This is a genomic window from Pseudomonas sp. HLT2-19-2 (genome assembly GCF_054898005.1).
The window spans coordinates 3,316,230-3,373,170 of sequence record NZ_CM142712.1 but is presented as its reverse complement, the minus strand read 5'-3'; the positions used below and the strand labels follow the sequence as shown (position 1 = coordinate 3,373,170).

General features: G+C 56.0%; 50 protein-coding genes and 9 pseudogenes (2 of these 59 only partly in view). 27 read left to right on the top strand and 32 right to left on the bottom strand.

All coding sequences use genetic code 11. From position 1 onward, the window contains the following. The 8 genes from ACYZTU_RS15760 to ACYZTU_RS15725 all read right to left on the bottom strand — a co-directional run. On the bottom strand, nt 1–360 hold the beginning of the coding sequence (locus ACYZTU_RS15760; RefSeq protein ID WP_449645483.1) for a carbohydrate ABC transporter permease. Its footprint begins 471 nt before the window's first position; 360 of the gene's 831 nt are visible here — the first part of the coding sequence; the start codon lies at nt 358–360; its stop codon lies beyond the left edge, outside the window. Nucleotides 361–370: 10 nt separating this feature from the next. Further along, nucleotides 371–1,270, bottom strand: coding sequence for a carbohydrate ABC transporter permease (locus ACYZTU_RS15755; RefSeq protein WP_282383457.1), 900 nt, complete (start codon nt 1,268–1,270; stop codon nt 371–373). 78 nt (nt 1,271–1,348) lie between these two features. Beyond that, nucleotides 1,349–2,659, bottom strand: coding sequence for an ABC transporter substrate-binding protein (locus ACYZTU_RS15750; RefSeq protein WP_461964077.1), 1,311 nt, complete (start codon nt 2,657–2,659; stop codon nt 1,349–1,351). 228 nt (nt 2,660–2,887) lie between these two features. Then, a complete protein-coding gene (locus tag ACYZTU_RS15745; protein WP_461964075.1) occupies nt 2,888–3,793 on the bottom strand; it encodes an AraC family transcriptional regulator in 906 nt (301 codons plus the stop codon). A gap of 85 nt (nt 3,794–3,878) precedes the next feature. Then, a complete protein-coding gene (locus tag ACYZTU_RS15740) occupies nt 3,879–4,745 on the bottom strand; it encodes a phospholipase (RefSeq protein WP_461964074.1) in 867 nt (288 codons plus the stop codon). Nucleotides 4,746–4,883: 138 nt separating this feature from the next. Beyond that, nucleotides 4,884–6,179 carry a glycosyltransferase gene (locus ACYZTU_RS15735; protein WP_461964072.1) on the bottom strand — a complete coding sequence of 432 codons (1,296 nt, stop codon included), beginning with the start codon at nt 6,177–6,179 and terminating at the stop codon, nt 4,884–4,886. Between the two features lie 112 nt (nt 6,180–6,291). Further along, the gene (locus tag ACYZTU_RS15730) at nt 6,292–7,797 is read right to left on the bottom strand and encodes a PhoPQ-activated protein PqaA family protein (RefSeq protein ID WP_461964070.1); all 1,506 of its coding nucleotides are present in this window, start codon (nt 7,795–7,797) and stop codon (nt 6,292–6,294) included. Nucleotides 7,798–7,961: 164 nt separating this feature from the next. Beyond that, nucleotides 7,962–8,321: a response regulator gene (locus tag ACYZTU_RS15725; protein ID WP_461964068.1), complete on the bottom strand. Its 360-nt coding sequence runs from the start codon at nt 8,319–8,321 to the stop codon at nt 7,962–7,964. Nucleotides 8,322–8,578: 257 nt separating this feature from the next. Between ACYZTU_RS15725 and ACYZTU_RS15720 the strand changes: the two genes are divergently transcribed. The 5 genes from ACYZTU_RS15720 to ACYZTU_RS15700 all read left to right on the top strand — a co-directional run bounded on the left by ACYZTU_RS15720 (nt 8,579) and on the right by ACYZTU_RS15700 (nt 15,084). Then, the gene (locus tag ACYZTU_RS15720; protein WP_461964066.1) at nt 8,579–12,049 is read left to right on the top strand and encodes a response regulator; all 3,471 of its coding nucleotides are present in this window, start codon (nt 8,579–8,581) and stop codon (nt 12,047–12,049) included. Beyond that, entirely contained in the window at nt 12,049–12,864 is an 816-nt protein-coding gene (locus tag ACYZTU_RS15715) for a CheR family methyltransferase (RefSeq protein WP_461964064.1), read from the top strand. The genes ACYZTU_RS15720 and ACYZTU_RS15715 overlap by 1 nt, the downstream gene beginning before the upstream one ends. Further along, nucleotides 12,861–13,454, top strand: coding sequence for a chemotaxis protein CheB (locus ACYZTU_RS15710; protein WP_461964062.1), 594 nt, complete (start codon nt 12,861–12,863; stop codon nt 13,452–13,454). The genes ACYZTU_RS15715 and ACYZTU_RS15710 overlap by 4 nt, the downstream gene beginning before the upstream one ends. Then, nucleotides 13,448–14,629 (top strand): hybrid sensor histidine kinase/response regulator, encoded by a 1,182-nt coding sequence (locus ACYZTU_RS15705; RefSeq protein WP_461964060.1) that lies wholly within the window; start codon nt 13,448–13,450, stop codon nt 14,627–14,629. Before ACYZTU_RS15710 ends, ACYZTU_RS15705 begins: the two co-directional genes overlap by 7 nt. A 77-nt stretch (nt 14,630–14,706) precedes the next feature. Next, the gene (locus ACYZTU_RS15700; protein WP_008146959.1) at nt 14,707–15,084 is read left to right on the top strand and encodes a response regulator; all 378 of its coding nucleotides are present in this window, start codon (nt 14,707–14,709) and stop codon (nt 15,082–15,084) included. Nucleotides 15,085–15,180: 96 nt separating this feature from the next. Here ACYZTU_RS15700 and ACYZTU_RS15695 read toward each other — a convergent pair. From ACYZTU_RS15695 to ACYZTU_RS15660, 8 genes and pseudogenes are all read right to left on the bottom strand, one after another. Further along, nucleotides 15,181–16,119: pseudogene (locus ACYZTU_RS15695) on the bottom strand (ATP-binding protein); the annotation flags it as partial. Between the two features lie 90 nt (nt 16,120–16,209). Beyond that, a pseudogene (locus tag ACYZTU_RS15690) lies at nt 16,210–16,434 on the bottom strand (ATPase domain-containing protein); the annotation flags it as partial. Further along, a pseudogene (locus ACYZTU_RS15685) lies at nt 16,428–16,610 on the bottom strand (ATPase domain-containing protein); the annotation flags it as partial. The pseudogenes ACYZTU_RS15685 and ACYZTU_RS15690, both read right to left, overlap by 7 nt. 135 nt (nt 16,611–16,745) lie before the next feature. Beyond that, nucleotides 16,746–17,801: a tetratricopeptide repeat protein gene (locus tag ACYZTU_RS15680; RefSeq protein ID WP_461964058.1), complete on the bottom strand. Its 1,056-nt coding sequence runs from the start codon at nt 17,799–17,801 to the stop codon at nt 16,746–16,748. A 179-nt stretch (nt 17,802–17,980) separates the two neighbouring features. Then, nucleotides 17,981–19,402 (bottom strand): efflux transporter outer membrane subunit, encoded by a 1,422-nt coding sequence (locus ACYZTU_RS15675; RefSeq protein ID WP_461964056.1) that lies wholly within the window; start codon nt 19,400–19,402, stop codon nt 17,981–17,983. Further along, nucleotides 19,399–22,578 carry an efflux RND transporter permease subunit gene (locus tag ACYZTU_RS15670; protein ID WP_461964055.1) on the bottom strand — a complete coding sequence of 1,060 codons (3,180 nt, stop codon included), beginning with the start codon at nt 22,576–22,578 and terminating at the stop codon, nt 19,399–19,401. Before ACYZTU_RS15670 ends, ACYZTU_RS15675 begins: the two co-directional genes overlap by 4 nt. A 15-nt stretch (nt 22,579–22,593) precedes the next feature. Then, nucleotides 22,594–23,847, bottom strand: coding sequence for a multidrug efflux RND transporter periplasmic adaptor subunit MexE (gene mexE, locus ACYZTU_RS15665; RefSeq protein ID WP_461964053.1), 1,254 nt, complete (start codon nt 23,845–23,847; stop codon nt 22,594–22,596). 287 nt (nt 23,848–24,134) lie between these two features. Beyond that, the gene (locus ACYZTU_RS15660) at nt 24,135–25,052 is read right to left on the bottom strand and encodes a LysR family transcriptional regulator (RefSeq protein WP_449645499.1); all 918 of its coding nucleotides are present in this window, start codon (nt 25,050–25,052) and stop codon (nt 24,135–24,137) included. A gap of 268 nt (nt 25,053–25,320) precedes the next feature. Between ACYZTU_RS15660 and ACYZTU_RS15655 the strand changes: the two genes are divergently transcribed. The 3 genes and pseudogenes from ACYZTU_RS15655 to ACYZTU_RS15645 form a co-directional block, all read left to right on the top strand. Next, nucleotides 25,321–26,343, top strand: a complete 1,023-nt coding sequence (locus ACYZTU_RS15655; protein WP_461964051.1) for a zinc-dependent alcohol dehydrogenase family protein — start codon at nt 25,321–25,323, stop codon at nt 26,341–26,343. Between the two features lie 577 nt (nt 26,344–26,920). After that, nucleotides 26,921–28,411 carry a hypothetical protein gene (locus ACYZTU_RS15650; protein WP_461964049.1) on the top strand — a complete coding sequence of 497 codons (1,491 nt, stop codon included), beginning with the start codon at nt 26,921–26,923 and terminating at the stop codon, nt 28,409–28,411. Nucleotides 28,412–28,478: 67 nt separating this feature from the next. Further along, nucleotides 28,479–28,637 (top strand): annotated as a pseudogene (locus ACYZTU_RS15645) (PLP-dependent aminotransferase family protein); the annotation flags it as partial. Nucleotides 28,638–29,435: 798 nt separating this feature from the next. Here ACYZTU_RS15645 and ACYZTU_RS15640 read toward each other — a convergent pair. Beyond that, a complete protein-coding gene (locus ACYZTU_RS15640) occupies nt 29,436–29,909 on the bottom strand; it encodes an XRE family transcriptional regulator (RefSeq protein ID WP_461964047.1) in 474 nt (157 codons plus the stop codon). 336 nt (nt 29,910–30,245) lie between these two features. On the opposite strand from ACYZTU_RS15640, the gene ACYZTU_RS15635 reads away from it, so the two are divergent. From ACYZTU_RS15635 to umuC, 9 genes are all read left to right on the top strand, one after another. Then, nucleotides 30,246–30,650, top strand: a complete 405-nt coding sequence (locus ACYZTU_RS15635; RefSeq protein ID WP_461964044.1) for a DUF6957 family protein — start codon at nt 30,246–30,248, stop codon at nt 30,648–30,650. A 42-nt stretch (nt 30,651–30,692) separates the two neighbouring features. Continuing rightward, a complete protein-coding gene (locus ACYZTU_RS15630) occupies nt 30,693–31,115 on the top strand; it encodes a hypothetical protein (RefSeq protein WP_461964042.1) in 423 nt (140 codons plus the stop codon). A 466-nt stretch (nt 31,116–31,581) separates the two neighbouring features. Then, complete coding sequence (locus tag ACYZTU_RS15625) at nt 31,582–31,869, top strand: hypothetical protein (protein ID WP_461964040.1); 288 nt, start codon at nt 31,582–31,584, stop codon at nt 31,867–31,869. Between the two features lie 9 nt (nt 31,870–31,878). Further along, the gene (locus ACYZTU_RS15620) at nt 31,879–32,376 is read left to right on the top strand and encodes a hypothetical protein (RefSeq protein WP_461964039.1); all 498 of its coding nucleotides are present in this window, start codon (nt 31,879–31,881) and stop codon (nt 32,374–32,376) included. A gap of 21 nt (nt 32,377–32,397) precedes the next feature. After that, a complete protein-coding gene (locus tag ACYZTU_RS15615; RefSeq protein ID WP_461964038.1) occupies nt 32,398–32,610 on the top strand; it encodes a hypothetical protein in 213 nt (70 codons plus the stop codon). A gap of 165 nt (nt 32,611–32,775) precedes the next feature. Beyond that, a complete protein-coding gene (locus ACYZTU_RS15610) occupies nt 32,776–33,153 on the top strand; it encodes a hypothetical protein (RefSeq protein WP_461964037.1) in 378 nt (125 codons plus the stop codon). 95 nt (nt 33,154–33,248) lie between these two features. Next, nucleotides 33,249–33,977 (top strand): metallophosphoesterase family protein, encoded by a 729-nt coding sequence (locus ACYZTU_RS15605; protein ID WP_461964035.1) that lies wholly within the window; start codon nt 33,249–33,251, stop codon nt 33,975–33,977. Nucleotides 33,978–34,109: 132 nt separating this feature from the next. Beyond that, complete coding sequence (locus tag ACYZTU_RS15600; RefSeq protein ID WP_461971061.1) at nt 34,110–34,541, top strand: LexA family protein; 432 nt, start codon at nt 34,110–34,112, stop codon at nt 34,539–34,541. Continuing rightward, a complete protein-coding gene (umuC, locus tag ACYZTU_RS15595) occupies nt 34,528–35,808 on the top strand; it encodes a translesion error-prone DNA polymerase V subunit UmuC (protein ID WP_461964033.1) in 1,281 nt (426 codons plus the stop codon). Before ACYZTU_RS15600 ends, umuC begins: the two co-directional genes overlap by 14 nt. 100 nt (nt 35,809–35,908) lie before the next feature. On the opposite strand, the gene ACYZTU_RS15590 is transcribed toward umuC, so the two are convergent. After that, nucleotides 35,909–36,241, bottom strand: a complete 333-nt coding sequence (locus ACYZTU_RS15590) for a hypothetical protein (protein ID WP_461964031.1) — start codon at nt 36,239–36,241, stop codon at nt 35,909–35,911. A 584-nt stretch (nt 36,242–36,825) separates the two neighbouring features. Here ACYZTU_RS15590 and ACYZTU_RS15585 point away from each other — a divergent pair. Continuing rightward, nucleotides 36,826–37,041 carry a hypothetical protein gene (locus ACYZTU_RS15585; RefSeq protein ID WP_128605289.1) on the top strand — a complete coding sequence of 72 codons (216 nt, stop codon included), beginning with the start codon at nt 36,826–36,828 and terminating at the stop codon, nt 37,039–37,041. Nucleotides 37,042–37,274: 233 nt separating this feature from the next. Then, nucleotides 37,275–37,648 (top strand): annotated as a pseudogene (locus tag ACYZTU_RS15580) (DUF2252 family protein); the annotation flags it as partial. A 27-nt stretch (nt 37,649–37,675) separates the two neighbouring features. Here ACYZTU_RS15580 and ACYZTU_RS15575 read toward each other — a convergent pair. Genes ACYZTU_RS15575 through ACYZTU_RS15560 form a run of 4 tightly spaced genes read right to left on the bottom strand, consistent with a single transcriptional unit; the run spans nt 37,676 to nt 40,099 of the window. Beyond that, the gene (locus ACYZTU_RS15575; RefSeq protein ID WP_461964029.1) at nt 37,676–38,149 is read right to left on the bottom strand and encodes a DoxX family protein; all 474 of its coding nucleotides are present in this window, start codon (nt 38,147–38,149) and stop codon (nt 37,676–37,678) included. A gap of 34 nt (nt 38,150–38,183) precedes the next feature. Further along, nucleotides 38,184–38,948 carry an HvfC/BufC family peptide modification chaperone gene (locus ACYZTU_RS15570; RefSeq protein WP_461964027.1) on the bottom strand — a complete coding sequence of 255 codons (765 nt, stop codon included), beginning with the start codon at nt 38,946–38,948 and terminating at the stop codon, nt 38,184–38,186. Further along, on the bottom strand, nt 38,945–39,799 hold the full coding sequence (gene bufB / locus ACYZTU_RS15565) for an MNIO family bufferin maturase (protein ID WP_461964025.1): 855 nt from the start codon (nt 39,797–39,799) through the stop codon (nt 38,945–38,947). Before bufB ends, ACYZTU_RS15570 begins: the two co-directional genes overlap by 4 nt. A gap of 27 nt (nt 39,800–39,826) precedes the next feature. Then, nucleotides 39,827–40,099, bottom strand: a complete 273-nt coding sequence (locus ACYZTU_RS15560; protein WP_461964023.1) for a BufA1 family periplasmic bufferin-type metallophore — start codon at nt 40,097–40,099, stop codon at nt 39,827–39,829. Nucleotides 40,100–40,345: 246 nt separating this feature from the next. Between ACYZTU_RS15560 and ACYZTU_RS15555 the strand changes: the two genes are divergently transcribed. From ACYZTU_RS15555 to ACYZTU_RS15530, 6 genes and pseudogenes are all read left to right on the top strand, one after another. Beyond that, complete coding sequence (locus tag ACYZTU_RS15555) at nt 40,346–40,918, top strand: sigma-70 family RNA polymerase sigma factor (RefSeq protein ID WP_461964021.1); 573 nt, start codon at nt 40,346–40,348, stop codon at nt 40,916–40,918. Then, a complete protein-coding gene (locus ACYZTU_RS15550) occupies nt 40,915–41,556 on the top strand; it encodes a DUF1109 domain-containing protein (protein ID WP_461964019.1) in 642 nt (213 codons plus the stop codon). Before ACYZTU_RS15555 ends, ACYZTU_RS15550 begins: the two co-directional genes overlap by 4 nt. Before the next feature lie 204 nt (nt 41,557–41,760). Then, nucleotides 41,761–42,003 carry a DUF6555 family protein gene (locus tag ACYZTU_RS15545; RefSeq protein WP_461964017.1) on the top strand — a complete coding sequence of 81 codons (243 nt, stop codon included), beginning with the start codon at nt 41,761–41,763 and terminating at the stop codon, nt 42,001–42,003. A gap of 204 nt (nt 42,004–42,207) precedes the next feature. Then, nucleotides 42,208–42,325 (top strand): annotated as a pseudogene (locus tag ACYZTU_RS15540) (methyl-accepting chemotaxis protein); the annotation flags it as partial. A gap of 216 nt (nt 42,326–42,541) precedes the next feature. Then, nucleotides 42,542–43,762, top strand: a pseudogene (locus tag ACYZTU_RS15535) (IS3 family transposase). Between the two features lie 144 nt (nt 43,763–43,906). Continuing rightward, nucleotides 43,907–44,521 (top strand): FMN-dependent NADH-azoreductase, encoded by a 615-nt coding sequence (locus tag ACYZTU_RS15530; RefSeq protein WP_461964015.1) that lies wholly within the window; start codon nt 43,907–43,909, stop codon nt 44,519–44,521. 49 nt (nt 44,522–44,570) lie between these two features. On the opposite strand, the pseudogene ACYZTU_RS15525 reads toward ACYZTU_RS15530, so the two are convergent. Together ACYZTU_RS15525 and ACYZTU_RS15520 are read right to left on the bottom strand one after the other, a co-directional pair. Continuing rightward, nucleotides 44,571–45,026, bottom strand: a pseudogene (locus tag ACYZTU_RS15525) (IS66 family transposase); the annotation flags it as partial. A gap of 264 nt (nt 45,027–45,290) precedes the next feature. Continuing rightward, the gene (locus ACYZTU_RS15520) at nt 45,291–45,953 is read right to left on the bottom strand and encodes an NADPH-dependent F420 reductase (RefSeq protein ID WP_461964013.1); all 663 of its coding nucleotides are present in this window, start codon (nt 45,951–45,953) and stop codon (nt 45,291–45,293) included. A 99-nt stretch (nt 45,954–46,052) separates the two neighbouring features. Between ACYZTU_RS15520 and ACYZTU_RS15515 the strand changes: the two genes are divergently transcribed. After that, complete coding sequence (locus tag ACYZTU_RS15515) at nt 46,053–46,946, top strand: LysR family transcriptional regulator (RefSeq protein WP_461964011.1); 894 nt, start codon at nt 46,053–46,055, stop codon at nt 46,944–46,946. Nucleotides 46,947–47,726: 780 nt separating this feature from the next. Here the strand turns inward: ACYZTU_RS15515 and ACYZTU_RS15510 are convergent. Next, entirely contained in the window at nt 47,727–49,259 is a 1,533-nt protein-coding gene (locus ACYZTU_RS15510) for an MFS transporter (protein ID WP_461964009.1), read from the bottom strand. Nucleotides 49,260–49,432: 173 nt separating this feature from the next. Between ACYZTU_RS15510 and ACYZTU_RS15505 the strand changes: the two genes are divergently transcribed. Beyond that, nucleotides 49,433–50,320: a LysR family transcriptional regulator gene (locus ACYZTU_RS15505; RefSeq protein WP_461964007.1), complete on the top strand. Its 888-nt coding sequence runs from the start codon at nt 49,433–49,435 to the stop codon at nt 50,318–50,320. 157 nt (nt 50,321–50,477) lie between these two features. On the opposite strand, the pseudogene ACYZTU_RS15500 reads toward ACYZTU_RS15505, so the two are convergent. The 7 genes and pseudogenes from ACYZTU_RS15500 to ACYZTU_RS15470 all read right to left on the bottom strand — a co-directional run. Further along, nucleotides 50,478–50,981: pseudogene (locus ACYZTU_RS15500) on the bottom strand (IS66 family transposase); the annotation flags it as partial. A 312-nt stretch (nt 50,982–51,293) separates the two neighbouring features. Then, nucleotides 51,294–51,941 carry a LysE family translocator gene (locus tag ACYZTU_RS15495; RefSeq protein WP_461964004.1) on the bottom strand — a complete coding sequence of 216 codons (648 nt, stop codon included), beginning with the start codon at nt 51,939–51,941 and terminating at the stop codon, nt 51,294–51,296. 267 nt (nt 51,942–52,208) lie between these two features. Continuing rightward, complete coding sequence (locus tag ACYZTU_RS15490; protein WP_461964001.1) at nt 52,209–53,096, bottom strand: glutamate racemase; 888 nt, start codon at nt 53,094–53,096, stop codon at nt 52,209–52,211. A gap of 354 nt (nt 53,097–53,450) precedes the next feature. Continuing rightward, nucleotides 53,451–54,812: a KamA family radical SAM protein gene (locus ACYZTU_RS15485; RefSeq protein WP_461963999.1), complete on the bottom strand. Its 1,362-nt coding sequence runs from the start codon at nt 54,810–54,812 to the stop codon at nt 53,451–53,453. A gap of 28 nt (nt 54,813–54,840) precedes the next feature. Further along, on the bottom strand, nt 54,841–56,274 hold the full coding sequence (locus ACYZTU_RS15480) for an amidase (RefSeq protein WP_461963998.1): 1,434 nt from the start codon (nt 56,272–56,274) through the stop codon (nt 54,841–54,843). Then, complete coding sequence (locus ACYZTU_RS15475; RefSeq protein WP_461963997.1) at nt 56,274–56,846, bottom strand: hypothetical protein; 573 nt, start codon at nt 56,844–56,846, stop codon at nt 56,274–56,276. Before ACYZTU_RS15475 ends, ACYZTU_RS15480 begins: the two co-directional genes overlap by 1 nt. Next, a protein-coding gene (locus tag ACYZTU_RS15470; RefSeq protein WP_461963995.1) for a TauD/TfdA family dioxygenase crosses the window boundary here: on the bottom strand, nt 56,843–56,941 show its final stretch. The gene runs 786 nt beyond the window's last position; only the last 99 of its 885 coding nucleotides appear in the window; the start codon falls outside the window, past its right edge — the gene reads right to left on this strand; its stop codon occupies nt 56,843–56,845. Before ACYZTU_RS15470 ends, ACYZTU_RS15475 begins: the two co-directional genes overlap by 4 nt.

Below are 56,941 nucleotides of genomic sequence, written 5' to 3'. Positions count from 1 at the left end.
CGGTGGCAGCATTTTGGTGGAGAGCATCCACAGCAGCGTGCCTTTGGTGCGTTGGGTTTCGTAGAACGCCATCGAGTACGCCGCCGGCACCGCGATCAGCAGGCACAGAGCAGTAGCGCTGAACGAAATCACCACCGAGTTCCAGGCGAAGCTGAAGTAATCGCTGCGCTCGTTGATGTGCAGGTAGTTCTCCAGCGTCGGGGTGAAGATGAACTGCGGCGGCGTGGCGAACGCATCGATTTCGGTTTTGAAACTGGTCATCACCATCCAGAAGATCGGGAAGAAGATCAGGATCGCGATGGCCCAGGCCAGGGTGCCGAGCAGCAGGCTTTGCAGACGGCGGGATTGTTGAAGGGTCATGGCGCAGGCCTCAGGCTTTGTCTGTCAGGTTTTTGCCGATCATGCGCACCAGCACGATGGCCGCGATGTTGGCGATCACCACCGCGATCAAGCCGCCGGCGGACGCCATGCCGACGTCGAACTGCACCAGCGCCTGGTTGTAGATCAGGTAGGCCAGGTTCGTCGAGGCGTAGCCGGGGCCGCCGTTGGTGGTGGTGAAGATTTCGGCGAACACCGAGAGCAGGAAGATGGTTTCGATCATCACCACCACCGCAATCGGCCGCGCCAGGTGCGGCAGGGTCAGGTGCCAGAAGATCGCGATCGGTCCGGCACCGTCGAGGCGCGCGGCTTCCTTCTGTTCCTGGTCTAGGGACTGCATGGCGGTCATCAGGATCAGGATCGCAAAGGGCAGCCATTGCCAGGAGACAATGATGATGATCGACAGCAGCGGGTAATGCGCCAGCCAGTCCACCGGCTGCGCGCCGAACAGCTTCCAGACGTAGGCGAGGATCCCCGAGACCGGGTGGAAAATCAGGTTCTTCCAAATCAGCGCGCCGACGGTAGGCATGATGAAAAACGGCGAGATCAGCATCACCCGCACGATGCCGCGACCGAGAAACTCACTGGCCTCCAGCAATGCACTGATCAGCACCCCGAACACCACGCTGATCAGCAGCACGCTGCCGACCAGCAACAAGGTGTTGGTGGCGCCGGGCAGGAACCCCGAGTCGCTGAGGAAGTAGCTGAAGTTCTCCAGCCCCACGAACTGGTTTTCACCGGGGTAGAGCAGGTTGTAGCGGATCAGCGAGAAGTAAACGGTCATGCCCAGCGGCACGATCATCCACAGCAGCAACAACGCCACCGAGGGGCTGACCAGAAACCAGCCGGGGTTGGCCAACCGGCTTTTACGCACCGGCTGGGGAATGTCCATGTGAGCGTTGGCAGTTGAAATATTCATGGCGAAGAACCGATTAAGAACAGACAAATGAAGATCAACTGTGGGAGCGGGTTACTTGGGGTAACCGGCGCGCTTCATTTCACGTTCAGTGGTTGACTGGGCAGCGGTCAGGGCCTGGTCGACCGTGGTCTGGCCGATCAGCGCTGCCGAGAACAATTTGCCGACCTGGGTGCCCACCGCTTGGAACTCCGGAATGGTCACCAACTGGATGCCGATATAGGGCACGGGTTTGAGGGTCGGTTGGCTCGGGTCCGCAGCTTTCAGCGACTCGAGGGTCACCTTGGCGAACGGCGCAGCCTTCATGTACTCATCGCTGTACGTCGAAGCGCGAGTACCTGGTGGTACGTTGGCAATGCCGTCTTTCTCTGCAACCAACGCTCCATACTCCTTGGAAGTAGCCCAGGCGCTGAAGGTTTTCGCGGCGTCCTTGGCCTTGGAACTGGTCGGAATCGCTAGCGCCCAGGAATACAACCAGGCTGAGCCCTTGTCGGTGGTTTCGTGTGGTGCGTAGGTGAAGCCGACGTGGTCGCTGACCTTGCTTTGGGTCTTGTCGGTGACAAAGGAGCCGGCGACGCTGGCATCGACCCAGATTGCGCACTTGCCACTGTTGAACAGCGCCAGGTTTTCGTTGAAACCGTTGCTGGAGGCGCCGGGTGGACCCGAGTCTTTCATGGTCTTGACGTAGAAGCTCAGCGCGTTTTTCCACTCGGGGCTGGTGAATTCCGGTTGCCACTTCTCATCGAACCAGCGCGCACCATAGGCATTGGCGACGGTGGTGATCAGCGCCATGTTCTCGCCCCAGCCGGCTTTGCCGCGCAGGCAGATGCCGTACTGTTCTTTATCCTTATGGGTGAGTTTGCTGGCGAATTCGCTGATCTGGGTCCAGGTCGGGTGCTCGGGGATGGTCAGCCCGGCATCCTTGAACAGATCGGTGCGGTAATAGGTGATGGAGCTTTCGGCGTAGAACGGCAAGGCATAGAGCGAACCCTTTACCGACAGGCCTTCACGCACCGATGGGAACACGTCGTCGAGGGCGTAGCCGGCCGGCAAGTCCTTCATCGGCTCCAGCCAACCCTTGGCACCCCAGAGTGCGGCTTCGTACATGCCGATGGTCAGCACGTCAAACTGTCCGCCCTGAGTGGCAATGTCAGTGGTCAGGCGTTGGCGCAAGACATTTTCTTCCAGCACCACCCAATTGAGCTTGATGTCCGGATGCTCGGTCTCGAAGGTTTTCGAGAGTTTTTGCATGCGGATCATGTCGCTGTTGTTGACGGTGGCGATGGTCAGGGTCTGGGCGCCGAGGCTGACGCTGCTAAGGGTCATGCAGGTGAGGGCAAGCAGAGCTTTTACTGAAGGTTGCATCGTGCACTCCTTTTCTGCACCCGGTGGGTTACAGAAGGACAGTTATTGTTTTTGTGTCTTCCTGCGGAGGGAAGAATGTGCACTGATTACAGCCTTCTATTGATGACGTGACAAATCATCCATCGCACTTGAATCGATACTTTTTTGCACTGGTGTTTGGAGGGAGAGGTGCGGGGAACGGCTTTTCAGCGGTTAATCCCTATGGAATCCGTATAGGTTTTCAGGCGTTTAACCCAGGTTTTGCTCAGTCAACCGCTGCACGGCCAATCGCCGGTAATGCGAAGGCGTCATGCCCTTGAGCTGCTGAAATCGCCGATTGAAGTTGGAAATATTGTTGAAACCCGACTCGAAACACACATCGGTCACCGGTTTGTCGCCATCGGCCAGCAGCTCACAGGATTTACTGATGCGCAGGCGATTGACGAATTCGATGAAGCAGCGGCCAGTGGCTTGCTTGAATACTCGACTGAAATAAGTCGGCTTCATGCCCAGATGTTCGGCGACTTCTTCCAGCGGCAGTTCCCGGGCGTAATGCACGAAGATGTAATCCACCGCCCGGTTGGTGCGATCGATATTGTGCTCGTCGGCCAATTGCGGCGTCGTGGCTCCAGACAGCAGCTGATAGTCATCAGAGGCCGCCAGCAACTCCAGCAAAATGAAAAAGTGCCCGAGGCGGGTCACGCCTTTGGTGTCGGCAATACGTTGCATCAAGGTCATGGCCTGGCGAATGGTGCGCTTGCAGCGAAACTCGATACCGTACTGGGCGCGCTCCAACAGCGGCGCCAGCGTCTTGAGCTCGGCAAATACCAAGTGGCCACTGTCGAACAACTCGTCCGTAAAGTTGACCAACATGTCGCGTTTGGGCACTACCTCGTCTTCGGCCACCTGGCTGATCCAGTTGTGGGGCAGATTAGGTCCGGTCAGGAACAGGGTTTCCGGGTAAAAGTTGCCAATGTAATCGCCGATGAACACCTTGCCGGAACTGGCGACGATAAGGTGCAGCTCGTATTCCTTGTGGAAATGCCAGCGCACCAACGGGCAGGGGAAACCGTGCTGACGATAGATGATGGACAACCCGTTGTGGTCGTCCATCAGTTCGTAGGAGGGGTCTGTCACGCGGGCTGTTCGGGTCATGGCTGGGCGCTTTTCTTGTTTTCGCTATCGGATCATGCCTCTTTTGGCGACTGCTGTGTGAGCCTGCCACGACTTTCGCCCTTGATTAGCCGACTCGCTTGATGGCTTTGCTCACGTTCGCGGTTCGGCAATATGAAACAATCCGGCTCTCTTCAATGAAGTCGACGTTGATAATGTTGCACTTTGTCGCCCAGTCGCTTTTAGTCGGGTCAAACCACGAATCAAGCGCCTCATGAATGTCGACGGGGCCGCCCAGAGCGCTGTAACTGGTGGCGGATAGTGACCACGGTGCCCATGTGCCTGGCGGGCTTTTTAGCACTTGAATAATGTGTTTTTGCAATTCGGCGGCACTGGTGATGCTGTTGCCAGACCATTTGTGCCCGATCTGCTCGAGGAATACGTTTCGATCAAGTGCCCTGTGCCAAGGAGCTGCGATCAACACTCTTTGTACAGCACTGATCTGTTTGAGTTGGCGGAGACTCAGCGACACGTTGTTGGTTGGAATGGCGCGATCGCCAAGAAAACGAATCATCATGTCGTTAAAGTAAACGAAATCAAACTTATCCCCTTTAAGTTCGTGAAAGTCCAGAACAATGAATTCATCGGGGTTTTCATTCAGAAACTTTTTCACGTCGGTTAACAAGTTCCCCAAAGTGCGAGAATTGCGGTACCCGTTGTGATGAATGCCGAATTTCCCGAGTCCCTGCGCGTCGGCTTCGTAAATTAATCGGATATCGAGGGCACGAGAGCCGTGGCGCAGTTGTGCATAAAACGAGTCGTGCTGACACGCTAGCCAGTGGGCTCCTGGAATCAGCGCCCAGGACGCTTTCCAGTCGCTGCCAGCGTTATGGGTGCCCGGCAGCGTCAATTCACAGAGGGACAATGTATCAATAGCCGGAGTGGCGGCCATCCAGTTATTAAGCGCGTAGTTATTCTGAGCAATGGTGTCCATTTAATGCATCCTTGCATTGATTTATACAATAAGTTAGTTGTGCTGAGCTAGGCTTTAGTGCCGCCGGGTATTTATAGGGAGGGTGTTAGGTCTGGTCAATAATAGTGGTAATGCAGGATGTTTATATGGGTACGAGTTCTATAACGGGTTTCGATTTTTAGCTTCAATCCATTGCGCCATGTACTGCGTACTTTTGTGGTGGTGATGACGCAACATGCTTCCGGTAAAGTTATCGCTTCTAAGGTGTGCCAAGTGTTGTTGGCAGTACAGCAACTTTTCAATCAATGCCGGGCCATGTACAGACTGTCGATAACGATCGGCCAGCAACGTCTGTCCCAGGGATTGGGCGTCTTTCCAAAGTGCTTCATCCTTGTACAGCCGAACCGCGCAATCGGCGAACGCCTGTGCTGTCCGGGTCACCGCGCCGGGCCAGAGATGTTCGCCGTGCATCGCTTCGGCACCGATGGGCGTTGTGATCGTGGGCGTGCCACACAACATGGCGTCGACAATCTTGCCTTTGATACCGGCACCGAAGCGTAGAGGCGCCAGACAAATCCGCGCGCCAGACATAACTTCTAAAGCATCTTCGGCCCAATTCATGACATGAAAACCCTGGCTGGCGTTGTGCAGTGCAGTTGCCTTGGGCGGTGTGTAAGCGCCGTAAATGTGTAACTGAGCGTCGGGCAGTTGCGCGCGGATCAGCGGCCAGATCGCGGTTTTCATCCAGAGCACCGCATCCCAGTTTGGCGCATGGCGAAAGTTACCAATACTGAGAAAATGCGCCCGGTCTTCAAACGCTGCCGGCGGAACGCTCGGTAGATCGACCATCAGTGGACACCAGTGCAGCAAGTTACGCGGCAGCTTGAATTGCTCGACCAGCAATTCGATCTCCACTTCAGAGATCATCAGATTCAAGTCGCAACGATAAATCGCTGCGATTTCCCGTTTGGCCAGATCGGTCTCGGCCATGAGCTCAAACTCTTCACGCAACGCCGGGGCGAACAATTCATTGAAGTCATTGGCGTCGTCACTGGCCTTCAAGCGCTCTTTGAGGCGTTGATGGCGGGCATCCCGCAGGCTTTGCAGGTCGGAGGTCTCAAGCACGCGCAAAGCTGCGGGGCAGTGTTTTTCAACGCGCCAGCCGAACTGTTCTTCCATCATGAATCGATCGAACAGAACGATATCCGGGGCCAGTTCGCTGATGAACGTGTCGAAACTGCTGTTGTTCAATTCGATCGGGACTTCGCGAATACCCAAAGCGCCAAGATCCGCCCGGTGTTCGCCGGTGCCCGCCGGACTGCTGAATGTAATATCCCAGCCCTGCTGCAAAAAAGTCTCGAGAATTTGCATCATGTGCCCACCGGCCGCCGAAGAACGGGGCTCGGGCCAGACGTAACCAATGACCAGGACTTTGGTTGCGTGGGGCTGGGTCATCGGTATTCCTTGAGGCGGGTAATCGGGCGGGGGCGCAATTAAACCACAGCAAGCCTGGCATTGAACTGAACGCTCCGGCGTCAGGCAAGAAAATGGATGACCGAGAACAGATTTACTGACCCGGGGTGGCGGGTAGCGTTCTGCAAAACGCCTCGTCGGCGGGTGGCGCCTGATTCGGATACGTTTCCGGAAGCACCTTGACCATTGTCGTTTCGACAACGCCGTCCGCGTACTCAGCTTCGAAGAACTCTGCGCTCCAACCCACCTTGGGAGCACGGAGAGTCGTCTGGACGTCCATTGAGACCGGCAATTGTGCTGCGGTGTAGCGCACGCCGCAGTTGTACCGGAAGTCCCGAGCCTGCGGATTGCGGGCTGTCCACTGGGTCATCCTGATCGGTATTTCGGACAAGGTCAGGTGCAACTTGGACGATGTGGCGTCCAGGCGCTGCTCCTGTGCCTTTAACCTCGGTGCGGTATTGCCGGTCTGCCGCCGCTTGATATAAGGAATCAGGTTAGCTTCAACAAACGCCCGCACATCGTGGGCGGAATTGGGAATGACCCGAAGTGTATTGTCACCCGGCAGATCCGCAAAATACTGGCGTGAAGCATCCGGGATGAAGAAGTCATCACCACTGGCGTTGACGATGTATTTCGGGATCTTCAAGCGGTCGGTGTAGCCGGACAGATTCCGGTAGGTCATCGGATCTTCGACCTGCATCAGCTTCTTGAACGGCTCGGTCTTGCGTTGGGCGAGCACACCTTGCAAGTAGTAGTCGACGTACGCCAGTGGCCAGTTACCGCCGTAGGCCAGAAACGTCTGGTCGAACACTTTGTCAGTGTTCAAGACGTCGATGACAATCGGCACGATGCTATCGACGCGTGAGTCCACAAGGGCGGACAGCCATACCGCCCAACCGCGTTTCGACGCGCCGGTGGCAAGAAAACTCAGCACCTGGCCTGGCTGCGTTTCCTTTTGCGCCACGTCCATGGCCTTGACCAGCGCTTCCATCATCGGCACATGCAGCGACATAAAGGGCTGTTGTTCCGGGGCCTGCATGAATAGTTTCCAGCTGTGGGCAACGCTGCCATCTTCTGTGCGCGGCACGCCGTCATCGCTGTAGGTTAAATACTGGTTGGGGACATTGCTGACAGCCACCACGATCAAACCGGTTTGCCGGGCAATGTTAAGCAGTGTTTGCTGCGAAAAGTTGTTGGGTGCTCCCGGAGACTCACCGGGCAAAGGGTTATTGACGCCGTCGTTGGCGACCAGCACGGCACGCGTACCCTTGACGTTGTCGGGAATGTACAGGTCGACTCCATGAGTCCAGTCTGCCGGGGCGACTTGACCGCCCTGGCCCCAGGATTGTGACGTCAGCTCGAAGCGCCGGATGTTGACGCCGGGATGTTGCTCTTGTCCCTTACTGATGTAACGCAGCGGTTGCGTCGCTTCGGCTTTGCGATAGCAGCTCAATACTTCGCTGAACGCCTGTTCGCTCTGTTCAAAGCAGTGCTGGGGATTGTCGGAAGAGGCTGACTGGCAACCATATCCTGCGCTGAGCATCAGCAACAATCCGCTGATTTTCAAATAACGTGCGTAGCGTTCGGTTCGACTCGGCATGGACTCGGTTCCTTATGAGTGGGATCACCGGTCCAATCAAACGCCAGGGCGGGCGGTCTTTTCTACTGTCAAACTTGACAGGTCAGCGCCCAAAAACGCCAAAAAATGCAACCTTACATCGGCTTATGCAGAAAAGAGGGGGCCAAGATCCCCAGCCAACTGTCTCAGGCCAGCATGCCTTTGACCTTGTCGCGCAACTGATCAATGGAAAACGGCTTGCCGATCACTGACATTCCTGCAGGCACGTCGATGCTTTCGGCATAACCACTGGCGAACAAAATGGGCAACTCAGGGCGCAGCATCCGGGCCTGAGTGGCCAGTTCACGGCCGTCCATCACCGGCAAGCCGACGTCGGTCATCATCAAATCGATGTACTGATCTTCATCGTTGAGAAACTCCAGCGCCTGCTCGCTGCCATCAGCCTCAAGCACCTTGAACTCCTGCTCCTCCAGCACCTCGACTATCAGCATGCGCACAATGGCATCGTCTTCGACTACCAGGATGATGGATGGGTTGGAGGACATAGTGGGTTCCAAAGGTTGAATGTGTGGTTGCCGGTCGATCGAAATCGCCGGGCTCTTGCTTGAGTAAGTGACGGAACCCGACAAGTTCCCACGCGGTAAAAAAAGAATAGCCGCACACGTGCGGGCAAGGATAACCGCTCCTTCGCGCCGGAGCAGTGGAATGTAGGATTTTGCGCGAAAAGGTTTCAGAAAATTGGATCAATGTGCCACTTTTGGGGCAAACTCCGTGGTTTTCAACAGTTCGACAAGGCTCCCCCATGACATCCGCGTCTTCGGTTGATGAGCAACGATTCCGTAAACTCCTGAGCCGCAACGTCAGCCTGCCGTTGGGTGTCGGCGTGTTCAGTGCGGTGTTTTTTGTCTCGCTGATCACTTACCTGCTGTCGGTGATCCAGTGGGTCGAGCACACCGACCGGGTGATCAATAACGCCAATGAAGCGTTCAAGCTGACCGTCGATCTGGAAACCGGTATGCGTGGCTTCCTGCTCACTGGCAACGAGCAGTTCCTTGAGCCCTACGAGACGGCCAAGCCGCGAATCACTGTCGCCCTCAGGACCTTGCTCGAACTGACTGCGGACAACCCGGTGCAGACCGACCGCCTGCACCGGCTACAGGCCTTGCAGGATGAGTGGGCCACTTACGCAAAAACACTGATCGATTTGCAACGCGCCAGCGGCGATTACCGCGGCGCGGTCAAGGCTGGGCGCGGCAAGCGGCTGACCGATGAGATCCGTAAGCAATTCGAAGACGTGATCGACATGGAGCAGCAGTTGCGCACCACGCGTAACGAGGACGTGCGCCGCACCACGATCTGGAGCATCAGCCTTTATCTGTTGTTCATCGCCGGTATCAGCGCATTGCTGGCCTACATTGGCCGTCGGGATTTGCTCAACCTTTCGCACAGTTACAGCGCCAACATCAACACGCAACAGGCCAGCGCCCAGCGTCTGGAACAACAGGCCTGGCTGCGCAACGGTCAAACCGAACTGGCCGAGCAAGTGCTGGGGCAACTGTCGCTAAACCTGCTGGGCCGCAACATTCTGCAATTTTGTGCGCAGTACCTCGGCACGGCCGTAGCGGCTATTTATGTTCGTGAAGAACACGGTGGCCTCAAACGCATTGCGTCCTACGGTTTCTCCCGCGAGCAGGAAGCACTTGAGCAGCAGATTTACAGCGATGAAGGCATTGTCGGCCAGGTAGCGAGCCAGGCTCGCTTGATCCGTCTCGATGACGTACCGAGTGATTACTTCAAGGTCAGCTCCGGCCTGGGCGAAGGTCTGCCGCATAGCGTGCTGGTCGTGCCGACCAGTGACGACGATCGGGTCAACGGTGTGATCGAACTGGGCTTCTTGCGCCCGTTGACTGACCGTGATGTCGAATTGCTTGAACTGATTGCCGGCAACATCGGCACGTCCATCGAGGCCGCTCGTTATCGCCAACGCTTACAGGAAGTGCTGGCCGAAACCCAGCAGCTCAATGAAGAGCTGCAAGTTCAGCAGGAAGAACTCAAGACCGCCAACGAAGAGCTGGAAGAACAGTCGCGGATTCTCAAGGAGTCCCAAGCGCATTTGGAAACTCAACAGGTCGAGCTTGAACAAACCAATGAACAGCTCGCCGAGCAGCGCGACGTGATGGACCTGAAGAATACCGAACTCAATCAAGCCCAGTCCCAGCTCGAAGAACGCGCCGAAGAGTTGCAGCGCTCGAGCAAGTACAAGTCTGAATTCCTCGCCAACATGTCCCACGAGTTGCGCACGCCGCTGAACAGCTCGTTGATCCTGGCCAAGTTGCTGGCGGAAAACCCTCAGGAAAACCTCAGCGCCGAGCAGGTCAAGTTTGCCGAGTCGATCTACTCTGCCGGCAATGACTTGCTCAACTTGATCAACGACATTCTCGACATTTCCAAGGTCGAGGCCGGCAAGCTTGAGATACGACCAGAGAACACCAGTGTCGCGCGTCTGGTGGATGGCTTGCGCGGGATGTTCCAGCCATTGGCTGCCGACAAGACGCTGGATTTCCAGGTCGAGGTGCAGGCCGGTGCGCCGATGATGATCTTCACCGACCGTCAGCGCCTGGAGCAGGTCATCAAGAACCTGCTGTCCAACTCGGTGAAATTCACCGAAAAAGGCACCGTCAGCCTGACTGTCGCCAGCCAGCCCGGCGACGGTATCGCTTTCATCATTCGCGATTCGGGGATCGGCATCGCCGAGGATCAGCAGGAAAGCATTTTCGAAGCCTTCCGCCAGGCCGATGGCACCACCAATCGCCGTTACGGCGGCACCGGCCTGGGTTTGTCGATTTCCCGTGATCTGGCCGCCTTGCTGGGCGGGTCCATCAGTGTCACCAGCGAGCCTGGGCAGGGCAGTGTGTTCACGCTGGTTTTGCCGCAGCAATACATTGAACCGGGCGAAGAGCCTGTGGAGCCGATGAGAGCCACGCCGGTTGTCATTACGCCGAGAATGCCGACCGCCGCGCGGGTGCCGCTGATTGCCGAAGTTGATATCCCGCGTTTCGACGACGATCGCACCAAGGCGCCATTCGCCACTCGGTGCATTCTGGTGGTGGAAGATGAACCGAACTTTGCGCACATCCTTTACGACCTGGCGCATGAACTGGGTTATCAGTGCCTGGTGGCCCACGGTGCCGACGAAGGCTACGACCTGGCCACAGAGTTCATCCCCGATGCCATTCTGCTGGACATGCGTCTGCCGGATCATTCCGGGTTGACCGTGTTGCAACGTCTGAAGGAACACGCTGAAACCCGGCACATTCCGGTGCATGTGATTTCGGTGGAAGACCGGGTCGAGGCCGCGATGCACATGGGCGCCATCGGGTATGCGGTCAAGCCGACCACTCGCGAAGAACTCAAGGACGTGTTTGCCCGCTTTGAAGCCAAGCTGACCCAGAAGGTCAAACGCATCCTGCTGGTCGAAGACGATGATTTGCAGCGCGACAGCATTGCCCGGCTGATCGGCGACGATGATGTCGAGATCACTGCCGTTGGCTTGGCACAGGATGCCCTGAACCTGCTGCGAACGACGATTTTCGACTGCATGATCATCGACTTGAAGCTGCCGGACATGCTTGGCAACGACCTGCTCAAGCGCATGTCCACCGAAGATATCTGCTCGTTCCCGCCGGTGATCGTCTACACCGGGCGCAACCTGACCCGGGACGAAGAGGCCGACCTGCGCAAGTATTCGCGCTCGATCATCATCAAGGGTGCGCGCTCGCCCGAGCGTTTGCTGGATGAGGTCACACTCTTTCTGCACAAAGTCGAGTCCAGGTTGTCCCATGAACGACAGAGGATGCTCAAGACCGCGCGCAGCCGCGACAAGGTTTTCGAGGGTCGCAAGGTGCTGCTGGTGGACGACGATGTACGCAATATCTTTGCCCTCACCAGTGCCCTGGAGCAAAAGGGTGCAGTCGTGGTCATCGGTCGAAACGGCCGTGAAGCGATTGAAAAGCTGAATGAAGTCGAGGACATCGATCTGGTGTTGATGGACGTGATGATGCCGGAGATGGATGGCTACGAAGCCACCATTGAGATCCGCAAGGACCCGCGCTGGCGCAAGCTGCCTATCATTGCGGTGACGGCCAAGGCCATGAAGGACGATCAGGAGCGCTGTCTGCAAGCGGGCTCCAATGATTATCTGGCCAAGCCCATCGATCTGGATCGCCTGTTCTCGCTGATTCGCGTGTGGTTACCGAAGATGGAACGTATTTAGTGGAGCGAAATAGCGAAATCGAATTGCGCTTGTTGATCGAGGCGATCTACCTCAAATACAGCTATGACTTTCGTGACTACTCCGGCGCTTCGATCAAGCGTCGGGTCAATCACGCGTTGAGCCAGTTCGAGTGCGCCACTATTTCGGCGTTGCAAGAAAAGGTCCTGCATGACCCGACGGCGTTCATGCAATTGCTGCAATTGCTGACGATCCCGGTCAGCGAAATGTTTCGTGACCCTTCGCATTTCCTGGCGATCCGCCAGGAAGTGGTGCCACTGCTCAAGACTTACCCCTCGATCAAGATCTGGATCGCCGGTTGCAGCACGGGGGAAGAGGTCTATTCGATGGCCATTCTGCTGCGCGAAGAAGGCTTGCTTGATCGCACCATCATTTACGCCACCGACATCAATCCACGCTCGCTGGATAAAGCCAAGCAAGGGATCTTCTCCATGGAGAATGTCCGCGCCTACACTCATAACTATCAGCAGGCAGGTGGCCAGCGTTCTTTCGCCGATTACTACACGGCGGCATACGGTTACGCCATTTTCGACAAGACGCTGTGTGAGAACGTGACCTTCGCCGATCACAGCCTGGCGACCGACAGTGTCTTCTCAGAAACTCAATTAATTTCGTGTCGTAATGTTTTGATTTATTTCAATAAAAATCTCCAGGATCGTTCGTTCGGATTGTTCCATGAATCCCTTTGCCATCGAGGATTCCTGGTGCTGGGCAGCAAGGAAACACCGGACTTTTCTGCCTACGGGAACCTGTTCGAACCGTTGGTCAAACAAGAACGGATTTACCGCAAATCATGAACAGTGCAGCGGATTTGCCTTCTATAGAGGCTATCGTGATCGGCGCCTCGGCCGGCGGTGTAGAGGCGCTGCTGAATATTCTCAGCCCACTGCGAGAAGGCTTCACGCTGCCGATCATCGTGGTTCTGCACCTCCCTGACGAGCGTCGCAGCCAGCTGGCCGAAGTGTTCGCCCGGCGAGTCGCCATGCCTGTATTGGAAGCCTGCGACAAGACGCTGGTCGAAGCAGGAACGCTATATTTCGCCACACCGGGTTATCACTTATCGGTGGAGCAAGACCGCAGTTTTTCGTTGAGCCTTGAAGCCCGCGTGCATCATTCGCGACCGGCCATCGATTACCTGTTTGAGTCGGCCGCCGATGCCTATGGTTCATCCCTGGCGGCGGTGTTGTTGACCGGTGCCAACCGCGATGGCGCCCGCGGTCTGGCCCAAGTCAAATATCGTGGCGGCATGACCATCGTTCAGGACCCGGACGAAGCCCAAGTCGCGACCATGCCCCTGGCAGCGCTGGATACACACCAGCCGGACCACATCCTCCCTTTACGCGGCATCGGCCGTCTGCTTGTCGAGCTGGAACGAATCGCATGTTAAGTACTATCCAAGCCAAACTGCTGATCGTCGACGATCTGCCGGAGAACCTGCTGGCGCTCGAAGCGCTGATCAGGCGCGAAGACCGTATCGTCTACAAAGCCTTGTCCGCCGACGAAGCCTTGTCGCTGTTGCTGCAACACGAGTTCGCCATGGCCATTCTCGACGTGCAGATGCCTGGGATGAACGGCTTCGAGCTGGCCGAGCTGATGCGCGGCACGGAAAAGACCAAGAACATCCCGATCGTGTTCGTCAGTGCGGCCGGTCGTGAGCTGAACTACGCGTTTAAGGGCTACGAAAGCGGCGCCGTGGATTTCCTCTACAAGCCGCTGGATATCCACGCGGTCAAGAGCAAGGTCAACGTGTTCGTCGAACTGTTTCGCCAAAGCAAGGCGATGAAACAGCAGGTCGAGGAGCTGGAGCAGAGTCGCCGTGAGCAGGAAGCGCTGCTCAAGCAATTACAAAGTACCCAGCTGGAACTGGAGCAAGCGGTGCGCATGCGCGATGACTTCATGTCCATCGTTGCTCATGAAGTCCGCACGCCGCTCAATGGCCTGATCCTCGAAACCCAGTTGCGCAAGATGCACTTGGCCCGGGATAACGCCGCGGCGTTCGCTCTGGACAAAATGCACGCGATGGTCGATCGCGACGAGCGGCAGATCAAAAGCCTGATTCGCCTGATCGAAGACATGCTCGATGTGTCGCGAATTCGTACCGGCAAGTTGTCGATCCGACCGACGCGCTTCGATCTGTCGGCGCTGGTTCGCGGCTTGTTGCAGAACTTCGCCCCGCAGATCGATGCTGCCGAGTGCTCGGTAGCGCTCGACGCCGAGCAACCGGTGGTGGGCAACTGGGACGAATTTCGCATTGAACAGGTGATCTCCAACCTGATGACCAATGCTCTACGATACGGCGCCAAGAGTCCGATCACCGTTCAGGTGTACAGTGAGAACGGTGAGGCTCGGGTGGACGTGCGCGATCTTGGGATCGGCATCGACGAAGAGAACCAGAAACGTATTTTCCAGCAGTTCGAACGAGTCACGGCCAAACACGCTGTCGCGGGGTTGGGCCTTGGATTGTTTATTTCTGAGCAGATTGTGGCCGCCCATGGCGGTTTCATTACCGTCGAAAGCCGGATTGGCGAAGGCGCCTTGTTTCGCGTTTGTCTGCCGCTGTAGGAAAACAGCCCGATAAACGCAACCTCTGATCGACCCCACGGTCGTATCAGCAGCTATTGACCGAACAAAGGCTTCCCATGAGTGAAGATGCACAAGACGTCGTATTGATCGTCGAAGATGACCCCTCGATTTTGATGGTGCTCTCGGCCTATCTGTCGGGTGAGGGCTACCGGGTGTTGCAGGCCGAAAACGGCGAACAGGCCTTCGAAATTCTGTCGAGCAAACCCCACTTGGACATGATGATCACCGACTTCCGCCTGCCGGGCGGAATTTCTGGCGTCCAGATTGCTGAACCTGCCGTGAAGCTGCGACCGGAGCTCAAGGTGATCTTTATCAGCGGTTATCCGCAGGAGATCCGCGAGACGGACAGCCCGATCACCCGTAAGGCGCCGATCCTGGCCAAGCCGTTCGATCTGGATGTACTGCAAGAGCTTATGCAGGAAATGCTGTCGTAAGGCCCTTTGTAGGAGCGAAGCTTGCTCGCGAAGAACGATAACGCGGTGTGTCAGAACTTACGCCTTCGCGAGCAAGCTTCGCTCCTACAGGGGCATTCAAATCCGGATCATCTCCCGCACCTTCGCCGTCAATAGGTCGAAGGTGAAGGGCTTGGTGATCATCTGCATGCCTGGCTCAAGGAACCCGCCGCGCACCGCCGCGTGCTCGGCATACCCGGTGATGAACAACACCTTGAGTTCGGGCCGATACTGCCGGCCGATTTCCGCCAGTTGCCGGCCATTCATGCCCGGTAACCCGACGTCGCTGATCAACAGATCGATACGCTGCGCGGAATCGAGAATGGGCACCGCGCTGTCGGCATCGCCTGCCACGACGAAGGCATAACCTAGCTCACTCAATACCGTCCTGACCAACACCCGCACCGCCGGATCATCCTCGACGATCAGCACCGTTTCGCCGTTCTGTGCGAAGGGGGCGTGCTAGAGGTCTATCGGGCTGACCTGAGGGACGTCACCGCCGAAACGTGGCAGGAATAGACACACCGTGGTGCCTTTGCCCACTTCACTGTGAATGGCGACGTGGCCGCGCGATTGTTTGCTGAAACCATAAATCATCGACAGTCCAAGGCCTGTGCCCTGACCGATTGGCTTGGTGGTAAAGAACGGATCAAAGGCTCGGTTGATGGTGCTTTGCGGCATGCCACAGCCGGTGTCCGTGACGCTCAGCACCACATAATCACCCGGTTGCAGGTTGCTCTGGGCCTCGGTGAACGCAATGTCCAGATGTTGATTGCTGGTCTTCACCACCAGTTTGCCGCCGTCGGGCATCGCATCCCGGGCATTGATCACCAGATTGAGCAGGGCGCTTTCCAGTTGGTTGGGGTCGGCCTCGGCCACCCAGAGTTGCTCGTTCAGTTGCATGTCCAGATGAATGCTTTCGTTGATGCTGCGTTGCAGCAGTTCGCCCATGGAAACCACCAGGGCGTTCATCTCCACGGGTTTGGAGTCCAGCGACTGACGCCGGGAGAATGCCACCCGCTTCGTTGAGCATCAGCAGCGCTATCTGGCTGTCACGACCCAGCGGCGCGAGAATGATCGCGCGCTCGGACTTCGCCTCTTGGGCAATCACGGACTGGCTTCCTCAAGCAAGGGTCTGCTGGCACCCAGATAAGTAGGGACGCCGCTCAATACCCCCTGAAACGCATCCAGCGGTTCACCGATGGTCATGCCCTGAGCGCTGATGCGGTACTCACGAATGGTCGACTCATGGCTGCCCGTGCGTTTCTTGATGATCGAGATCGCCCGGCGAACCTTGCCCAGTGCTTCGAAGTAGCGGAACAGGATGAGGGTTCGCCGGCACGAGCGCCGGCCAACAAGAAATGCAAAGCGACGGTGGTTTTGCCGGTACCGGATTCACCCTCCAGTAAAAACACATGGCCGCGGGACAATCCACCGGCCAGGATGTCATCCAGACCTTCGATGCCGGTGGCGGCTTTTGCACTGATCAACTCGTTAGATGTAGACAAAAAATGCCCTCTCATGACTAGGGGGAACGAGGCAGCAGGCCGTAAGTGCCTGAATGGACTGCCTGTTCACTTGACCCTTGGCTGAGATGACGAGTTCAACGAGTTCAACGAGTTCAACGAGATTTTTTGCTGTTGTTAAAGCCCTTGCTGCAACGCAGGGTCGTCGGGATTGAGTTGTTCAAGTTGCGCCAACAGAATCTGTACGTTTTGCAGCTGTCCGCTTTCCTTCCAGTAGTTGATCAGCAGTACCCGGGCCTTGCGGTCGGCCGGGTGGCGCTGGACGATCTCCTGCAACTGTTTCTGCGCCGCTTCCAGCTCCTGTTCATCATGAAGCGTGGTGGCCAGGTCGTAACGGTATTCCTTGTTGTCCGGCTCCAGCTCCACGGCCTTGGAAAGACCGAGCAGGGCAAATTCACTTTGCCCGTGATGCAGCAGCCAGAGACCCAGGGCATGTTGCAGGTAGGCTGAATTGGGTTGGGCCTTCAGCTGCTTGGCCAACAGCTGCCGGGCGGCATCGTTTTGGCCCTGTCGATCCAGCACTTCGATTTGCATCACCAGCGCCGGCAGGTTGCCGGGCGCAAGACGCAAGGTGTTCTCCAGTGCCTGTCGCGCCTCTTTCAATTCTGCGTTGTGCAGATGCAGTCGAGCCAATTGATAGTGGTTGTCGGCGTTCTCCGGCTGACTCTTCAGATCCTGTTCCCAGGCATCGATGGCTTGCTCCAGCGGCCCGAAATACAAACCGAGATCGTCCAGCGTAAGCCCCAACAAGGCGTTGACGGCGGCATAGCGGACGCGCTGTTCGCTGTCATCGAGTAACGGGCCCAGCAGCAGACTGCGCTGACCGCTGGGCACCAGGCCGCTGATGCTTTTGATCGCCGCAATGCGCACGTCTGGCGATTCATGCTGCAAGTCCGCATCGGCCAGTTTCAGCGCCACGGAGCTGGGGTAGTTGGGCAGTTCGGCATGCAACCAGATGCGGCGTTTGGCCGATATATCAGCGCGGCCCAATTGCTGGTAGAGCACCCGCGCTGCACCCGGTTGGCCTGCGCGCGCCTGGTTCAGCGCTTCGCTGTAGCCACGCTTGATCGCCTCCGGCACTGCGGGGGTTGTGCTGCGCAGGAAAACCCAGGCAAGGCCGATGGCAAACAGGACGCAGAGGCTGATGAGCAGGTAGCGGCGGGACTGGGGCATGCAGGAATCCGGGAGCTGGCAAGCTGTTGTAAGGTTGCCAGCTTCGGTCAGGCAGGGCTGTGAGTCAAACCCGGTGTTGGGGGGATGTGGCGAGCAGACAAAAAAAGCCCCGCGACCGAATGAGGCGCAGGGCAAAGGAATTGGTTGGTTGCGGCCAACCAAAGGAGCTCGTTAAAACATTACTGGCTGGCGACCGTCTCTGGCTGCCAGCCACCGCCAAGGGCTTTGTAAATCGCGACAATGCCGCGGTACAGATCAACTTCGGCCTGGGCCTGGGTGTCTTCAGCCGCCAGACGCTCGCGCTGGGCGTCGAGCAGGACGAGGAAGTCCGCCGTGCCTTCGCGGTAGCGAATGTCGGCCAGGTCGGCCGCGGCGCGGCTGGATTCACTCTGACGAATCAGCGAGATCAGGCGTTGTTGACGTTTGCCGTAGTCGCTAAAGGCGTTTTCTGACTCTTCCAACGCCAACAGTACTTGTTGCTCGTAGGTCGCCAGGGCGCCTTCGGCATTAGCATCGGCGCCACGTAAACGGGCGCGCACGCTGCCAAGGTCAAACGCCGCCCAGGTAATACTTGGGCCCAGTGCCCAGGCATTGGCTGCCGAGGAGCCGATTTGCGAACCGCGCCCGGCAGTGAAGCCAAGGAAGCCGCTGAGGCTGACCCGTGGGAACAAATCAGCCTTGGCCACGCCGATACGGGCAGTGGCGGACGCCAGTTTGCGCTCGGCGCTAAGGATGTCCGGGCGACGTTGCAGCAGTTCGCCCGGATCACCGATCGGCAGGGCCTTGGCGATCGCCGGCATATCTTTTGGACTCAGGTCGACGGTCAGCCTGTCCGGACGTTCACCCAGCAGGGTGGCGATGCGGTTGCGTTGACGAACCTGTTCGGCCTGCAACTGCGGCACGCTGGCTTCGACGGAGGCCAGGCGTGCATCGGCGCGGACCACATCGAGCTGATCGCCGACGCCGGCGTCACGAAGGCTGACGGTGATCTTGCTCGATTCCTGCTGGTTGTTCAGGTTGGCCAGGGCGATCTTTTCCCGCAGCTGCGCACCGCGCAGTTGACCGTAAGCGTCCACCAGTTCGGCAATCATGGAGACTTGCAGTTGGTACAGATCGGCTTCGAGCGCCTGCTGTTCGGCGTCGGCGGATTCCAGGTTGCGCTGGATACGGCCAAACAGGTCGATCTCCCACGCCATGTCCAGGCCCAGGTCGTAGCGTTCGCTGTTAACCCGTTTCGTGGTCTGGCCCGGGATCTGCCCCTTGGCCAGGTCACTGCTGGCCCGGCTGGTGATGGTCGGCATGGCGTCATTGCTGACGTCGTCGCGAATCGCCCGCGCCGCTTTCCAGCGGGCGAAGGCCACGCGTAAATCACGGTTGCCTTGCAGCGAGTGAGTCACCAACTGGTTGAGCGTCGGGTCTTCAAACTGCTGCCACCAGATGCCTTCGAAACGCGCGCGGTCGAAGTTCTTCTGACCGGCGCTGCCATCGGTGGCGGTCGTGATGTTGGCCGGCTCAGTGGCTGGAGTCTTGTAGTCCGGGCCGACGGCACAGGCACTCAGGGCCAGTACCAGAAGGCTCGGCAGGAAGGCTTTCAGGCTCATTGTTGCGCCTCCAGTTTCAGGGCCTTGGCCGCTTTTCGCGCTTCACCGCGCTCCACAAAGTTACGAATCAATACGTAGAACACTGGCGTCAGCAACAGACCGAAGAAGGTCACCCCGAGCATCCCGGAGAACACCGCCACACCCATGGCATGACGCATTTCGGCACCGGCACCGCTGGAGAAGACCAGAGGCACAACACCCATGATGAACGCGAAGGAAGTCATCAGGATCGGCCGCAGACGCAGACGGCAGGCTTCGAGCACCGCCGCCAGCGGGTTCATGCCTTCATCCTGTTTATCCTTGGCAAACTCGACGATCAGAATCGCGTTCTTACAGGCAAGCCCCACCAGTACGATCAAGCCGATCTGGGTGAAGATGTTGTTGTCGCCACCCGAGGCAATCACACCGGTGATGGCCGACAGCAGGGTCATCGGTACGATCAGGATCACCGCCAGTGGCAGGCTCCAGCTTTCGTACTGTGCCGCGAGTACCAGGAACGCCAGCAGTACGCAGAGCGGGAACACGAACAGCGCAGTGTTGCCGGACAGAATCTGCTGGTAGGTCAGGTCAGTCCACTCGTAGGTCATGCCGTTCGGAAGTTCTTCCATGAGCAGTTTCTCGATGGCTTTTTCGGCCTGGCCGGAGCTGTAGCCGGGGGCGGCCGCACCGTTGATTTCAGCGGTGATGAAACCGTTGTAGTGCATCACGCGGTCCGGGCCCGAGGTGTCACTGACCTTGATGAAGGTCGCCAGCGGGATCATCTCGCCTTTGTTGTTACGCACTTTCAGCTGACCGATCTGGTCCGGTTCGAGACGGAACTGCTGCTCGGCCTGAACGTTGACCTGATAGGTACGACCGAAGCGGTTGAAGTCGTTGGCATACAGCGAACCCAGATAGATCTGCAGGGTGTCAAAGATGTCGCTGACGGCCACGCCATGAGTCTTGGCTTTTTCCCGGTCGATAGCCGCATCGACCTGCGGCACGTTCACGGTGTAGCTGGTGAAGAGGGCGGCCAGTTCCGGCACGTTGTGGCTTTTGTTGATGATGTTCATGGTTTCTTTGTACAGCTCGTCATAACCCAGGTTGCCCCGGTCTTCGATCTGCAGGCGGAAACCCCCGATGGTACCCAGGCCTTGTACGGGCGGCGGCGGGAAGATCGCCATGTAGGCTTCCTGAATCCCGGCGAACTGGCCGTTCAATGCACCGGCAATCGCACCAGCAGACATGCTCGGGTCTTTGCGCTCGTCGAACGGTTTCAGGGTGACGAAGACGATGCCGGCGTTAGGGCTGTTGGTGAAGCCGTTGATCGACAGGCCAGGGAAGGCCACCGCACTTTCCACGCCAGGCTGTTTCAGGGCCAGGTCGGACATGCGTTTGATCACGTCTTCGGTACGGTCCAGGCTCGAGGCATCCGGCAGTTGAGCGAAGGCCACCAGGTATTGCTTGTCCTGGCCGGGTACGAAACCGGTCGGGGTGTTGGCGAAACCGAAGAAGGTCAGCACCATCAGGCCTGCGTACAACAGCAGGGCGATACCGCTGCTGCGGATAACCCGGCCCACGGTGCCGACATAGCCGTGGCTGGCCTTGTCAAAGAAGCGGTTGAACGGGCGGAACAGCCAGCCACCAAAGATCTTGTCGAGGACCTTGGAGAAACGGTCTTTCGGCGCGTCATGGCTTTTGAGCAACACAGCCGCCAGGGCAGGCGACAGGGTCAGCGAGTTGAACGCCGAGATAACGGTCGAGATCGCAATGGTCAGGGCGAATTGCTTGTAGAACTGCCCGGTCAACCCGGAGATGAAGGCCGCCGGGATAAACACCGCACACAGCACCAGCGCCGTCGCGATGATCGGACCGGTCACTTCGCGCATGGCCCGCTTGGTCGCTTCGACCGGAGTGAGCCCCAGTCCGATATTTCGCTCGACGTTTTCCACCACCACGATGGCGTCGTCCACCACGATACCGATGGCCAGTACCAATCCGAAGAGTGACAGGGCGTTCAGCGAGAAACCGAACAAGTGCATCACCGCAAACGTACCGATCAGCGAAACCGGCACCGCCACCAACGGAATGATCGAGGCGCGCCAGGTTTGCAGGAACAGGATCACTACCAATACAACGAGGATCAGTGCTTCGAAGAGCGTATGAACCACTGCTTCGATCGAGCCGCGCACGAAGATCGTCGGGTCATAGACGATGCTGAAGTCCATGCCTTCCGGGAAGTTCTTCTTCAGCTCGGCCATTTTCTCCCGAACGTCGTTGGAAATCTGAATCGCGTTGGAGCCTGGGCGCTGGAAAATCGGGATCGCTACCGCCGGTTGGTTGTTCAGCAAGGAACGCAGGGCGTACTGGCTGGAACCCAGTTCAATCCGAGCGATGTCTTTCAGGCGCGTGATTTCACCGTTGTCGCCGGAGCGAATGATGATGTTCTCGAACTCTTCTTCAGAAACCAGACGGCCTTGCGTGTTGACCGACAGCTGGAATGCGGTGGCATTCGGTGCAGGAGGTGCTCCCAATGCACCGGCAGCCACCTGACGGTTCTGTTCACGGATGGCGGTCACGACGTCGGTGGCGGTCAGGTTACGCGAAGCGGTCTTGTTCGGATCGAGCCAGACCCGCAGCGAGTAATCGCCCATACCGAACAACTGCACGTCACCGACACCGCCCAGACGCGCCAGCTCATCCTTGATGTTGAGCAAGGCGTAGTTGGACAGGTAGAGCATATCGTAGCGTTTGTCCGGCGAGGTCAAGTGCACAACCATGGTCAGGTCGGGCGAAGCCTTGTCCACGGTGATACCGATGCGCGTCACTTCCTCGGGAAGTTTCGGCTCGGTCCGGGTCACACGGTTCTGCACCTGCACCTGTGCGTTGTCCAGGTCAGTGCCCAGGGCGAAGGTGATGGTCAGGGTGATCTTGCCGTCCGCAGTGGACTGCGAAGACATGTACAGCATGTTTTCGACGCCGGTGATGGCTTGCTCCAGCGGAGCTGCCACGGTTTCACCGATGACTTTTGGGTTGGCGCCCGGGAAGTTGGCACGGACCACAACGGTCGGCGGAACCACTTCCGGGTATTCGCTGATCGGCAACTGGAACAGCGAGATGGCGCCGGCGATCAGGATCAGCAGCGAAAGCACCGCTGCGAAGATCGGCCGCGAAATGAAGAATTGGGAAAAATTCATCGGAGTTATCGTCCCTTAACCGCGTGGAGTCGCAGCAGCCAGTTTCACAACCGAACCCGGCGCGACCTTGGCAGGTGCGACTTGGGGCAGGTTGCTGGCTTCCAGCGCTTGTCGTTGTTGAGCCAGAGCGGCGAGGGTTTGTTCGCTGGCCATCGGAATCACTTCAGGGGTGACCGGCGAGCCAGGGCGAACCCGTTGCAGACCCTTGACGATGACGGTGTCATCCTTGTTCAGGCCGCTGCGCACGATGCGCAAGCCTTCAATCTTCGGACCCAGTTCGACTGAGCGGTACACCGTCTTGTTGTCGGCATCCATCACCAGTACGAACTTTTTACCCAAATCGGTACCGACCGCTTCGTCATTGATCAACACGGCAGAGTAGGTGCCGCTGCCGACCAGTTTCAGGCGGGCATACAGGCCTGGGGTGTAAGCGCCGCCGCTGTTGTCGAACACTGCACGACCGCGGATGGTGCCGGTTTTCGGGTTGACCTGGTTGTCGACGAAGTTCATCACGCCTTGGTGCGGGTTGCCGTCTTCATTGGACAGGCCAAGGTAAACCGGGGTGGTTGCACCGCGTTTGCCTTGGCGAGCGAGCGCGGTGTACTTGAGGAATACACGCTCGTCGGCGTCGAAGTAGGCGTAGACCTTGTCAGTGGAAACCACACTGGTCAGCGCAGTGGTATCGGCGGTCACCAGGTTGCCGGCGGTGATTTCCGCACGGCTGACGCGACCACTGATCGGCGCAGTAACACGGGTGAAACTCAGGTTCAGTTTGGCCAGGTCCAGTTGCGCCTGGAGGGCGCCGACGGCGGCGCGGGCTTCTTGCGAAGCACTGGTGCGCGAATCGGCCAGTTCGGCGGAAATCGCATTACTGGTGCGCAGACGCTCACCGCGTTGGGCTTCATTTTCGCTGCGGGTGGCGTTGGCGCGGGATTGGGCAACCAGGGCTTCGAGGCGGCGGACCTCGGCCTGGAATGGACGTGGGTCAATCTGAAACAACAGGTCGCCTTTCTTGACCAATGCGCCTTCAGTGAAGGCCACTTCATCGATCTGGCCGGAGACCCGTGGACGAATTTCTACGGTTTCCGGCGCTTCGAGGCGCCCGGTGAATTCGTCCCATTCATTGACCGGTTGTTCCAGCACCTTGGCCACGCTGACTTTGGCTGCGGGCATAGTGGCGGCCGTGTCCGGAGTCTTGCCGCAGGCGCTCATCACCAGCACGGCCAACAGGGCCAACGGGAAGCGCAAATGTTTGAGTGATTGTTCCATGGATGCATCCGCCAATGTATTGAGAATGGACGGATGATGCTCGGCGAGGATGTATCGCACGAATCGAATGAGGCAAAGGTAACTATCATTCGGAATGATATAAGGCCCCGGCAAGCCCTCTAGCGTGCACCTTTCGTTAGGTGGCTATCAATCTGCCTGATGACAAATCTGTGTTGCGGGGAGTGCAAAGATCTGGCTTGGGGCCGAGTCGAGGTCACCCCTTCAAGTCTAAACATACAAGCGAGCTTGCTCGCGATAGGGCCATCAACCCAAACATATTTCCAGGCTCAGGCCAAACTATCCGGATCCCCAAAGAACATCTGAATCCGCGATCTTAGCCACCGCTCGCCGGGATCATTGTCCTGCGACCCACGCCAGGCCATGTGCAACTCAAAGCTGCGCACCGGCAATGGCGGATCTTCAGCCCGCACACCGCCAGCGGCTGTCAGCGCATCAGCCGTGTAATCAGGCACGGTCGCGACAATATCGGTCCCGCTGATGAGTGTGCTGAGTCCGTTGAACTGCGGCACCGCGAGGACCACATGTCGTTTGCGCCCGAGCTTTTGCAGCTCTTCATCTATAAAGCCGCTGAGGTCGCCCGCGAAGGACACCAGCGCATGAGGCCGCGCGCAGAAATCATCCAGGCTCAATGGCCCTGGTACCGTGTCGGCCCGCAACAGCTTCGGCATGCTGCGGCGCAGCACCTTGCGTTTGGCGTTGGCCGGCAAGTCGGCGGTGTAGCTGACGCCGATGGAAATCTCGCCCGAGGCCAGCAGGCTCGGCATCAGGATGTAGTTGGCCCGACGCACCACCAGCACGATCCCCGGTGATTCGGCGCGCAGACGCTTGAGCAGCATCGGTAGCAGGGCGAATTCGACATCGTCCGACAGACCGATGCGAAACACCGCCGTGCTGGTGGCTGGGTCAAATTCCGCGGCACGGCTGACTGCGGTGGAAATCGAATCCAGTGCAGGCGAGAGCAGGGCGAAGATTTCCACCGCTCGGGCGGACGGTTCCATGCTACGGCCGGTACGCACGAACAACGGATCATCGAACAAGCCGCGCAGGCGCGAGAGTGCCGCACTGATGGCCGGCTGGCCGAGGAACAATTTCTCCGCAGCGCGGGTCACACTGCGTTCGTGCATCAATGTTTCGAAAACGATTAACAGGTTCAGGTCGACACGACGCAGGTCATTACGATTCATCTGGAGTCCTGGCAGAGTCATCAAGCTTGACGAAAGCGGCCATATGGGAACAATGGCCGGCATGAATATTAAGGGGAAAGGCTGCTACTCTGCACCGAGTAATTCAGTTTTCCTGAAAAGGCTGCTTCGGTTTTCACGGCATTTGACGATGTCGCCGGCGCTGCGGAATCAATGACAGGCATGTCGACTATTAATAGCCACTGATAGTCTTGGGTAGAAAGCCCAGATAGAGTTCAGGGCATTAGAGGTTTCTTTGACGAGGTTTGCGATGTCCCGCACGATCCGTTTTCACAAGTTTGGTCCAGCCGAGGTGCTCAAATGCGAAGAGCATGCGGCCGCTCTCCCTGCGCCGGGCGAAGTGCAGGTGCGCGTCGAGGCGATTGGCATCAGCTGGTACGACATTCTCTGGCGCCAGAACCTGGCCTCTTCACACGCTCGTCTGCCTTCAGGCCTTGGCCATGAAATGTCCGGCGTCGTCACGGCGGTCGGCGAGGGCGTTGATGATCTGACGGTCGGCGACAAGGTTGCCAGCTTCCCGGCTGAAAGCCCGAACGACTACCCGGTCTACGGTGAGCAGATTGTTCTGCCGCGCTCGGCACTCACCCGTTACCCGGACGTGCTCAGCCCGATCGAAGCCAGCGTGCATTACACGCCGCTGCTGATCGCCTACTTTGCTTATGTCGATCTGGCACGGGTCAAACCGGGGCAATTCGCGCTGGTGACCGACGCCAGTCACTGTGCCGGTCCGTCCTTCGTCCAACTGGGCAAGGCGCTGGGCATTCGGGTAATTGCCGCCACCAAAACCGCGGAAGAACGTGAATACCTGCTGTCCCTCGGCGCCGAGAAAGTCATCGTCACCGAAGAACAGGACCTGCTGATGCAGATCAACAAGATCACCGACAATCGCGGCGTGGACGTGGTGTTCGATGGTCTTGGCGGCCCACAGATGTCGTTGCTCGGCGATGTGCTTGCACCTCGCGGTAGTCTGGTGCTGTACGGCCTGCAAGGTGGCAACCAGACGCCATTCCCGGCCTGTGCAGCGTTCCAGAAGAACATTCAGTTCTTTGTGCACTGCATCGGCAACTTCACCGGCAAGCCGGAGCTGGGCATCATCCAGGACCAGGTCGCACTGCAACGTGCCTTGCGCGACATCAACCAGCTGACCGCCGACCGCGTGCTGCTGCCGCTCAAGACGCGGGTCTTCCCGTTTGCCGAGTTTGTCGAAGCTCACCGCTACATGGACGAATGTCCATGCCGCGAACGGGTCGCCCTCCAGGTCCAACCTGCATAAGCCCTTTAGATAAGCCCCTCTGCAAGAGTCCGTGCCCCACGGACTCTTCTGTATGCGTCATCTGCCATAAATGAGACCTTCCATTGACCGGTCAATGGGGCAGTTCAGCAACTGAACTGGTTTTTGCTCTCAATCTGTATCTTCTAATCATCATATAAGCCTTGATAATTGAATGATTACTTTCATCTCAAGGAATGAGTCATGGCTGGGTATCTGGTTGATACTTTTCAATACACACTGTTAATAGATATCCGACAAATAGCGCGTCGTTGCGCAGTTGCCGACAAAACATGGGCGACTTCTTTCTTTATTTCTTGTGCTAAATGTCTGTGGGACGCTGTCGGACATTTCCTAGGATGTTGCGCGCAGCCGCAAGAGGCAGACTCTGCAGGGCCTCGCGGCAACCTGTCTCTGGCGGGAGCAGGGGTGACGTCCAAACATTTCAAATAATTACCAAAAACTTAAGTGTTAGCATTTGGCAATAGCGTCCAGTACTTCAATCGTGGCAGGCAACCCATTGCGCAGTGCATGTCGTTGTTAGTGCGATATCGAACTTACAAGCATCAGGTAAATTAAGATGACCAATATTCATGATCAAGCGATGAACTATGTCTATCAGCAAGTGCTGCAGCGATTGTTGAGTTTCTTCTCTCGCGCCGAACGCACGGCATTGCAGCTTATGATTCAGCGCCTGGTGGTAGCCGCCGGGGGCATGGAGCGTATTGGCGATTACAAGGTCCTGGCGATTCAGTCCGGGTCCCGCGACAGTTGCTACACTCTGGCGCTGCTACGCGCAGCACAACTGAGTATTGCCGGTCGGGCGCCTGCGACATTCCGGTTGCGAGTGGCTTCCTTGCGTTTGAACGGCGTAAGCTCGACGGCCCTGGAAAATATCCATCGCAGCTACAGCGCCTTGTTCCTCTACGACGATCCTCGGGTCGAAGTGTTGATGGTCGATAACCGGGAAGTCCTGCCGTTCAACCACCTGACACCGATCTCCGACGCCGGCCGTGAGTCGAATCGGCTCAATCTTTTGATGGTTGGCCATCGTCGCACCTGTAATGGGCTGCATGATCTGTGGGACGACGGATACCTGGCCACCGGTGAGTTCTATGGGCAAATTGCTCGTTGGGACAGCGGTGTCGATGCATTGGTCAGTAGCGACACGCCTCGCCAGCAGAAACAGTTTCTCGACGGATTGAAGCGTGCTGCCGCCAAAGCCGGGCTCAAGTCCTCGAATCACTACGAAAGCGGCTACGAGGAGCTATTCGCGCTGCTCGATGAACTGGGCAGCGACTGTTACCGCGCTTTTTATGCTGAGCATGAGCAGGCAGTGTGGCGTCCGGCTGAACGATTTGAGGCGTGTCGCCGCGCCACGTACATCGACATTCACGACATGCTGGTCAGCAACCTCGAAGAGCGCTGGCCACTGACCACCGAGTTTCTTGGTTATCAATCCGATGAGCCGGCGGCACAGCTCAGCGACAACGAGCACGTCAGCTTTTCTATCTGCGCACACGTTCGGGGTTTGCAGTCGTGCTTCGTACACGGTCGGAGCTACGAGACGGGTGTCGCCGAATATCTGCAACGGACATTGGTGATGATGCGCCGCAAACAACTGGCGGAACGGTTGTGCGAACAAGCGGTGGAGGCGTTTGGCAACCCGGCAACGTGGGCCGAGCAGCGAGTTCTGGCAGCGGCCGAGACTCAAAAAGACCTTGGCCTGAGCGAGGCGCAACTGGTGTGCCTGCTCTATTCACCGTTTGTCGAGCATGGCGCTGCGCTTGAGCGTTTTCTGCGTCAGTGCCACCCCGGCATGCTCGTGGCGATGCCCGATTTGCACCGGGCAATGCAGGGTAACCCGGTGCCGGAGCAGGTTCTGCAATGGATGACCGACGTCAGCGGGTTGCCTGTCCACCTAATCAGCAAGCTTTACCGCATGGATCCGGTGTCTGCGGATGAGGGTAGGGCAGGCGTCCCGGAAATAAGCCGCGCAGGTTTGCAGGCCGAGGCAGCCGAATATGACGACGACACGGCTGTGGCGGATGAATGGTCAGCGGGGCGCTGAAAGTGCCTGGTTTGACGGACTTATTGACGATGCATGATCACGTTTACATGGCATTCGGCCCTTGCCCATGAAAGGGCCACGAGAAACCGACTTCGCGTATCAGGCGGTGTACCGATATCTGACCAATCTGATCAATGAGCCGGTGGGTGACACGCGCATCCGTCTGCCTTCGTTACGACAGTTGGCGGACCGTCTGAGTGTATCGATCTCGACCATTCAGTACGCTTAGTGACTTAGCGTTGTCAACGACTATGTAAAAAAATCTAAATTCTGGGATGCCCGTATAGCAAGGCCTACAGCTGATAATCATCACCAGCATGCTCAACTTACGCTGAAAACGTAAAAATAGCCCCCAAATATACCCGTCTGTTTACACTTTCATATTGGCATCTCGGAGACCACTGAAGCCCGTATTTCTGGCACCGCTGCCCGACCGCAGCAATGCTGAAGGGAGCATAGGCGGAAAAGATCGGGGATAACGCTCCATCGATGACGAACAGATCGAACGTCTTGGATGTCGGACGTTAGGAGAGGGAGGGGGTGACGACTTTGGATTTTGGCAATTGATGTGATTCGAGGAGCTAACCTAGATTGACTTCTGGCGTGCCCTTCGGGAACGGCTATCGTAAGCCGGGCTGCTTGGCGTCTCGGCCTTGGCGGGCTGCTATCCGCATGCCCGCGCGCTCCACTTGCCGCTCCCTGAGCATACCTAAGAAGCCGCCTGCGGCGGAAAAACAAAATGTAGCGCCAGGCCCGCGTTTTCGGCGTGTTCCAGGTGTTGGCTCAACCGAGTTGTCTGGTTGGAGGACGAATGCTGGGGTGACGGCTCTCACATGCTACGCATTTTCATCCGCACGCCTTTGGCCATTCGGCCCGCGCACTCCGCTTGCTCGGCGGTCGAGGTGAACGCCTAGCTATACGGCTAGCGCCTCTACACGCGGATAGACTCGGCCAAACGTGAATACTTAATCGCGGCCTCCTAAGTGGGGCGCGATCTTAGCCTCGACCACTGACTGCGAAATACCTAGGACTTCTTCCAGTATTCCCTCACAGACGTCAAAGCCAGCCCTAACTGCGCCGCTGCCTGCTGCTGCGTCACACCTTCCGCCTTAAGCGCCAATACCGCTCTCTCGTTATCTGCGTTTAGCGGTTTGCCACGTCCTCGTTTTATGAGGTTACCGTCGGCATCGAACTGTTCGCTGAGCACCTTCATGCCACCCTCAGCTTCGAAGGCCGCCACGTCGGTCAAGGCACGGCCAATCACGGTGAGTGGCTGCTCACCCTGACGGTGGGCAATGCAGAGGGTAAGCATCGCTATGGGATCGAGACCAAGGGATTGCGCCAACTCGTCAAATTGCTCGACGGTGATGCTGGTTTGCGCGTTCTCGAGAGCACTGACTTTACGCCGGTGGGTCGCATCCGAGACGTCAGCGTACCTGGCGCGCCGGACTAGGCGTAGCGCCCGAAGTACGCCTGCAAATGCGGTTCTCAGTTCCATGACTTTCTCAAAAGTCAGGATATAGCCATAACTGAGCTTTACGAATAAACGTCAATATAGTGTATTATCCGTTCTGCCGGGTGCACCGGCGGGCTAGATGCCTCGGTTCGAAGGTAGTAGGGCGCGAGCAAGGCTTTCTCTAGGAGCACTAAAACCGACGTACCTGTGGGCACCCCAGATATAGAGTTGCTCTAAATACCTCGAGCACCGAGATCGGGGGTACGCAGACCGAGATCAACCATCACCTTGGTTCGAGAAGGGGTTGGCTTCCGGTTGCGAGACCTATGAAGCGAGCGTGCACTGAACACATTAGCTGGATTGACGGAGATTTTGAGATTGAGCAGAGATGAAAACGAAGGGGCTGAAGAACTACTCACCGGCCCTGGCGAGCCCCGCAATGGATCGTTGGGCTCCTACGAGATTCTCACAGGGCTCGTGCGAGCTTTCTATCCGTACAAGCCCTACTGCATGATCGAGGATTGGACGATTTTTCGAGTAGACGTCACTGAAGACGAGCTCAACAAAATCCACGGCGAAGGCCAGCTTCCCCTCATCGTTTTTGCTAACAATGTCGTCTTCGACAGCCAGAGAAGATTTGATGTCGGTGACTGGGTGCGCTCCACGTTCGCGGTTTCGTTTGAAGAAGGGTTTTTCTTTGAAACGCGAAATACGATCTATGTGTTGATGGGGCCTGGTCACGAAAAAGTCATCAGCCTCAAAACAGCTCTTTCTTTTTTTTAAACGTACATCTCGCGTGCGAGCGTTCGAAGTTGAGAATCAAAGATGTTCAGAACCAACGAAAGTGACATGGCGGGCGTACCAGGCATGTTCGGAGAAGGCCTGTCACATTGGCACATGATCTCTCGCTCCATCCAGACGCACTGGTACCACGTCACTCTAAAAATTCGTCACGAAGATCGACTGGTCTCTTTGGTTGTGATGCCGAGTGACGAGAGCAAGCTCCACGAAATTCTTTCGTCGCAAAGCTCCGATATTGTGGTTACCGAAGTCCAGGCTGTAACGCCCCCATGGATGAACAGAGGCGGTGAATGGCTTATGGAAAAATTATCTGGAGTATCCATTGGCTTTGACGGGAACGACATCCAAGTTTGTGTGCTGGAGCTGGAGAGCGGTTCTGTCTATACCGACGTTCACGCCCCATCTTTCACCGTCGAGTCGTTGACCAAAATCCGGAAAATCTATTGATCAGGGATCTGCCAATGACGAATGGCACAGAAATCGAACTCCACTCCAAACGCTTGACCGACTTTCATATTTTGCGAATTATTCGAGCGCGTAAGCATTCATACAATGAGCCCATAACCGCATTCTTGAGTGACGTTTTCATCTACGCAAACTCAGCGGTGGGTGTCGTTTATGGTCACGTTAATCAAGGCCCTCATGGGCGCTATGCAGACGAACACCTTTTGCGCACCAGCGATATCAGTCAAGCGCAAAAGGAAGGGCGGTACTGGGTGCTAACCACTCAGAATTCCCGATACGTCGTCGCCTCTTTCAAACGAGATAACGGCAGGGCTAGTTTTAGAAGCTTTCTACGGCGAACTAAATGTAGTTTTCACTAGGCGAGCTCTCACTACGAACGACGCTCAAGAAGGCTGCCGGCCTCTAGGGGCGTCTATCGGATGATCCGCGAAATTTACGGGGGTAGAAGGTGGAATTACTCATTCGCAAAGGTGAACCACTCAGCTTATCGTATGGCATTTTTGCGTCATACAATCGCTGCGGCCCATTTAAAGCGCTTAAAGATTTCGACCTTCTTGAGACGATTGAGGTATACAAAAGTCAGACCTGTGAGGCTGCGGACGAATATTCCCTGCTGTCTGATTTTCCTGATTACCTAATCGCACGCCGGTACATAGAATTAACGCCGTGTCGAAATATCCACCTCGGCGAGTTCAATGGGTTCGATGTGAGACAGAAGGTCGATTCTGATGAATGAGCGTCAAGGTTGAAGCTCTTTCTGGACTGCGAGTTTACTCGGCTCAACAAAGACACCAAGCTCATCTCTTTGGGGCTGGTGGCTGAGTCAGGTCAAGAGTTCTACGTCGAGCTTCTGGATACCTATGACGTCACTGACTGCAGTGAGTTTGTCATCGAGCACGTACTCCCGCAACTCAACCCATCGCTGCATGGCCAAACCTTTGCGGCATCTCAAGCATCCTTAAGCGGTTTCCTTGCGTGCTTTGATGAGACGCTCGAAATATGCACGGACGCCCCGGATTGGGACTGGGATTTTTTTTGTGACCTGGCATATGTGGATCGCCGCTGGCCAGCACATGTCATTAACCGGCCAACCAACCTCACCACGCTATTCAGCAAGGTGAGCACCGACGCCCTGCAAGAGGTGGAGCTCCCAGACCTGCCGCATCATGCCCTGTTGGACGCACGGATCCTTGCATTGCTTTACAAGGGTTTGGCTTCAGCTTTGTACCCCAACATAGATTAGAAAATATGCGGAGGGTTGGTGATGGCTGTTAAGGACGACACGGTGTACTGCGATGTTCAGATGCCAGTCGCGCAGGGTCGAGAGCTACTGCAGGTGGTGAATGCCTTGCGCGATTCGGGAGCTCATCCGAACCTCGATACAGTTTTTGCGCATATGCAGCTTGAGCTGACAATGGCGATTGATATTGTTGAAAACCCCCGGCCTTTGGGGGCGGCCAGACCTACCAAACACTGAATTTGGTACAGCTAGGCGCTGGCGCGAAGAGGCGATTGCAGGTTGCAGGCTAGGGTATCGAAAGTCGTCCTTGAGATCAGTGCGCGCCGATGAGGTGCTCGAGCTTGCCTGCTGTCTCGGCATTAATGGTGTGCTTTCAAACTAAAATTGGAGCATTGGAATCATATGACAGATGAGCTATTGCCCATTTTACGAGAGCGCTATCCAGAACTTTTTTCCAACACCCATCTCCGGGAGATTGCATGCCTGGCCGGATGGCTAAATCTGATTGATGAACTGTGCCGCACTTTGCAAATTCACCTGGATTCTCATCCTGATGTTCCTCAGGTGAAGGTGCTCCAAGTGAAGGAAAAGTTTGGTGGGTTGCGCTTCTATTTTTCTGGCGGTGACAAGGCGTGCCGTGGGGCCGTTGTCGCGGCAGAAGAACGGTCGCTTTCGACTTGCGAAGTTTGCGGGCAGACCGGGACTTTAGGAGAGGGGCGTTGGCTGAGCGTACGATGCTTCGAGCACATCAATTGGTCACTCTCAGACGACTGCAAATGAAGTGATCGGATGCAAGCCATCGACCCGATGAAACAGCAGACCGCTCATACACCGGTTTAAGAATGCGCGGAGCGTTGCTCAGGGCGGGTAATCCAATGAAGCTTCAAATCTATTCAGATCTGCACAATGAATTTTCTAAATTCGATCCTGGCCCGAGCGATGCGGACGTGGTCATCCTCGCGGGTGACATAGACCTGAAATCGCGAGGAGTGAAATGGGCGAACGAAGTGTTCCAGTGCCCGGTAATCTACGTGTGCGGCAATCATGAGTACTACGGTGGGCACATTGAGCACACGTTGCGCAAAATGAAAGAAGCGGCAGCGCCGAATGTTCACGTGCTCGAAAATGAAGTCCTGATCCTGGATCAAACCCGATTTTTGGTCACTACAGCGTGGACAGATTATTCGTCGACTGGAGATGTCGTTGCGGCGAAACGCATCGCCTGGGAGTGGATGAACGATTTCACTGTGATCAGAACAGATGAGAGTTACCGGCGCCTTCGCCCAGATGATCTGATGGCCAAATCCAAGGCGGCCTATGCCTGGCTTTCTGCAGAGCTGGATAAGCCATTCGACGGCATAACCGCAGTGGTTACGCACCACGCGCCAACCTTGGAACATGTCGGTGATGACTTGCCTGAACACTTGGTCGCAGCCTATGCGAATGATTGGCCGGAGCTATTGGGTAAGGCCGATCTTTGGGTATACGGACACACCCACATCGCAGCGGACTTCGCTAAACAGGGTTGCCGAATCGTTTCCAATCCTCGTGGCTACCCGGGTCAGACAACCGGTTTCGATCCTAATTTTTTGATCGAGCTTTAAAAAGCAGCGGTTTAGCGAGGAGGCTCACACGCTCGCACAGTGGTACCCCCTGTCGACTGTGATGAGTCTTTGTTTGACCGCAAACCCTGTTCAGCGGTTAACTGTACGAACATACAGTATTCGGCGATTTGTATTATGGTCACCATCCTCGGCCCGCTATCCAGCAGCGGCATTCAGCTTCCGTTTTACTCCTACCGCGTCCCCGCAGGTTTCCCGTCGCCTGCGGCAGACCATCTTGAGCAAAAGGTCTCTTTGGACGAACTCCTCGATCTGCGGGCTCCTCACGTGTACCTCGTGCGCATAGAAGGAGACAGCATGATCGGAGCCGGTATTTTTCCGGGCGACCTGGCCATTGTGGACAGATCCATGGAAGTGGAGTCTGGACATATCGTCATTGCAGCTGTGGATTGCGAGCCCGTTTGCAAGCGATTGGTCAAGGAGTGTGGCCAGATCGTTCTCAAGTCAGAGAATCCAAAATATCCTTCGCGTTACATGATGGAGGGTGAAGAGCTTTTGGTATGGGGCGTTGTTTTGTACAGCGTGCGCAGCCATGAAAAAGCCTGAGCCAGCATTCGCCCTGATCGACTGCAATTCCTTTTACGCAAGTTGTGAGCGAGTTTTCAGGCCAGACCTTCGCAACACGCCCATCGTAGTGCTCAGCAATAACGATGGGTGCGTAATCGCCCGCAGCTACGACGCCAAACCCTTTGTGAAGATGGGTGAGCCGTACTTCCAAATCAAAGAAAAATTGAAGCAACATGGCATCGTAGCGTTCTCATCGAACTACGCGCTCTACGGCGATCTGAGCCAACGCGTGATGAGCGTGATCGAGTCGCTTGTGCCGGCTGTCGAGGTCTACAGCATCGATGAGGCCTTCGCCGATTTGGCTGGAGTGCCAGGTGATCTGGAAGCGCTCGGACGACGGATACGTGCACAGGTCTATCGGAGTACCGGCATCCCAGTTGGAGTAGGCATTGCCGGTACGAAAACCCTCAGTAAGCTGGCCAATCACGCGGCGAAGAAATGGCAGGCGCAGAGTGGAGGTGTCGTCGATCTTCGTGAACAGATCAAGCGGGATTGGGTACTGAAGAAATGCTCGGTGTCAGACGTGTGGGGTGTCGGACGCAAGATGACTCTTCACCTGGAAGGCATGGGCATCAAGTCCGCCTGGGATCTCTCCAAAACAGATCCATGGATGCTGCGAAAGAAATTCAGTGTAGTGATTGAGAAGACGGCGCGCGAGCTTGCGGGTACGCCGTGTCTTGAGCTCGATGAGCCTAATCCACCCAAGCAAGAGATATGCTGCAGCCGGATGTTCGGGAAACGTCTCGCCGAGATTTCGCCGATCAAAGAGGCGGTGGCCACTTACATGATGCGAGCCACGGAGAAGCTCCGGGCTCAGCAGTCGCTATGCAAGAAGGTCAGGGTCAGCATTCGCACGCGCATGTTCAATCCAGAAGAGGCCAAGTACGCCAATGGTGTGTTGGTTGAATTGCCGTATCCAACCGACGATGTGCGACTGATGACGAAGGCTGCCGTAGAGGCGGTGGATAGGATCTTTCGACCAGGTTTCAAATACAGCAAGGCTGAGGTTCTCCTTGTCAGCCTCTGTCAGAAGGGTGAATACACCGATGACCTTTTCTCTGTTTCTCAACCCGAAGCTACCGAAAAAGTCATGAGCGTGTTGGATGCAATAAATGGGAGGTGGGGCAGGGGGACATTGCGTGTTGCCAGTGTACCAACGGATCCAGACTGGGGAATGCGTCGGGATTTGATGAGTCAGAGCTTCACGACTCGTGTTGATCAGCTTTGGACTGTCTATTGTCGATAGCTCGTATCGCCGTTAGCTTCGGCCTATCGCACTGGCTACATTATTCTAAATTATGGCTCAGTAATAATTATCGCTGGCATAATTTTGAAGCGTCTGGCGGTCAACTCACAGGAGGGCTTGCGGCGTTCAACGAGATGTACCAGTCAGCATAGGGTGTCTTGGCGACCTGATATCTACTGAAATCAGGACTGCCGTCGCCCCACCAAACCGGCCCTCGCTCCCCGAGCGCCACCTTCGCCGTTTGGACGTGCGCCCTGGCCAGCTTCATCTGCCCAGTATCGCCAGAAGCTTTCGCTGCCTTTACCTCACGACGCGCCGCCATCAAGTCATTGACCAATTGCTGCCGCACATCCTCACTCAGCGATGGGTTGCTGCACCGCCACAGCTGCCCTTTGACTACAAAGTAGTGACCGTCAGGTGTCGTGGGATTCATTTCGGAAGCTCCGTGCCGACTCAGTACAGCGTTCTGGCTCGAAACGCACCGCAACCGGTGCACGCCCGATGTTGTGCTTTCTGACTTGGTATTAGAATGACGCTCAGCTAGTTGCTGGCTCTGGGCATCGACGAGTTTCTCTGCCGAGAAACATCATCGGCAGGTCTCTGGATGGTTTGCGGTTGGTGTCGATGTGCGATTCGCAATACTCCCCACAGCATGGCAATAGCTACCGCCACCCAAGCAGCGAACATGCTGAAGAGGGTCATTGCAAGGCTCATTTATCTCTCCTTTGTGTTGTCGTCATCCTGCTCTCCTTGGCGATGATCATCTGCCACTAGCACATTCAAATTTATGCGTGATTTGAATGTACAGCAATTATGAGGCTATGGTTTCGAGCACCTGAACGCAATGTGGAAACCATCTTTAGCCTGCAGATCGCTTTGAAACCGGTAGCTAGATCCAATGGTTTACGGTCGACAACTCGGCCGGTGCCTGTGGCTTAGAGCCAGCCCGCGCAGTTGAAACACTGGCGAAATAATCTGGCCGTATGATTCGCGTCATTGGAATCCGAGGTACCAGAGATGAATCGGCCATCAAGAAGCATGCGCAAACTGCTCGACTCCGTCGCTGCCAACAATGAGCACGCGGCGTTGGATGTTATGCGTGCAACTGAGCAGCTCACGGACGAGGTGTTGCGGCAACGGTTGCTCAACCTGGTTCACCGGCTCAATCAGGACGCCGATGACCTGCGATTGGCGCGCGACGACATCCAGGGCGGTGCCATCAAATTCGCGTGACTGACCGCCAGGGACTTAGTGGACTGGTTGAACTCACCAAATGTTTGGCGCAGGTACGCACGGCAGCTCCGTCAACGTCGAGTCTTGGCTGACCAAGTGAGTTCGGTTTGAGTACAAAAGGGCCCCGGCGAGGGCCCTTTTTGTTGGGGCTCAAAGCGATAATCAGCTGTAATATTTCGAAACATCTAGGGGTGGAAGTGAGTCAACAGATTTACGCCCTTGTAAGAATTCCTATGAAAACTCCTGGCCCCTCCGCCCGATTAGAACCGCTCTCTCAGCTTAAAAATCTCAAGATGGCAAAGTCAGCACACGCCTACGTCCGAGGTAGCACGGTACAGTTTTATGAGTGGTTGCATAGCCAGTCCGGTCTGCGACTTCCAAGTGGGCCTGCCGTTTGGATCTGTGGCGACTGCCATGCTGGAAACCTCGGGCCGACAGGTGATTTAAAGGGTGAAATTACATCCACATTCGCGATCTTGATCAGACCGTCATCGGCAATCCTACTCACGATCTGGTCAGGCTGGCGCTGTCGTTAGCCACCGCAGCCCGTGTGTCAGATCTGCCTGGCGTTGCCACAGCACGAATGCTTGAAGAAATGATGCGTGGCTAGCCAATTATTCATGAGCGCTGAGTGTCACTTGATGCCGAGTGGTCGATCCAGCGACATAGCACCTCCACCACGTGCGACGATGAGCAGTAGGAGGCCCGCCCAGGAAAAGTGCGTTGGCCAGGCGTCAGGGTAGACAAACACCTGGATCACAAAAGTCATGCCCAGTAACGCGAATGCTGATAGTCGTGAGAACAGGCCCAGCACAAGAAGCAGTGGAAACAAATGCTCACTGTAGGTAGCGAGATGCGCAGCCAGTTCTGGAGAGATGAATGGCAGTGAGTATTCTGTGCGGAACAGCTCATAGGTACTGGGTGTGACCGTCAAAAATCCACTGACTTTGGTGCGTCCTGACATAAAGAAAATGGCCGCGATAGATAGGCGAGCAACCAGCACCAATAGTGAGTCACCAATCATTAAGCCAAGTCGGTCTGCAATGCGGTTCCACATGCCACGCAAGGATTTATCGGCGGTGGGCGACGTATTTTGTATCACGTCCATGATGTGCTCCGTTGGTTCAGTTGGTGTTAAGTCCTCAGAGAGAGCGGTGGGTTTTTACAGCGACGAACGCGTCGGCACTGAACAAGCGGGCAATGAGGTCTGCCAGATCCAAATCAGACTGAACCTCAACGGCTTTTTCTGCGGCCAGTTCAAGCGGCAGGTATGCCGCGCAGGCGTCTAGAAACGTGCAATCCGCAGCACTGGCAGCCTCCCAACAAACCCGGCCTTGCTTGCGCGTCAGAAGCGCTCCTTCGCCGCGCCAGTCGAGTTCGTCAGGCATGTCCCGCTGTTCGCGATTGAGGCGCCAGATGGTGTAGGCCGGGTGGTCTGGGAACCAGGCCCAACGGGAAGCAGCCCTCGGTGTGAGCCGGCTACGGGCCAAGTCCTTTTGGGACAGGTTCGCAAATGCGCTCGGATCAATGTCGGGCTCATCTTTAGCGCAATGGACTTGTGTCCAGAGCAGATCCAGGCGGGCGACGTCGCCCAGATAAGACATCTCTCGCGCATGCTCAAAAGCGTCGAGAAAATCCGGGAAATCAGCGCCGTAGTGCAGCAATCGGGAATCCGTCGGTGGTGACTGCCGGGCATAAATCGCTGCGGCGGCCTTGAGCCACTTTGTACCGACCAAACGCTCTATGGTGGGAAAGTTCGCGAGTAATGCGTCCGTCGATCCTTTCAATACAGTATTGCGGTACACCAAAAAACCGGGCTGTTCGATTAGAGCAGTCATTCCAGTCGAATTTCGTTCATATAACGCATCGACGAATGCATCCTGAAAGCTTTCGAGTGAGGTGTTCATATCGTCACTTCTGATGGTCGCTTTTTACCGATGTTTAACAGAGTCTGTGCTCTGTCTCGTTCAGCCAGCAAGACGTCGAATCCTGGGATATTGTCGTCGCGCTCGATCAAGGTCGGGCGCATGCCGATCCGTTCGATAATGCGTTGATAGAGCACCCAGACGTTGTTCGCGATGGGGGCATCGTGTGTATCTATCAGCAACCGCGTATCTCCCGGATCCACTGCGTGGCCTGCCAAATGGATTTCCACAATCGCCTTGGCCGGGAAGGCATCCAGATACGTCGCCGCATCGAAGCCCAGGTTATGCGCGCTGATGTGTACGTTATTGACATCCAGCAGTAACCCACAGCCAGTTCTCACGCTCAGCTCGGTCAAAAAGTCGATTTCGCTGAATTCATGACCTTCCAGGCGTAGGTAATGTGTGGGGTTTTCAATGGCAATAGGACGTCTTAAGGCGTCTTGTGTACGTTGGATATTGCTCACGATGCGCTGCAATGCCTCGACTGTACGAGGGAATGGCAGTAGGTCAGGATTATACTGACCACGCCATGCTGACCAGGCTAGGTGTTCGGAAATCAATGCGGGCTGAACCTGATCGACCAGTGCTTTCAGGCGCTTCAAATGGTTTTCGTCCGGCGGACAATCGGCAGCAAGTGAAAGTGAAACACCGTGCAGCGACAGCGGGTGTTGACTCCCAATTGACTCCAGCCATGCGAGACGGGGGCCACCACCTACCATGTAGTTTTCCGGATGAACTTCGAACCAGAGCCCCTCAGCTGTGCAGTCAAGCGCATCTGAGTAATGATTCGGTTTCAGACCGAGTCCGGCCCCCATCTGGCGTTCAGTTTTCATGGTCGGTGTTCCCCCGTGGCTTTACGATTACTTAGGTGCGAGAGTGCCCATGCCTTTTGGAGTCTTGATGGAGGTACACGTACCTGCAGGAACGTTTTTCCAGGCATTAGCCTGGTAGTCCACTTTGGCCGTGCCTGCACAGGTGGTACCTGCGCCCGCCTTGCAATCGTTCTTACCGGCCAGGGAAACGCCGTAACATTTCTCCATGGCGCCCGCTGCGGCAGGAGTCTCTGCGGCCATAGCACCGGCAGCGAACGAAGAGAAGGCAACAGCGAGGGCGGCAAGTTTGAGATTATTCATGGTTTTGTCTCCAGATGATGGGGGTGGCGTCGCATCAGCGCTTGAGCACTGTGGTTGCGATCCAAAAGGTAGTTCGATGGCTTCCCATATCCGGTTACAGCGACCGTAAAATATTTCTCAGATCTGCAAAACTGATTCGCTTGTAACCTTATGCCGGTAACCGCATGCAAGATCTGCTGCCCGTCACCAACGCTGGCTTCATGCATGAGCGAGATATTCTTAATTTCCGTGTAACCCGAGCGAACGATGGAACGAACTACACATAACGACGTGTTGCGCAGTCGAGAGCTCCATCTTCAGGCTCTGTTTATCGCAGGACTGGACGGAGATGAGCGGTCTTATCGAACGTTTTTATCGGAGTTAAGTGGTCATCTTCGTGGTTTTTTACGCTCGAAGCTTCAGCAGCGACCTGGTGAAGTCGAGGATTTGCTGCAAGAGGTTTTGCTGGCCGTTCATAATGCGCGCCAGACTTATCGGATAGACCAACCGCTGACGGCGTGGGTTTTTGCCATTGCGCGCTACAAGATCACCGATTTTTTCCGAGGGAGGTCACGTCACGACGTGTTCAATGATTCTCTCGACGATGCGGCAGAACTGTTTGCCGAGCCACACCTTGAACCTGCACAGGCCAGTCGCGACCTCAGCAGGTTGCTTGAGCAGCTACCTGAACGTCAGCGTCTACCTATCGTGCACGTGAAACTAGAAGGGCTGTCTGTTACTGAAACCGCTCAAATGACGGGGTTATCTGAGTCAGCGGTGAAGATAGGCATACACCGTGGGCTGAAAGCACTTGCGTTAAGAGTTCGAGGTGCACGATGAATACTGATGATTTTATTTCCATGCTTGCGTCTGGCGTGGCCCCGGTTGACCGCAGGACGCTCGCTAAGCGATTCAGCGGCGCGGTGCTGGCCGGGCTCTTGAGCGCCACTTTGCTGGTAGTAGCAATAATGGGTGTTCGGCCAGACCTGGGCCATGTCATGGCTACACCGATTTTTTGGGCTAAGATCGCCTTCCCGCTTTGTCTGATGATCGGTGCGCTGAGCATGGTAATGAGGCTGGCTAGACCTGGAGTAACCTCGGGCCCCGGCAAAATTTTGATTGTTGCCGCAGTCGCTGCGGTGTGGGTCGGCGCTATCTACGTACTCATGGTGGCCGCACCTGATGATCGACTTGCGATCATTCTCGGCGAAACCTGGCAGGTATGCGCACTCAACATAACCTTGCTGTCGATTCCGGGGTTTATCGCTGTGTTTTGGGCGCTACGCGGTCTCGCACCAACCAACCTGACGCTGTCAGGAGCCTGCGGCGGACTACTCGCCAGTGCAATGGCGACGATTGCATATTCCCTGCATTGCCCCGAGACGCAAGTACCATTTTGGGGGGGGTGGTATTTGCTGGGCATGCTGGTGCCGACTGTACTAGGCGCATTACTCGGGCGACGCTGGCTGCGCTGGTAGCAGATCGTGCGCATTGTTGACTACTGTAAGAGATATCAATATCTGGCGTCCCGGTTCGTTTGATAAAAATGCTGCACCTCTAGAGCACGCTGGCGTTACTCAGCCTGTACCGAAAATCCTTACCACCAGTCGGTTTATCTCTGATCCGTTTGTTGCGGTACTAAGCTTTTGAAAAGCTGTTGTTGCAACGACAGGAGGCCAGTGATGACTCAAATAACGGTGTTTGAAATCCGTTATCGCTTCAACGCCCAGCGTAGAAGTTTTTTCATGGAAGCAACTCATCTTTGCGACAGTGATGCCTGTCATTTTGCCGCTCTCCATGCAGGGGTAAATGAAGTGGCCGATACCGCCTTCAGGCCAATGTGCCAAGCTAAAATACAAACAGAAAAGCTTGGAGTATCTGATGTGTGGTGGGGCCTAGCCCGAGAATTTCATTCAAAAGATTAAAGAGTTAGCGTCAAATTTTCTTGGGCATCTATCAGGTAAAACTGTCTAAACTCGCACATCAGCTGTAAAGCCCCCTAGAAAGTCAGCGCATTGATCGAAACACGTCTATGTGCACAGCGCTAACAAACAGTCCAAGCTTCCGCAACCTAAATAGAGGAGCTGGGTGAACACTCTGAGCAAATTTCGTCCATTGTAAATGTCACCAAAGATACTGCGGATCAGACGAATTTTTTTGGCCCTGAACGCAGCGATTGAAGCTGATCGTGCCGGCGAACAAGGACATGACTTTGAGGTGGTTGCGGATGAGGTTCGCCTATTGGCCCACGCACCGCCAACGCACGCCGCAGGTGACGTCCCGTTGCCGAGAAACTGCCTGTTTCAGCAATGGTTACAAGGATCCGCAACTGATCCAAGCTGAGATTTCCGATCATGACCCATCTCTTTAACAGATGGACTCAATCATATTTATGAACGAGCCCCATGAAAGACAGGACACCGTTTCCCCCTTACGATAAGGGATAGGCAAACGGTTATGTTTATGACTAATAGCAACGATAAGAGTGGTGAGCTTTTGGGCCAGGAGCGGCGGCGCCGCTGGAGCCCAGAGCAAAAACTGGCCATGGTTCGAGAGAGCCTTGAGCCCGGACAAAGCGTTTCGGTGGTGGCCCGGCGCAACGGCATTAATGCCAACCAGTTGTTCCTGTGGCGCAAGCTTTACCAGGACGGCAGCCTGTCGGCGGTCAGTGCTGGCGAGGCCGTGGTGCCGGCCTCCCAGCTGAGTGATGCGCTCAAGCAGATCCGTGAACTGCAACGGATGCTGGGCAAGAAAACGATGGAAGCAGAAATCCTCAAAGAGGCCGTGGAGATTGCCCGGTCGCGAAAATGGATTGCGCACTCACCCTTGTTGCCGGGGGACGACCAGTGAAGCTGGTCAGCGAATGTCTCGGTGTGGCGCGCTCGCAATTAACGGTTCGAATCAAACAGTCGGTATCGCCCAACGTTCGGCGAAGCAGGCCCGTGAACGATGCTGAGTTGGTAGTTGAAATCCAGCAACAGGTCAGCGAACTGCCCAGCTATGGCTACCGTCGTGTCTGGGGATTACTGCGTCGCGCACGTGAAACCCAGTCGCTGCCGGCGATCAACGTGAAGCGGGTTTACCGGGTCATGCGTGATCACAACTTGCTGCTTGAACGCCGGATCAAACAGCCCGGCGTGCCGCGTCGGCACGAAGGCCGTATTGCGGTGCAAACCAGCGATACACGTTGGTGCTCGGACGGCTTTGAGTTCCGCTGCGAGGACGGCGCAAAACTGAGCGTGACCTTCGCCTTGGATTGCTGTGATCGCGAGGCCATCGGCTGGGTCGCGAGCCCGACCGGGTACAGCGGCGATGACATCCGCGACTTGATGCTGGAAAGCGTGGAGAAACGCTTCGGTGATCAATTGCCGATCACGCCGGTGCAGTGGCTAAGCGATAACGGCTCGGCCTATACGGCCGAACAGACGCGCCTTTTTGCTCGGCAGATCGGCTTGCAACCGGTGACCACACCCGTGCGCAGCCCGCAGAGCAACGGCATGGCTGAGAGCTTCGTGAAGACGATCAAAGCGTGACTACGTAGCGCACATGCCCAAGCCGGATCGAGAAACGGCGCTGCGTAACCTGGCAATTGCCTTTGAGCATTACAACGAGCAGCATCCGCACAGCGCCTTGAACTATCGCTCTCCGAGGGAGTTCAGGCGCTTGGCAGCCGCATCAATTTAACAGGGAGTTGGTGTCCGGTTTTGTAGGGGCAAATCCAATTTACATCACTCCTGCGTAGAGATCGCATTGGGTAGAGTGTGTCGCACATCGCCTATAGCGACAACGCAAAACATACCGCCGCGTCACCGCGCAGGAGTTACTTTCATGTCCAGGCTTCTCACCATTGAAGCCAGCCCACGTGCGGATGCTTCAATCTCCCGGCAGCTCACTCGCCGATTTGTGGCCGCGTGGGAAGCTGCACACCCTAGGGGCGCCATCAAAATACGGGATCTAGCGGACACTCCACTTACGTTCGTGACGGCCCCCTGGTTACAGGCTTACTTCACCCCAGAAACCCAACATTCGCCTGAAATGAAAGCCGTGTTGCAGCTATCCGATGAGCTTGCGGCCGAGTTGCTGGAAACCGATCACGTGGTTATTTCAACGCCGGTCTACAACTATAACGTCCCTGCGGCGCTCAAGGCGTGGGTGGATCACGTGGTACGTAAAGGCCTGACCTTGGGCTTTGATGGTAAAGGGCTGGTGACCGGTAAAAAGGCAGCGGTGCTGCTCGCCTCGGGATGTGTATACACCAACGACTCCCCGATTAGAGACCGTGACATTGCGACCCAATATTTGAAATTGATCCTGAACGTCCTAGGTATCACTGATGTCACCTTTATTGCGGCCGGCGGCGCTAAAGCTGTAGATCTCGGAGAAATCAGCATGCACGATTTTCTAGATACATTTGATCATCAAATTCAAAAGTCGCTGGTTTAGACAGCATCTCTCCTAGCCCATACGATTCTGCTCTATCGACTTCGCGTGGTTAAACGGGCATCCACTTATGCGGCAGTAACTGATCGATTTCACTTGCTCGCTGTGTCGGCAGACTCGTGAGAACATCCTTCAAATAGGCATACGGATCATGCCCGTTGAGCCGTGCCGACTGGATCAGGCTCATCAGCGCAGCCGCACGCTTGCCGCTGCGCAACGAACCGGCGAAGAGCCAATTCTTGCGGCCTAGGGCCCATGGCCTTACTTGCTGTTCGGCATGGTTGTTGTCTATGGGGAGCGCGCCGTCATTGAGATAGCGCGACAATGCCGTCCAGCGTTTGAGGCTGTAACCTAGAGCCTTGGCAATGGCCACCCCATCGTGCACAAGCTCGCGCTGTGCGATCATCCAGGCATGCAGCGCATCCATCACCGGCACAGCCTTTTCCTAGCGAATTCGGCGGCGTAAATCCAGCTCCAGGTCGCTGACGTCACGTTCGATTTCGTATAACAACTGGATGGGAGGCGCTGGACGACGCCAGAGCATCCACGGTCTTCCAGAGCCCTATCAGCCTAGGCATGTGTACGGTTCGGGCAGATCAAGTGCGTCTGTCTAAATGCAATGTATTAGGCTGGCCTTGAAATAGTGCCAAAGTGTGTAATTGCATTCCACCTGACCAGGCATTTGCATCCGTATTGACCTCCTCGCGCTTTAGTGACGACAGGCTGCATTCGACCCATAGCTGTCACTCGCCATGGGCCGGGCCCTGTCTCACTAATGACGCCACGCCCCTTCTGGCAACTCGACCTGGCGCTCAGCTGCTGCCAGGGCTTTTCTCAAACCATCTTTGTCCAGCGCAATGCAGTAGGCCGGCTTTGCGCGCTCAAACCGCCAGCTTTCATCGAGCCCACCAGCATCGACGGCATCGAAGCCAATTTCGTCAAGCAACTGACCGACCACCGCTTTGGCTTGCGCATCATCAGCCGCCATGGGCAGGGCTCGACGGTCTGCTGCTTTGCTTGATCGCGCGTCCACCAACAAATCGCCCGCGAGGATGGCATTGAAGACCTTGACCACCGTGACCCCCTTCAAATGCTGCGCGAGCAAACGGCTGGTTGTAGTTTCGAAGCTGTCCAAGGGAGCAATGTGGCCGTCTCGCTCGGGGTAATAGTTGTTGGCATCCAGCACTATTTTCCCCGCAAGCCACTCGGGTGGCAGGCTTCGGTAATGCTTCAGGGGGATTGCTACCAGTACAACTTCGCCGAACCGTGCTGCCTGCTCGACGGTGCCGATCTGGCTGCCAGGAATGCCACTGAGCACGCTGCTCATAGTCTGGGGGCCACGCGAGTTACTCAGCATCACATCATGCCCCACCGCGATGGCCAATTGCGCTACGGCGCGTCCTATAAACCCGGCTCCAATAATTCCGATACGCATCGCTTTCTCCGCAATCTGGTTTGAAAGGCCTATGATGATTGGTAGCTAGATGGAGATAAATTGTCGTTTAGTAATTGCTTTCGCTACCAGGAGTTTTGAATGGATCGGCTCACCAGCATGGCCGCCTTCGTTATGGCTGCCGAAGCCGGCTCGTATGCCAGCGCTGCACAGCGCTTGGGCATGTCGCCGCAAATGGTCGCCAAACATGTGGCCGCCCTTGAGCACCGGCTAGGTGCGCGGCTGCTCAACCGCACCACTCGCCGACAAAGTTTGACCGAACTGGGTACTGCCTATTACGAGCGTTGCAAGCACATCGTGAGTGAGGCAAAGGCCGCCGATTCGCTTGCCCAAATCATGACCGACACACCGCGAGGCAAGCTGAAAATCAGCGCGCCAGTGACCTTCGGTTCCTATAGCCTCATGCCGTTCGTGACAGAATTCCTGCGTCAGTTTCCCGAGGTAGAAATCGACCTGCATTTGACCGATCGCGCTGTCGATTTGGTGGAGGAGGGATACGAGGCTGCTTTTCGGATCGGCCCAGTGGCCAATTCCAGTTTGACAGCCAGGCCGTTGGCGCCGTATCGATTGGTGGTATGCGCAGCACCACGCTATTTGGCTGAACGCGGCACGCCGCAAGTACCCGCTGATTTACAGCAACATGAGTGCCTGGGCTACGCCTATTGGTCTCGTCCAGCCGACCGTGAATGGCAGTTCTGCAACGGCGCAGAAGTTCATACCGTGCCGGTTACCAGTCGTTTGCACGTCAACGAGAGCAAGGCTTTGCTGTCGGCGGCGGTCGACGGTTTCGGAATTGTCCTGGGGCCGGCGGACTTCCTCGACCCGGCACTACGCACGGGTGAATTGGTAAGGCTACTGGACGGTTTCGAAGCGCCCAGTCGACAGATGCATCTGCTGTATACCGCCAATCGGCAAAAGACTGCCAAAGTTCGACAGTTTATCGATGCGGCAGTAACGCGATTTACGGGGCAATGACGGGTACTGAAGTGGCCGTTAAGAGGGGATACATCCCCCTTCAAGTGACCGCTTCTGGCCGTTTTCTGCCCTTCACGCACTGAGGAAGTGATTTCGGGTGAAACGGGGAGTTGGTGTCCGGTTTTGTAGGGGCAAATCCAACAAGCTTCGCCATCGCAGTTGATCGCAGATCTTTAACGACCGCCTCTGGGCCGATGTAGACACTGACTGAAGAACAAGCGCAAGAAGGCCAGGAACGCTGGCGCTTTTCGCCAGTGCTGCGGCTGGGTGGGTAGATACGACCTATTTGTACCGAAAGCGTCATCGCTCCGAACTTTCTGTCGATCTTTTCAGTCGACCAAGCACCAACCTGATCAACGCACTCAATGGCGTGTCAGTGCATGCCATCGCAGGCGGCCCACGACAGATCGGGTACAACTATAAAAATGGTGATTCCGATGAATTGTCTTATCTGTGTAGGTGTCGCTGAGCGCATTCAGTGCTCAGGCCCTTGGGAAGAAGAGACTGTCCGGACTGCGGACGCTACAGAGTCTCGGACGAACTCATATTGACCTTGATGGAGCAGGGCCAGATTTTCGATGTCAGCAAAACTAGGGGTTGGCTTGACAGCAGTAAGCGTCCGGCGAACACGGCTTGGCGAGTCAATTACACATGTCTCCAGCGTGGGCACGGAGAACTCCGGGTAGCCTTCCATTAGGGCGATGAAGCCGAAGATGAGCCGAGCCTCCCCGGCTGGATACCTGCGTATAGCCCAATGCTATGAGCCTGTCCCAATCGGATTCATGCCGCGGCTCCCACTTCTTCATGCGCACGCGATCGACCCAGCAAGGCGAACACTAGCAACGCAGTCAGTGCCGAAGATGCAGCCAGGATGTACAAGACCCAGCGGAATGCCTGGTCGTAGGTCGCCAGCAGCAAGGCGCGCTCGCCGCTGACAAGGGCACTGGCATACGCCAGATCGCCGAGCGCGGCGCGATTGGCGGCCTCGATCACAACGGCTGGATCGGCCGCGGCTAAAGTGCCGAGCAATCCTCCCTGAATTAAGAACGCCAGCAGCGCGCCCGCCACCGCGATGGCAATCCCGTCGGCCGAAACACGCACGCAGTTGAAGATGCCGGTCGCCATGCCTGCTCGTTCTGTCTTCACCACGCTCACGGCCATGCCATCCATCAGCCCCCAAGGCAGGCCAATGCCTGCGCCGATCAGCGCCAGCGGCGCTACCAGCGCAGGGCCGGCCCCGCCAGACAACACCTGGCCCACCCAGACCAGTCCGGCCGCCACCAGCAGCAGCCCGACGCCAGACAGCATGCCGGAGGTGAACCAGCGCGACAACAACGCGGCAAGGAACGGCACGACCAGCAGCGGCGCAGCCAGGGCGATCATCATTTGGCCCGCTTCCAATGCGCTCAGTCCGTCGATGCCGATGAAGCGGCCCGGCAGCATCACGATCAGAGTGACAAAGAAGAAGGCCGGCGATGCGGCCAACACCTGCACGCCGACGAAGCGCCCACTGCCGAATAACGACAGGTCGAGCATCGGGCGCGCGACGCGGCGTTCGATGCGTACGAATGCGATGAATAGCACGACCGAGGTCAACAGAGTGCCGAGCACCGAAGCGCTGCGCCAGCCCTCTTCCGGCGCCAGCAGGATGCCGTAGGTGAACAAGCTCAGCGCGGCGGTGAAGCTGAGGGCGCCGGGCCAGTCCAGGCCGGTAGAGTCTGGGTCTTGGGACTCCGTGGCGCTGACCCACACCAGCAGGAAACCGGCCACGCCGATCAGCGCCGTCGCCAGGAACACCCAGCGCCAGCCCGCCACCTCCACCAGCCAGCCTGCCGCCAGCGGCCCGAAGGCCAGGCCGATGCCAAATGTGGTGCCGAGCAGGCTGAACACACGTGTACGGATCGGGCCGTGGAAGGTCTGTGCCAGCGAGGACATGGCGCCCGCGAAGGCGGCTGCGCCGCCCAGCCCTTGCGCCAGTCGCAGCCCGTCGATCCAGCCGACCGTCGGCGCCAGCGGGATTAAGAACGTCATCAGCACGAATAGCGCCAGGCCGACCAGCCACACGCGCTTGCGGCCATAGGTGTCGGTCAGGCTGCCGGCCGCCATCATGGCGCTGCCGTAGGTCAGGATGTAGCCGTTGACCACCCAGTTCAGTTGCACCGCCGTCCCGCCCAGTTCCTGACTGATGGACGGCAGCACGACTGCCGGCCCGGTGAAGCACAGCGGGATCAGAATGCCGGTAAGGCAGGCGGCAAGCAGTTGCAGCCAGTCGCGTCCGGTGGTACCGCTTGTGGCGGTCAGGGCTTGTGTCATGGGAAACATCCAAAAAAAAGTCATTAGAGGGTCAGGCAGCCGTCCCATATCTCGAAAGCCAAGCAGACAGCCGGATCCAACCTGTGCAGCCGTCAGCGTAAGTGCGGGCTCGATTAAGAAAAATAGGCTAAGGTTCCGAACATATCGGACAAATTTTCTTAGAACGGTGAAGAATGGACTCCCTCAACGGCATCGCGTTCTTCGTGCAGGCGGCGGAAGCCCGTAGCTTTTCGGAAGCCGGGCGCGTGCTCGGCGTCTCGTCTTCCGCCGTGGGCAAGAGCGTGGCCCGGCTGGAGGAGCGGCTGGGCGTGCGCCTGCTCCACCGCAGCACGCGCAGCATCACGCTGACGGCCGAGGGCACTCTGTTCCTGGAGCGTTGCCGGCGCATCCTCTGCGAGGTCGAGGCGGCCGAATTGGAGCTGTCGGAAACCCGGCAGGCGCCCCAAGGCAAGCTGCGCGTGAGCATGCCGCTGGTCAGCAGCTTGGTCATGCCGGCGCTGACGGCCTTCATGCACCGCTACCCCGCCATCGAACTGGACGTGGATTTCTCGGATCGGATGGTCGATGTAATCGAGGACGGATTCGATGCCGTCATTCGCACCGGAGAACCGACTGATTCCCGGTTGATGTCCCGTGCACTGGGCACCTTCAAGCTGCTGCTAGTTGCCTCGCCCAGGTACTTCGCCGCGCGCGGCACTCCGCGCGTGCCCGCCGACCTGACGGGCCACGCCGGCCTGCAACATAAGTTCCCGAGTACCGGCAAGTTCGAGTCGTGGCCTTTGCGCAGGCCGGAGGGCGAGGCAGAACCCGCCCTCTTGGCCTCGATGGTATGCAACACCACCGAGGCTCTGTTTCACGTCGCTCGCGATGGCCTTGGAATCGCCTGCCTGCCGGACTTCATGGTGCGTGATGCCATTGCGGCCGGCGAACTGGTGACGGTGCTGGACGACTTCAACCAGCATCAGGGCACCTTCCGCATGCTTTGGCCATCGAGCAAGCACCGGGCGCCGAAGCTGCGCGCGTTCATCGACTTCATGGGCGCGGAGCTTTTCAAAACCTGATCTGGACTGGGCCACGTAGGCGCCGATGCCCATCACCTGCGCCTATCCAGGCACTTCGACGCGATGCGCTGACGCCTGCCGCGTCTGCTAAAAGTATCAGTGCGATCCCCAGGCCCACGGCAAACCGTCAGCGTGCCGTCAACGCACTTTGCGAACGTCAGATAGGCACCCACTGATGTGCAACAATTGCCCAATCTCACTCGCGCGCTGAGTTGGCAGACGCGTGAGTACATCCTTCAAATAGGCATACGGATCATGCCCGTTGAGCCGCGCAGACTGGATCAAGCTCATAATCGCTGCCGCCCGTTTGCCGCTGCGAAACGAACCCGCAAAGAGCCAGTTCTTGCGCCCAAGTGCCCACGGACGGATCTGGTTCTCGCACCAATTATTATCGATGGGTACGGCCCCGTCATCGAGGTGGCGCGACAGCGTCGCCCAGCGTTTCAAGCTGTAATCAGTGCCCTGCTGATAGCCGAACCTTCGGCACGAGATCGCGCTGGGCGATCATCCAGGCATGCAGTGCAGCCATCACCGGCACGGCTTTTTCTTGCCGTATTCGGCAGCGTAAATCTGGCTCCAGGTCGCGGATTTCGCTCTCGATTTTGTACAGCAGTTGGATATGGCGTAGCGCCTGCTCGGCGAGCATGCTCTTGTTGGTGGCGGCTTCGAGCGCGTGCAGCTGTTCAGCGAAATGTTTTTCGAGTTGGCAGTATTCGGCGAGTTTGGACATGAGATATTCTCGGTGTGAGTAAACTAGACGGTTACACCATAAATCAAAGCATGCACTGACAAGGACTCGCGTTTAATGCTTCACGCATAGAGTCATGCATTCACGGCACTTGAAAGCTGACTCTACAAGCATTTGGAAACTTACTCTGCGCTTAATGGTAGGAATATGATGACGTACGCGAGCCTTGAATCTCAATGTTTTCACACAAGCCCCGCAATCAGCAGAAACGGACTCATCGACGTATTACTCTAATGCAATCTGTCGACGCATGGTCAGAATGGCTGCTCCGAAACCGATAAAGGTTGCTCCCACCACCCGGCTAATCCACCGGGACAGCTCGGGCCGACTCAACACCCCTTTAGCTCGAGATGCAAGCGCAGCGTACAGGCTCAAGGATGCCACCGACAACGCCATGTAGATACAGGTGAGGATCAGGAACTGCGGTAGCAACGCCGCACTCTGGTCGATGAATTGAGGAAACAATGCGGTGAAGAACATTGTCGCCTTAGGGTTGGTAGCCGCAGTCACGAAGGCCGGCCTGTACAATCGGGAACGAGTGGGCCGGCTCTTCTTTGGGTTGTCTTGCATATCCTCGGCAAGTACCGAACTCTTTCTAAACAACTGTCTGGCACCCAAGTAGAATAAATAACCAGCACCTATGATCTTCACCGCGTTAAACAACCATTCGGAACTGGCAAGCAACGCTCCAAGCCCCAGCATGGCAGCTGCTGACAGGCAGAAGAGTCCACTTGCATTGCCAAGGGAAGACCAGAGTGCGCTGCGTTGTCCATATGCCAGACTGTTGTTAATAGCCATCAAGGTCGCGGGCCCAGGACTGGCGATGGAGACGGCGGCGACTAGCGTAAAAGCAAGAATCGAGTGAAGCACCATGTTCTAGGCTCCTGGAGGATAGGTTTTTCGCATATTTACTCAAAGGAACGGGCCCACAGGGATAACATGTCGTTCGGCTGTATCGGACTTCGCCATACAATCACGACTGAGATAACCCCAACATAGAATTGCAAGAGCACACCCGCCGCGATTACCCATTCGGATGAGTCGGAAGTCTAAAACTGTGGCAGCACTAAGTAACCGACGCGTCGACCGTTGGAGTCCGAAGTACATGGGAGGGTGCGACACCCTCCCATGCTTTTCAAATTAGTCGTATTCCCTTTTTTTTGCGCAGATCACTGCAGCCTCTAGAGATACAAACTTAGTTACTTCACCAAGAAAGCGGCTTGCCAACTCTGATACGAGCACAACATTACCGGATGTCAGTAATGTCAATTTAGGCTTGGGTGTTAGCTTGCCTTGGAATTGCGGATGCTGATTTAGATAGTTTTGGAGAGACAAAGAGGCTATTCTCGCCTGAGATAGTACCGCGCATGCAGGTGGCACTGCGTCTATGAACGCTTGTTCGACTAATGCGTAGTGCGTGCATCCTAATACTATCTTTTCTAGAACAGCCCCATTTAACATATCCATCATCGATCTGACGTTGATTTCTACTTCCCGTTTGATGACGCTAAATTCTATGCCGTTTTCAATCAGGCCTGCTAAATTTGGGCACGCTTGCTGAATTAGCTGGATTGAAGCGTCTCGCTTGGCTAGTTCAATAGGAAAATATCGACTAGCAACAGTTGCAGATGTGGCAAAAACTCCAATCGTACGTACGCTAGAATCAAAATCTGTTTTTATTATTTCCTTTTCGGAATGCCAAGGACGGTCGGCAATTGCCTCGATGGTCGGAACGACAATACCAAGTATTCGCCTATCTTTCCAATGTAAAGGCAGCCACTCCCGCTGAAGCCTCCTTAAGGCAACTGTTGAAGCGGTATTACAGGCCAGAACCACAAGATCGCAGCCCATTAAGAAGAGGCGCGCTACACACTCACGAGTATATTCATAGATTTCTTCTGTCGTTCGAGTTCCATACGGTGCACGAGCGTGATCGCCATAATAAACAAATTCAGAATTTTTGAATTGCTTGGATAGTTCGGAGAGGATTGTCAACCCACCCAGCCCTGAGTCAAATACACCGATCATATGGATTATCTTTAAAGTAGATTTTCATTCGAGACGGATTAGCAAATATTGCCCAGATAAAATTTTTTGACCTTAACTCCGCAACGCATTGGCTGCGAGTGCTTATATTCACTCGTGGTTATAGCGCAATCCAAAAAAGAGCCTCAATATTTATAGTGCACCTGGTCAATCTAGATACCCAGATGCACTCCATCTATATTCACCGAAATTACTTACCTACGCAGTCAACAACCGAACATAAATAGCATAGACCGACGATTTTCCATGTGCGATTTTCCATCACCATTTTTTCGGTGTTGCATGATAGGTCGTAATTTCGAGCGCAGGTAGCTTAGTAATCCCACTGATGCCAAATTATCCGAACTCAACAGCCCCACGACTCTTAGCATTTATCTGAGACCAAGGAGATGCACCCATATCAAGCACGGCGGGTTCCAGATCATCTACCCAGCAGGCGTTAGCATCATATTGCGCTAGGAATGGTCTGTTCACATATGACGGGTCTCGGCATTGGAGGAAACGGAGAGCCATATACTGCTCTCCGTTGATTTCCATCACGCCATCGAAGGCGACTTTTCCAGGTGTTGCCGACATTACCGGGCCGCGTACAGTTCGACATAACCCGGAGACGCTTTTATACGCTTCAGTGAAGATTTCATATGCACGAACCAATGGAACTTCGAAATAGCTTCGGGGGCCAGTATCTCGCTCGATAAACATATAGTAAGGCAGCATTCCCAAGCGCACTTGCATGCGCCACATGGAGGCCCAAACATCGGCAGAATCGTTAACTGCCCGTATGATTGGACTCTGAGTTCTGATGGTCGCTCCCGTTGCGAGAACGCGCTGAATCGCCTGTTCAACTGCCGCAGTCTCCAGCTCTCTAGGATGAGTAAAATGCGCCATGAACGCCAAGTTCCTTCCGCTCTTAACCACTCGCTCGAAAAGCCCAAGCATTGCATCAGCATCGGAGTCAGTCAAAAATTTGTAAGGCCAGTAGGACAGAACCTTCGTGCCGATTCGAATCGACTCAATATGACTCAACTCAGGATCATTAATGATCGGGTCAATATATTTTGAAAGTTTCTCTGCGCTCATTACCATCGGATCTCCTCCGGTTATGAGAACACTTGTGACCTCTCGGTGCTGGCGGAGATATTCGCAGAGACTTTCAATTTCTCGCGACGCAATTTTATAGTCTGGCTCCTGCACAAATTGCGCCCAGCGAAAGCAATAGGTGCAGTACGAATGGCATGTTTGACCTTGGCTCGGAAAGAATAGAACAGTCTCTGGGTACTTATGCTGAATTCCGTCGAATCGCTGGCCATTCAATAATGGAACGTTAAGATCAAGTTGACCACCTGGATGCGGATTAAGTTTCCTTCTAACTATAGATGCCGCCTTCTGAATTTCGCTGGTAGGCGCTCCAAGTGTCAAAAGCTCCACAATGGGTTTAATGTCTTCGAAGGGGAGCATATCGGGCTGGGGAAATACGAGCCTATATATCGGATCGTCTGGGGCGGCACTCCAATCAATCAGCTCGTCGATAACATAATCATTAACGCGAAACGGAAGTATGGCAGCCACCGCCCGTACATATATACGATCTTGTTCGGATAGTCCGGCACGTTTGGTCAGGGTATCGAGGTGCGAAGCGTTGTAAAAACGCAGCTTCTTTGGCTCGTTTTCTACGGTGGCCTGGATTAGATTAAACATCGACAAATTCCTTGTTGTACGAGTCAGTTCATGCAAAAAAAATAGGGGGCTTGCAGTCAGCCCACGGCGCGAGCCGCTCAAGCTGAGCAGCAATGCCAAGGAGACGAGCCAGATTATTTGGTCGAGAAGCTAGCTGTACGCCAATAGGCATACCTTCATCTGTCCAACCAAGGGGCACGGATACGGCACATAAGCCTGCGAGATTCACGAAGGCGGTGAAGGGTGCAAACTCGGCAGATCGCCTAAAAACTTCGTATGGATCAGTCGGTTCGGTAATCCAGCCATGCGGTACCGAAGGACGTGCTAGCACGGGCGTCAGCAGAATCTCATTCTCGCCAAATAGGCCTAAAATTCGCTCGGCATAGCTGTTCAGTCGTACAAACGCACGGTGGAACTCAAGAGCAGAGACGCTCTCCGACATGTTGATAGCGTCACGCGTAGTACGGTCGAGCAGTTCGGAAGATGGATCGCCGTAAGCTACCGGAATCGTACTGCGCAGCAGCATCATATCGCTCAAGACGCGGTCATCCGACCAGTCCAATTTACGCTCCAAGATCCGATAGCCGGAGGCTCCTAGCAGATCGGCCGCACGATATACCGCCGCTTCGCAAGCTGAATCTACCGTGCAGTCAATGGGAGGCGCGCAAGTTAGAGTTATTGATACAGCTGAAGAGGGAGGTGCTTCGTTTACAGCCAATGCCAGCTCTTCGCCAGTAATAGCATTCATACCTGCTAAATAATAAAGTGCGTCAGCGACTGTTCTGCTGATCACCCCATCCAGCGCGCCTCGACCCAGAGCGGGTCGCGCAGGTGCAGGGAGTCTTCCATGGGGTAATGCAACTGCAAAAACACCGCAGCACGATGCCGGGATCCGCAGCGAGCCGGCCCCGTCGCTTCCATGCGCAATCGAGGTAAGCCCTGCGGCTACACTTGCGGCCGCCCCGCCGCTGGAGCCTCCCACGCTGAACTCGAGTGACCAAGGATTACGACAGACACCGTTAAGCTCCGATTCGGTGACGGGCAAAATGCCAAACTCGGGGGTATTGGTTTTCCCCACTATCGTCATGCCCGCGTCTTTCATCGCTTTCACCAGAGGGGCGTCCTTCTCAGGGACATAGTCAGCGAAGGCTTTGCATGAAAATGTCGTGATCAGTCCTTGGGTAGGAGTAAGATCCTTAACTGAGATAGGCACACCCCAGAGAAGCGGAGTGTCCGAGCTTATCCCGCCTTCGAGGGACTTGGCATGCGCCTCGGCTTGCTCTCGCCCAACCGTCACAAAGCAATTTAAACTTTCATTTGCTTGCTCAATCCGATCTAGACTTTGCTGGGTCGCCTCTAAGGGCGACATCTCTCCAATGTGAAGGCGGTGAGTTGTTTCGAGTAGGCTGCCCTTTGTTTGCGCAAACTTTCCACGTAGAATTTTCTGAACGTCGATGGCGGATTCCCTAATTACCTCTCTCATCACACCAATTGCTTCCTATATTCGCCATTAGAAACGCCTGAGCGGCGAGCTTGGATCGCTTCATAAAAAGCAATGAGTTTACGTGCATCGAAAAGGATGACGTTCTGCTCCTCGCCATATGCGTGGATGGTGTCGGAAAGAACAGTAAGTGGAACACCCGCCTTTTTGAGGGTTGTCCAGAATGGAGCGATGGTCATACCATATATAAATGGTCTCTCAAGCTCGATACATATTTGGCTGGCTGAAACTACAAGTTCGTGAAGAATGCGTTTGCCATCTTTATGGAAGCGTGCAACTCCCAAGCGTCCAAACTCTACTCCCCGTTCCTTATCCAATGCTCCCCTATATCGGTCTTCTAGTGGCCAGTGCCCGTCTAATGCCATTCGTAGGGATGCGATTGGCTCGCCCTCCGAATCTCTCACAAGCACATGACGGCATTGCGAGTCATAGGTGTCTGTATGCCATGCATCAGCAGACTTCTGATCACGACGACTACCCGCGAATGCCACGCGACGAAGATCCAATACCACTTTTAGACGTTCAATGTCGTTACCTTCGAAAGTCTCGATCATGATGCGCTCCTGAGTTGCCCCATACGCAGGAGAATTCGGCGCTCGACATCGTCAAAGTGCCTGCGGCCATGCATAAAACGCGAATTGTCGATGAT

Excerpts from the sequence above, each read along its gene's own strand:
- ACYZTU_RS15745 (WP_461964075.1), bottom strand. The coding sequence starts at position 3,793 with ATGACCCGAACAGCCCGCGTGACAGACCCCTCCTACGAACTGATGGAC.
- ACYZTU_RS15480 (WP_461963998.1), bottom strand. The coding sequence starts at position 56,274 with ATGAGAGAGGTAATTAGGGAATCCGCCATCGACGTTCAGAAAATTCTA.
- ACYZTU_RS15710 (WP_461964062.1), top strand. The coding sequence starts at position 12,861 with ATGAACAGTGCAGCGGATTTGCCTTCTATAGAGGCTATCGTGATCGGC.
- ACYZTU_RS15705 (WP_461964060.1), top strand. The coding sequence starts at position 13,448 with ATGTTAAGTACTATCCAAGCCAAACTGCTGATCGTCGACGATCTGCCG.
- ACYZTU_RS15750 (WP_461964077.1), bottom strand. The coding sequence starts at position 2,659 with ATGCAACCTTCAGTAAAAGCTCTGCTTGCCCTCACCTGCATGACCCTT.
- ACYZTU_RS15495 (WP_461964004.1), bottom strand. The coding sequence starts at position 51,941 with ATGGTGCTTCACTCGATTCTTGCTTTTACGCTAGTCGCCGCCGTCTCC.
- ACYZTU_RS15680 (WP_461964058.1), bottom strand. The coding sequence starts at position 17,801 with ATGCCCCAGTCCCGCCGCTACCTGCTCATCAGCCTCTGCGTCCTGTTT.
- ACYZTU_RS15550 (WP_461964019.1), top strand. The coding sequence starts at position 40,915 with ATGAATACTGATGATTTTATTTCCATGCTTGCGTCTGGCGTGGCCCCG.
- ACYZTU_RS15570 (WP_461964027.1), bottom strand. The coding sequence starts at position 38,948 with ATGAACACCTCACTCGAAAGCTTTCAGGATGCATTCGTCGATGCGTTA.
- ACYZTU_RS15675 (WP_461964056.1), bottom strand. The coding sequence starts at position 19,402 with ATGAGCCTGAAAGCCTTCCTGCCGAGCCTTCTGGTACTGGCCCTGAGT.
- ACYZTU_RS15720 (WP_461964066.1), top strand. The coding sequence starts at position 8,579 with ATGACATCCGCGTCTTCGGTTGATGAGCAACGATTCCGTAAACTCCTG.
- ACYZTU_RS15650 (WP_461964049.1), top strand. The coding sequence starts at position 26,921 with ATGACCAATATTCATGATCAAGCGATGAACTATGTCTATCAGCAAGTG.
- mexE (WP_461964053.1), bottom strand. The coding sequence starts at position 23,847 with ATGGAACAATCACTCAAACATTTGCGCTTCCCGTTGGCCCTGTTGGCC.
- ACYZTU_RS15615 (WP_461964038.1), top strand. The coding sequence starts at position 32,398 with ATGGCTGTTAAGGACGACACGGTGTACTGCGATGTTCAGATGCCAGTC.
- ACYZTU_RS15740 (WP_461964074.1), bottom strand. The coding sequence starts at position 4,745 with ATGGACACCATTGCTCAGAATAACTACGCGCTTAATAACTGGATGGCC.
- ACYZTU_RS15545 (WP_461964017.1), top strand. The coding sequence starts at position 41,761 with ATGACTCAAATAACGGTGTTTGAAATCCGTTATCGCTTCAACGCCCAG.
- ACYZTU_RS15700 (WP_008146959.1), top strand. The coding sequence starts at position 14,707 with ATGAGTGAAGATGCACAAGACGTCGTATTGATCGTCGAAGATGACCCC.
- ACYZTU_RS15590 (WP_461964031.1), bottom strand. The coding sequence starts at position 36,241 with ATGAATCCCACGACACCTGACGGTCACTACTTTGTAGTCAAAGGGCAG.
- ACYZTU_RS15630 (WP_461964042.1), top strand. The coding sequence starts at position 30,693 with ATGTTCAGAACCAACGAAAGTGACATGGCGGGCGTACCAGGCATGTTC.
- ACYZTU_RS15640 (WP_461964047.1), bottom strand. The coding sequence starts at position 29,909 with ATGGAACTGAGAACCGCATTTGCAGGCGTACTTCGGGCGCTACGCCTA.
- ACYZTU_RS15655 (WP_461964051.1), top strand. The coding sequence starts at position 25,321 with ATGTCCCGCACGATCCGTTTTCACAAGTTTGGTCCAGCCGAGGTGCTC.
- ACYZTU_RS15560 (WP_461964023.1), bottom strand. The coding sequence starts at position 40,099 with ATGAATAATCTCAAACTTGCCGCCCTCGCTGTTGCCTTCTCTTCGTTC.
- ACYZTU_RS15515 (WP_461964011.1), top strand. The coding sequence starts at position 46,053 with ATGGATCGGCTCACCAGCATGGCCGCCTTCGTTATGGCTGCCGAAGCC.
- ACYZTU_RS15490 (WP_461964001.1), bottom strand. The coding sequence starts at position 53,096 with ATGATCGGTGTATTTGACTCAGGGCTGGGTGGGTTGACAATCCTCTCC.
- ACYZTU_RS15725 (WP_461964068.1), bottom strand. The coding sequence starts at position 8,321 with ATGTCCTCCAACCCATCCATCATCCTGGTAGTCGAAGACGATGCCATT.
- ACYZTU_RS15530 (WP_461964015.1), top strand. The coding sequence starts at position 43,907 with ATGTCCAGGCTTCTCACCATTGAAGCCAGCCCACGTGCGGATGCTTCA.
- ACYZTU_RS15485 (WP_461963999.1), bottom strand. The coding sequence starts at position 54,812 with ATGTTTAATCTAATCCAGGCCACCGTAGAAAACGAGCCAAAGAAGCTG.
- ACYZTU_RS15505 (WP_461964007.1), top strand. The coding sequence starts at position 49,433 with ATGGACTCCCTCAACGGCATCGCGTTCTTCGTGCAGGCGGCGGAAGCC.
- ACYZTU_RS15510 (WP_461964009.1), bottom strand. The coding sequence starts at position 49,259 with ATGACACAAGCCCTGACCGCCACAAGCGGTACCACCGGACGCGACTGG.
- ACYZTU_RS15755 (WP_282383457.1), bottom strand. The coding sequence starts at position 1,270 with ATGGACATTCCCCAGCCGGTGCGTAAAAGCCGGTTGGCCAACCCCGGC.
- umuC (WP_461964033.1), top strand. The coding sequence starts at position 34,528 with ATGAAAAAGCCTGAGCCAGCATTCGCCCTGATCGACTGCAATTCCTTT.
- ACYZTU_RS15585 (WP_128605289.1), top strand. The coding sequence starts at position 36,826 with ATGAATCGGCCATCAAGAAGCATGCGCAAACTGCTCGACTCCGTCGCT.
- ACYZTU_RS15475 (WP_461963997.1), bottom strand. The coding sequence starts at position 56,846 with ATGATCGAGACTTTCGAAGGTAACGACATTGAACGTCTAAAAGTGGTA.
- ACYZTU_RS15730 (WP_461964070.1), bottom strand. The coding sequence starts at position 7,797 with ATGCCGAGTCGAACCGAACGCTACGCACGTTATTTGAAAATCAGCGGA.
- ACYZTU_RS15610 (WP_461964037.1), top strand. The coding sequence starts at position 32,776 with ATGACAGATGAGCTATTGCCCATTTTACGAGAGCGCTATCCAGAACTT.
- ACYZTU_RS15555 (WP_461964021.1), top strand. The coding sequence starts at position 40,346 with ATGGAACGAACTACACATAACGACGTGTTGCGCAGTCGAGAGCTCCAT.
- ACYZTU_RS15605 (WP_461964035.1), top strand. The coding sequence starts at position 33,249 with ATGAAGCTTCAAATCTATTCAGATCTGCACAATGAATTTTCTAAATTC.
- ACYZTU_RS15660 (WP_449645499.1), bottom strand. The coding sequence starts at position 25,052 with ATGAATCGTAATGACCTGCGTCGTGTCGACCTGAACCTGTTAATCGTT.
- ACYZTU_RS15735 (WP_461964072.1), bottom strand. The coding sequence starts at position 6,179 with ATGACCCAGCCCCACGCAACCAAAGTCCTGGTCATTGGTTACGTCTGG.
- ACYZTU_RS15520 (WP_461964013.1), bottom strand. The coding sequence starts at position 45,953 with ATGCGTATCGGAATTATTGGAGCCGGGTTTATAGGACGCGCCGTAGCG.
- ACYZTU_RS15670 (WP_461964055.1), bottom strand. The coding sequence starts at position 22,578 with ATGAATTTTTCCCAATTCTTCATTTCGCGGCCGATCTTCGCAGCGGTG.
- ACYZTU_RS15575 (WP_461964029.1), bottom strand. The coding sequence starts at position 38,149 with ATGGACGTGATACAAAATACGTCGCCCACCGCCGATAAATCCTTGCGT.
- bufB (WP_461964025.1), bottom strand. The coding sequence starts at position 39,799 with ATGAAAACTGAACGCCAGATGGGGGCCGGACTCGGTCTGAAACCGAAT.